We start from the raw sequence: 55,617 nt of genomic DNA on the forward strand, positions 1-55,617 counted from the left end.
CCCCCCCCCCCCCCCCCCCCCCCCCCCCCCCCCCCCCCCCCCCCCCCCCCCCCCCCCCACGGGGGCGTACGCGCGGGGGCGTGCGGCTCAGCGGGGGAGGCCGCAGAACCGGGCCCGCGCCTTCCCTCACGAAGGCGCGGGCCCGGCGCTTCGGGTGTCAGCCGGCGCGGAAGGCGGCGTCCACCGCCTGCACCCAGCGGCCGCACCGCAGGACGCTGTCGCGCGGCGGCAGCGCGGAGTGGTCGACCTCCACCACCAGCCAGCAGTCGTCCGTCGGACCCAGCGCGGCGACGAGCGCGGCCGGTTCCAGGTCGCCGTCGCCCGGTTCGCGCCACAGCCCGGCGGCGACCGTGCCGCGGTAGTCCAGACCCGCCGCGCGCGCCTCGTCGGCGACCGCCCGCGACATGTCCTTCAGGTGCAGCCCGGCCACCCGCGGTCGGTAGCGGCCGACCAGCCCGGGCACGTCGGCCCCCGCCCACGCCAGGTGCCCGACGTCCGGTCCGAAGCCGAGGGCCGGGCCCGCCAGGTCCAGCACCCGCGCGCACTCCTGCCCGGTCTCGATCCAGGTGCCGACGTGCGGGTGCAGCGCCGCGGTGACGCCTTCCGCGGCCAGGATCTCCGCGGCCGCGCCGACATGCGCGGCGATCCGGTCGAGCCGCCGGTCGCAGGCGTCCAGGCCGACGGCGGGCCGTGCCATCCGGGCGCCGTCCGGGGCGGCGTCGAGCCCGACGAACGCCAGGTCCGCGCCGCACGCGGCCAGCGCGGCAGCCTGCGTGCGGGCCTGCTCCAGGTGCCCGCGGCGCGCCGCGGCGTCCTCGCTCCAGCCCAGCGCCACATAGCCGGGCCCGACCGCCAGGCCCCAGCGGGCCAGTTCGTCGGCGTAGGCGCGCGGCGCGGTCCCGGCGGGCACCGCCGCCTGCACGGCGCCGAACCCGGCCTCGGCCACGGCGGCGAGGATCTCGGCAGCCGGCGGCGGAGCGCCGAAGTCGAACCAGCCGTCGGGCGTCGCCATGAACTGCAGCGGGTTGATCGCCACCGGGTGGCGGCCGATACGTGACATGCGCGGGTCCTTCCGGTCGCGTCAGGAGCCGGCGACGGCACGCGCGGTGCGCAGCGCCAGCGCGACGACGTTGAGGGTCGGGTTGCTGGTGGTCGCGGTACTGACCACGCCGTTGCCCGCCACATAGAGATTGTCGGTGCCCCACACTTTGCCGTACGCGTCGGCGACCCCGGTCTCCTCGGTGCCCAGCCGGGTGGACCCCATCAGGTGCAGGCTGCCGCCGGGCGGCGCGATCGAGACGGACAGGCCGTAGGAGGTGTCGCGGACGGCGTCGGCGACCCGGACGTGGTCGGCGGCGGCGGCGCGGATCGCCTCCCGGTCGGCCTCGCTCAGCTCGAAGCGGGCGGTGGTGGCCGGCAGGCCCCAGGCGTCGCGGTGCTCGTCGTCGAAGAGCAGCCGGTTGTCGGGGTGCGGCGCGACCGCCACGAACTGGCCGATGTCGCTGGTCTCGCGCACCGGCACGCTCTCGTCGAAGCCCGGCACCCGGGTCCACCCGGGCACCAGCTGGGTGTGCAGCGGCCGGGCGCTGCTGGAGGGCACCCACACCCCGAACGACTCGTCCCGCGCGCCCATGCCCGCCAGCACCTCCGGGGACAGCCGGACCCGGGAGCTGACCATGGAGTGGTCGGTGAGGTAGCGGCCCAGGGCCGGCGGCCGCACCCCGGAGCTGTGCAGGATCATCGGCGAGCCGAGCGCGCCGGCGGCGGTGACCACGGTGCCGGCCTCGATCCGCAGGGTCCGCCGCCCGCCGCCTGCCACCGCGACGGCCAGGACGGCACGCGCCCTGGACCCGGCCATCTCCACGCGCGGCACCGCGTATCCGGGCACCAGCGTCACCCGGCCCGGGGCGGCGGCGTCGCCGCTGGTCAACAGGGCGTCGATGCCGGAGTACTCGGGCGAGCCGGCCGCCCCGATCCGCATGCCGACCGGCAGCGGCTGCACCTCGCGGCCGGGCGGCAGGCCGGGGAAGGCCGCAGCCAGCGCCTCGGTCAGGCGGCGCTGGCGCACCCCGTGCGCGCCGACCGAGGTGTTGGACCACAGCAGCGCCGCCGCCTGCCGCCACAGCGCCCGCATCTCGTCCTCGGGCACGCCCGGTTCGGCCTCGGTGGCGTGGTCGGGCACCGCGCAGACGTGGGACCAGAACGACATCATGCCGCCCACCGCGTGGGCGAAGCGCTGCCCGCGCAGGCCCGCCAGCGGCTGCTCGGCCCCCTCGTAGGGGGTCAGCCCGGCCAGCACGGCCGGGCCGAACTCGCTCTGCAACTGCTCCTCTTCGGGGTAGGCGTTGCGCACGTGGGTGCCCAGGCCGCCCGGGTGCGGGCGGCCGCCGGCCTCGACGACCACCGCGGTCAGACCGCGCCGGGCGACCTCGCCGGCCACGGTGGCGCCGCCGGCCCCGGAGCCGATGACCGCGACATCGGCCCGCAGCGTCGCGCCGTCCGCGAGGTCGCGCGCCACCTCGATGTGCTGGAGGGGCATTCCGTTCCTTCCTTCCGGTACGGCCGCGTCACCGCGACCCGGCGCCCGGAGAGCCGGATTCTGCTGTGTGCCGACTGCTTGCGTCACCCGGGGGCGCCTGATAAACATGTTTGCACCAACAACAAATTAAATCCAGATCACACGCCCGCTTCGGGGAGGACTCAGCGATGAAGGTGCAGTTCTGCGGAGAGGACCGGCCGGCCGCCCTGCGCGTCGGGCCCGGTGTCCTCGCCGCCGGCGAGGGGCGCGGCAGGTGACCGCCCCCACCGCGGTACCGGTGAGCGTGCCGCGGCGCAGGTCAGGGCGGTTCGGCCGGACGCCGCGGGCGAACGGGGCCCGGCGGGACTGGACCGGACTGTGGTTCGTGATGCCCTTCCTGCTGGTCTTCCTCTTCGTGTTGGTGGCGCCGGTCCTGTATGCGATCTACCTCAGCCTCTTCCAGGACCGGCTGATCGGCGGAACGACTTTTGTCGGACTCGACAACTACAAGACCGCGCTGTCGGACGGCCAGCTCTGGCACTCCCTGCTGCGGATCGTGGTCTACCTCGTCGTCCAGGTCCCGGTGATGCTCGCCCTGTCCACGATCGCGGCGCTCGCGATCGACAGCGCGCGGCTGTACCTGTCGTCGCTCTTCCGCATCACCCTGTTCCTGCCGTACGCCGTGCCCGCGGTGGTCGCCGCGCTCATGTGGGGCTTCATGTACGGCGCGCAGTCCGGGCTGGTCGGCAACCTCAACTCCGACCTGCACCTCGGCATCCCCGACCCGCTCTCCGGCGGGTACGTCCTGGCGGCCATCGGCAACATCGCCACCTGGGAGTTCGTCGGCTACAACATGCTGATCATGTACTCGGCGCTGCAACTGGTGCCCAAGGAGCGCTACGAGGCCGCCGAGATCGACGGCGCCGGCTGGGTGCGGGTGATCCGGCACATCAAGGTCCCGGCGATGAAGCAGTCCCTGATGCTGTCCGTGGTCTTCTCCGTCATCGGCAGCTTCCAGCTCTTCAACGAGCCGAGCGTGCTGAAGACACTGGCGCCGAACACCATCTCCTCCGGCTACACGCCGAACATGTACGCGTACAACCTGTCCTTCGCCGGGCAGCAGTTCAACTACGCCGCCGCGATCTCCATCGTCATCGGCGTGATCACGATGCTCGTCGCGTACCTGATCCAGCTCGGCGGCGCACGACGGGAGGGCACCCGATGAGCCGGACCGCGATCGCCCCGAGGCGCCGCAAGTCGATCGTCCTCACCCTGATGATGTGCCTGTTCCTGGTCTACACCCTGGTGCCGATCGTCTGGCTGTTCATCAACGCCACCAAGACCCAGGACGCCCGGCTGAACAGCTTCGGCCTGTGGTTCTCCGGGAAGTTCTCGCTCTGGCAGAACATCCACGACACGTTCGCCTACGCCGACGGCCAGTTCGGCCGGTGGCTGCTGAACACGCTGCTGTACGTGGTGATAGGCGCCGGCTGCGGGACGCTGCTGGCGACACTCGCCGGATACGGGCTGGCCCGGTTCGACTTCCCCGGCAAGCGCGTCTTCTTCCCGATGCTGCTGGGCGCCGTCGCGATCCCGGCCACGGCGCTGGCCGTCCCGACCTTCCTGATGTTCAGCAAGCTGGGCATGACCAACACGCCCTGGGCGGTGATCATCCCCTCGCTGATCAACCCCTTCGGCCTGTACCTGGTCTGGTACTTCGCCGACGACGCGCTGCCGGCCGAGGTGCTCGCCGCGGCCCGGATCGACGGGGCCGGCGAGTTCCGGATCTTCCGCTCGATCGCGCTGCGGCTGCTGATGCCCGGCCTGGTGCCGGTGCTGCTGTTCAGCTTCGTGACCGCCTGGAACAACTACTTCCTGCCGCTGATCATGCTCAGCGACACCAAGTGGTTCCCGATCACGGTGGGCCTGAACAACTGGAGCATGCAGAACCAGCAGGCGGTCACCGCCAGCGGCCACCCCATCGACAACATCATCCTCACCGGATCGCTGCTGTCGATCATCCCCACCATCGTGGTGTTCCTCGTCCTGCAGCGCTACTGGGAAGCCGGACTCGTCTCCGGCAGCGTCAAGGAATAGGCCCAGGGCGGCGACACACCCGGCCGCGGTGCCAGCGGCCTGGAATCCGGGTCCTCCGGTGAAAGTGAGAGAAAGTCATGGCGTTCAGAAGAACCGCACGTCGCCGGGTCCTGGCCGCGGCCTCCGTCGGACTGGCCATCGGCCTGACCCTGACCGGCTGCTCCTCGTCGAGCGGATCGGGCTCGGGCGGCGGCAGCGCCACCCAGGCCGACATCGACGCGGCCCTGCACAAGAAGACCACCATCTCCTTCTGGTCGTGGGCCCCGCAGGCCGGCGAACTGGCGAAGGCGTTCGAGAAGCAGTACCCCGACATCACCGTCAAGGTCAGCAACGTCGGCGGCAGCGACGTGGAGTACACCAAGCTGCAGAACGCGGTGAAGGCCGGCTCCGGCGTACCCGACGTGGCCTACATGGAATACCTGGCCATGCCGCAGTTCGCGCTCCAGAAGTCGCTCACCGACCTGTCGAAGTACGGCCAGTCCGGGCTCTCCTCGCAGTTCCCGGCCTCGACCTGGTCGCAGGTCGCCCTCGACGGCGGCGTGTACGGGGTGCCGATGGACTCCGGCCCGCTGGTGCTGTACTACCGCGCCGACGTCTTCAAGAAGTACGGCCTGAAGGTGCCGGCCACCTGGGCCGAGTACACCGCCGACGCGCAGAAGCTGCACCAGGCCGACGCCTCGAAGTACATCACCGCCGACGCCGGTGACGGCAACGGCACCGCCGCGATGATCTGGCAGGCCGGCGGCAAGCCCTTCTCCTCCGCCGGCTCCAAGCTCTCCGTCGACCTCGCCGACGCCGGCAGCACCGCCTACGCCGGCATGTGGGGCGGACTGCTCAGCAAGGGCCTGATCGACAGCAAGACCGCCCAGTGGTCCAACGAGTGGCTGACCGGCATGGCCGACGGCACCTACGCCACCTGGGTCGCCGGCGCCTGGGGCGGATCGGCCCTGGAGACCCACGTGCCCAAGGCGTCCGGTGACTGGCGCGTCGCGCCGATCCCGCAGTACACCGCGGGCAGGAGCGACAGCTCGCAGAGCGGCGGATCGGGTCTCGTGGTGCCCTCCGGCAGCAAGAACAAGCTCGCCGCCGCCGGGTTCGTCCGCTGGATGACCACCAGCGCGGCCGCCAACAAGATCTGGGTGCAGGCCGGCCAGGTCCCCGCGCTGAACAGCACCCTCACCTCGGCCGGCTGGCTCGGCGACAAGAGCACCTACTTCGGCGGCCAGCAGGTCAACCAGGTGTACGCGCAGGCGTCCGCCCACGCCCCGGCCGGCTGGCAGTACCTGCCCTTCGAGCCGTACGCCAACAGCGTCTACAGCGACACCGTCGGCCAGGCGTTCGCCGGCAGAACCTCGCTCAAGAACGGCCTGGCGGCCTGGCAGAAGAAGATCGTCAGCTACGCCAAGGCGCAGGGCTTCAGCGTCGACTAGTGCCGGACACCGCGCGGGCCCGTCCGGAACCGCTGTTCCGGCCGGGCCCGCGGCACGCCCGGTCCCACCATCTTTTCCACGAGGCAGGTTCGCATGAAGTTCACCGACGGGTTCTGGCTCCTGCGCGAGGGGGTCGCGGCCTCGTACGCGACCGGCGTCGAGGACGTCCGCGCGAAGGACGGCCGGATCACCCTGCACGCCGCGGTGCGCAAGGTGCGGACCCGCGGCGACACCCTCAACGCGCCCCTGATCCGGGTCGAGCTGTGGTCGCCGGCCGAGGGTGTCATCGGCGTGCGCAGCGTCCACCACGAGGGCGGCGTCCGCCGCGGCCCCCGCTTCGCGCTGCACACCGACCCCGACAGCGGAGCCCGCCCCGTACAGGACGGCTCCGTGGTGGAGCTGACCAGCGGCGAGCTCACCGCCCGGATCGACACCGCGGCGCCCTGGCGGATCGACTTCCGCGACGCCGACGGCCGCGTGCTGACCTCCTCCGGAGCCAGCGGCACCGCCTTCGCCACCACCGGCGACGGCGCCCACCACATGGTCGGCCGCCTCTCGCTGGGCATCGGCGAACAGGTCTACGGCCTCGGCGAGCGCTTCACCCCGTTCACCAAGAACGGCCAGAGCGTGGACATCTGGCAGGCCGACGGCGGCACCAGCAGCGAACAGGCCTACAAGAACGTCCCCTTCCACCTCACCAACCGCGGCTACGGCGTCTTCGTCAACCACCCCGGCAAGGTCTCCTACGAGATCGGCTCGGAGTCCGTCGGCGAGGTCCAGTTCAGCGTCGAGGACCACGCGCTGGAGTACTTCGTCATCCACGGCCCCACCCCCAAGGACGTGCTGCGCCGCTACACCGCGCTGACCGGCCGCCCGGCGCTGCCCCCGGCCTGGTCCTTCGGCCTGTGGCTGACCACCTCCTTCACCACCTCCTACGACGAGGAGACGGTCACCTCCTTCATCCAGGGCATGGCCGACCGCGACATCCCGCTGAGCGTCTTCCACTTCGACTGCTTCTGGATGCGCGAGTACCAGTGGTGCGACTTCACCTGGGACCCGCGGACCTTCCCCGACCCGGCCGCGATGCTGCGCCGGCTGAGGGACCGCGGACTGCATCTGTCGCTGTGGATCAACCCCTACATAGCCCAGAAGTCCCCGCTGTTCGCCGAGGCCGCGCAGGCCGGGCACCTGGTGCGCCGCGCCGACGGCAGCGTGTGGCAGTGGGACATGTGGCAGCCGGGCATGGCGCTGGTGGACTTCACCAGCCCGGCCGCCCGCGCCTGGTACGCCGACCAGCTGCGCCCGCTGCTGGCAGCAGGCGTCGACTGCTTCAAGACCGACTTCGGCGAGCGGGTGCCCACCGACGTGGTGTGGCACGACGGCTCCGACCAGGAGGCCATGCACAACTACTACGCCCAGCTGTACAACGAGACGGTCTTCGCGCTGCTGCGCGAGGTCCGCGGCGAGGGCGAGGCGGTGGTGTTCGCCCGGTCCGCGACCGCCGGCGGCCAGCAGTTCCCCGTGCACTGGGGCGGCGACTGCGACGCGACGTTCTCCTCGATGGCCGAGAGCCTGCGCGGCGGGCTGTCGCTGGGCGCCTGCGGCTTCGGGTTCTGGAGCCACGACATCGGCGGCTTCGAGGGCACCCCGTCGGACGCGCTGTTCAAGCGGTGGCTCGCGTTCGGGCTGCTGTCCTCCCACAGCCGGCTGCACGGCAGCAGCTCCTACCGGGTGCCGTGGCAGTTCGGCGAGGAGGCGGTGGCCGTGGCGCGGGACTTCGCGCGCCTGAAGAACCGGCTGATGCCCTACCTGTACGGCGCCGCCGTCGAGGCGTCGCGCACCGGCGTGCCGGTGATGCGCCCGATGGTGCTGGAGTTCCCCGACGACCCGTCCTGCGCCGGGCTCGACCGGCAGTACATGCTCGGCCCCGACCTGCTGGTGGCGCCGGTCCTCACCGAGGACGGCGAGGTGGAGTACTACGTCCCGGCCGGCCGGTGGACGCACCTGCTCAGCGGCGAGACCGTGCAGGGCCCGGGCTGGCGGCGCGAGCGGCACGGCTTCGACAGCCTCCCGCTGCTGGTCCGCCCCGGCGCGGTGCTGCCGCTCGGCGCGGCGGCCGACCGGCCCGACACCGCGTGGGCGGACGGCGTCACCCTGCGGGTGCACACCGGCGGCGGCGACGGCGAGCACACCGTCCGCGTGCCCGGCCTCGACGGCGAGGAGGCCGCCGCGTTCGTGGTACGCCGCGCGGGCGACCGGGTGCACATCACCGCGCGGGCCGCGGCCGGGCCGGTGGCGCCCTGGCAGGTGCTGCTGGCCGGCGAGTTCGCCGCGGTGCCGGCGGACCCGGCGGCGCGGTGGGAGCGGACGGGCGAGGGCACTTTGGTCAGCCTGCCCGGCGGCACCGGTGCGGTGGAGCTGGCCCCGGCGCGGTGAGGAGCCGCGGGCGCGGACCTACGGGGCGGCGGGTACGTCCGGTGGGCCCGCCGTGCCGGGTGCGTCCGGGGGGTCCGGCGCGTCCGCGAGGGTCGGGGCGGGGCTGAGGGCGGGCGCGTACAAGGCGGCGTCGAAGGCGGTCGCCGCGTCCGCCAGCGCGGGGGCGGCCGGGCCCCGGTGCGGCGTCCGGTACGGGCGCAGGTCGAGTGCCGCGGTGCCCGCGGGGCCGGGGAGCAGGCCGGGGGAGCGCTCCGCCGCGGCGCGCGCCAGGTGACGGCTCAACTCCCGGTAGCGGCCCAGCGGGTAGCGCACCGCCGGGTCGCCCTCGCGCCACACCGCGCCGACCGCGCGGAAGGGGCCGTACTCCTGCCGGGCGAGGTGCTCGCCGAGGGAGCCGGGGACGCGCCGGTCCAGGTGCTCGGTCTGCTCGAAGACCAGGATCGGCCCGTACGGGTGGCGGCGGGCCACCTCCTGGAAGGTCAGGTACTGCGCGGCGTCGCGCACCGCGAGGTCGCGGTGGTCGCCGCCCGCCGCGCGGTGGGCCGCCCGCCGCCGGTGCAGGAGCGCGGCGTGCCGCACGTCCGCCGGCTCCGCGTACGGCCCCGCGGCGGCGTCGTCGCCGGGGGCGGCGCCGTACATCTCGAGGCCGTAGAAGCGGACCTGGTCGGCCGGGGCGCGCCCGGTGTTGTGCCGGCGCAGCCAGGCGAGCAGGGCGAGGTTGTCGCGCAGTGCGGCACCGGTCCACCACGACCAGACGCCGCGCACCACGGCCGCGGCGGGCTCCGCCGGGCCCAGCCCGCGCACGTAGGCGTCCACCGGCCGGGACAGGGCGAAGTGCGTCTCCGCGGCGACGGCCCGCAGGCCGTGCCGTGCCACGAGGTGGCGGACGACGGCGTTGCGGGCCCGCAGGTACTGCGCGCGGACGTGGATGCCCTCGGCCCAGCCCAGGACCCGTACGCCGTCGGCCAGTTCGTCCAGCAGACCGGTGAACGGCCCGGTCAGGACGACGCCTTCCCGTTGGCGGCGGCGCTCAGCAGCGGCAGGTAGCGGTCCAGCATCCACGGCAGGCTCAGCACCGACACCGCGCTGGTGGCGTAGACCATCGCCGGGTCGGTGAGCGGGACGTACCCCTTGCGCTTGACCGCGGGCATCCGCTGGAACAGCGCGTTGGACTCCAACTGCTTCTGCACGGAGGAGCTGAGGTACCAGGAGACCAGGACGTCGGAGTCGATCGAGTCCAGCTTCTCCAGGCTGACCTGGGCGGAGAAGGACGCGGCCGTGGACGGCAGGCTCGGGGAGATGGTGAAGCCCAGCTCGTGCAGCAGCTCGACGCGGGAGTCCGTGGACAGGTAGAGGTTGTAGTTGTCGGCGGCGGTGCCCGAGCCGAACGCCACGGTCCTGCCCGCGAACTCCGGGTGGGCCGCCTTCGCGTCGCTGATCAGCTTGTCCGTCGACTTCTCCAGCGCGGCCGCCTTCGTGGACCTCCCCAGCGCCTTGCCGACCACTTCCAGCTGGTCCTGCCAGGACGTCAGCCACGGCTTGCCCGGGTAGCCGACGGTCGGCGCGAGGTGGCTGAGCTGCGCCTGCTGCTTCGCGGTGATCCCGGAGTCGACCGCGAGGATCAGGTCCGGGTGCAGCGCCGCGATCTGCTCGTAGGGCACCTCGTCGGAGACGTACTTCAGCAGGGTCGGCTTCGCGCCGCCGAGCTTGGCGGTGTCCCAGGGCAGGATGCCGGTGTTGTCGCCGGTGTCGCCGCTCATGTCCTGCATGCCGACCGGGACCACCCCGAGGGCCAGCGCCACGTCCTGGCTGCCCCAGCCGATGGTCACCACCCGCTTCGGCTGCGAGGGGATCGTCGCCTTCCCCACGGAGGAGTCGATCGTCACCGGGAACGCCGACGCGTCGGCGGACGACGTCCCGCCGGACGACGCCGCCGCGTCCGACGACGACCCCTTCGAGTCGCTGGAGCAGCCCGCCACGGCGAGCGACAACGCCACGGCAGCGGCGGGAAGAATGCGCAAGGCCCACTTTCTCATAAGGTAAACCTAACCTAAGCCTGGCTCCGGCCCGCCCCCAACCCCCCGACCACCGCGGCCTCATGCCCACCCCCCGCCGCACACCACCAGACGGCACCCCCCTCCTGCACCACCGGGTGCAGCCCGACCCCGTCGGCCGCACACACCGGCCACACCCGCCACGTCCGCTCCATCACGTCCTCCTGGAGCAGCGCGGCCACGGCCGCCACCGCCTGCGCGACGTCGTCCCCCGCTGACGGCGGGAGGCCGCCGTCGGCGGACAGCACCCGGCCGTCCGGCAGTTCGACGCCCGCCGAGGGAGGCGCCGGCCGGGTCGGTGTGCATGGACGCAGTGTGGCAGCGGGAGCGGTCGGTTCGAGGACGGTTGACATACGCCATGCGCATAGCAGGTATGGCGATCATGCATTGGACAGATGGTCGTGCCCGGCGGAGGGTGGGAACGTCAGTCCGCCGTCACGGAGGTCCGCTCATGAAAGCCGTCCGCTTCCACCGCTACGGGGACATCGACGTCCTCGGCGTCGAGGACGTCGCACCGCGCCCGCTCGGCCCCGAGGACGTGATGGTGCGGGTGCGCGCCGCCGGCATCAACCCGGGCGAGGCGAAGATCAGGACCGGCGCGCTGCACGAGGTCTTCCCCGCGACCTTCCCCTCCGGGCAGGGCAGCGACCTTGCCGGCACCGTCACCTCGATCGGCGCCGACGTCACCGGATGGGCGCCCGGCGACGAGGTGATCGGCTGGTCCTGGGAACGCTCCAGCCACGCCGAGTACGTCGTCGTGCCGGCCGGCCAGCTCGTCCGCAAGCCCGACCCGCTGCCCTGGGCGGCGGCCGGCGCGCTCTACGTCGCGGGCTGCACCGCGCACGCGGCGGTCGAAGCCGTCGACCCGCAGGCCGGCGAGAACGTCGTGGTCAGCGGCGCCACCGGCGGCGTCGGCAGCTTCGCCGTCCAGCTCCTGCGGCTGCGCCGGGCCCGCGTCTTCGCGATCGCCTCCTCGCGGCACCGGGACTGGCTGGCCTCCCAGGGCGCCACCCTCGTCGAGTACGGCGACGGCCTCGCCGAGCGCCTGCGCGGGGCCGTCGAGAGCGACGGGGCCGGCACCGTGGACGCCTTCCTGGACTTCCACGGCGGCGACGACCCGCGGACCGCGCTGGCCCTGGGGGTGCCGCCGCACCGGATCAACACCCTCGACTACGCCGCCGCCAAGGAACTCGGCACCCGCGCGCAGGGCAGCGTCCAAGGCACCAGCACCCAGGTGCTCGGCGCACTGGCCGAAGCCGCGGCGAGCGGCCGCATCGAGGTGCCGATCAGCCGCACCTTCCCGCTGGCCGAGGTCCGGGCGGCCTTCGCCCACCTCGAGCACGACCACCCGCTGGGCAAGGTCGTCCTGCTGCCCTGAGCAGCACCCTGGTCCTTGAGCGGCACGCCTGCCCTGACCGGCACACCGCCCCCGGGCGGCCCGCGGCTCAGGCCGCGCCGAGCTGGTGCAGCACCGTGCGGTTGAACGCGTCCAGGTCGTCCGGACGGCGGCTGGTGATCAGGACGTTGGGGCCGGCCGTGCACACCTTGACCCGTTCGTCCACCCAGGTCGCGCCCGCGTTGCGCAGGTCGGTGCGCAGGCTCGGCCACGAGGTGAGCGTGCGGCCGCGGACCGTGTCCGCCTCGATCAGGGTCCACGGCGCGTGGCAGATCGCCGCGACCGGCTTGCCCGCGGCGAAGAACCCGCGCACCAGGTCGAGCGCCTTCGCGTCCTGGCGCAGCGCGTCCGGGTTCGCCACCCCGCCGGGCAGCACCAGCACGTCGAAGTCGTCCACCGACGCCTCCTCCACGGTGAGGTCGGCCGGGAAGGTGTCGGCCTTGTCCAGGTGGTCGAACGCCTGCACCTCACCCGCCTCGGGCGCGATCAGCGACGGCGTCACCCCCTGCTCGGCCAGCGCCTGCCAGGGGGAGGTCAACTCCACCTGCTCGACACCTTCGGTAGCGGTCAGGAAAGCGGCACGCACGACATCACACCCTCTCGTCGCAATCGCCCGGTCCGGCGCGGTCACCCCTGCGGCTACCCACCCCGGCCGGGCGAAAACGAGCCCCGGCGGTCATCGCCCCTGCTCGGGCTGGCAGTGCGGGCAGTCGACCGTCGTACGGCCCGTGATCCGCCGCCTGCGCAGGCCGGTGCCGCAGCGCGGGCAGCGCGGGTCGGCGTCGTCCCGGCGGCCGGTCAGCCAGGAGCGGCGGCCGGGCACCCGCCCGGTGGGCACTGCCAGGCGCAGCGTGCGGCGCATCGCCGCGTACAGGGCGCGGGCCTGCTCGTCGGTGAGGGTGTTGGCGGGGCGGGCCGGGGACAGGCGGGCCCGCCAGAGGATCTCGTCGACCAGCAGGTTGCCGAGCCCGGCGAGGGCGGACTGGTCCATCAGCACCGCCTTGAGGGTCGCCCGGCGCCGGCGCAGCAGGCCGCCGAACTCCTCCCGGCCGACGGACAGCGCGTCGGGGCCCTGCCCGCGCAGCGCCCGCTCGACCTCCGCCTCGTCCGCGGCCAGCCGCAGCCCCTGGAGCTTGCGCTGGTCCTGGTAGCGCAGCCCGCGCCCGCCGCCGAGATCGAGCCGCACCCGGTCGTACCGCTGCGGCGGGTCCCGCGGCGGGCAGCACAGCAGCCGGCCGGTCATGCCGAAGTGCAGCAGCAGCGCCGGACCGCCGTCGGTGCGGGCGATCAGCCACTTGCCGTGCCGCTGCGGCGCGCGCAGCGTGCGGCCCTCCAGGGCGCCGCGCAGCCCCCGCTCGCTCACCCCGCGCAGCACCCCGCGATCGGTGACGTGCACCTTCTCGATGCGCCGGCCCCGCCCGCACGCGTCCAGCGTCCGGCGGAACCCCTCGACGTCCGGCAGTTCGGGCATGCCCGGCTCTCCCTCCCGCCCGCGGGTGGACGTGCCGCCCTCCGGGTTGCCCGCCCGCACCGTCCGAAACGCCCGCACCTTCCGGAGCGGCCCGCACACCCGCCGAAACGGCCCGTACGTGTCGGACGCGCCGCACCGGGTACCCGCAGGCCGTCGGCGCTCGTGCTGCGGCAGGCTCCGTACGGCGGCGCCGCGAGGCTGCACACCGAGCGGAAGGACGATGCGGCATGGTGCGGTTCGGATACACGATGATGACCGAGCAGGCGGGGCCGCGGGACCTCGTCGAGCACGTGGTGGGCGCGGAACGCGCGGGCTTCGACTTCTCCGTCACCTCCGACCACTACTTCCCGTGGCTGGACACGCAAGGCCACGCGCCGTACGCCTGGAGCGTGCTCGGCGCGGCCGCGCAGGCCACCGAGCGCATCCCGCTGATGACGTACGTGACGTGCCCGACCACCCGCTACCATCCGGCCGTGGTCGCCCAGAAGGCCGCCACGGTCCAACTGCTGTCGCAGGGCCGCTTCCGGCTCGGCCTCGGCTCCGGGGAGAACCTCAACGAGCACGTGGTGGGCGGAGGCTGGCCGCCGGTCGCGACCCGGCTGGAGAAGTTCGAGGAAGCCGTGGGGATCATCCGGGCCCTGCTGGACGGGGCCGAACTCGACCACCGCGGGCGGTACTTCGACGTACGCGGCGCCCGGCTGTGGGACCGGCCGGACACCCCGCCGCCGATCGGGATGGCCGTCTCCGGCCCGCGGTCGTGCGCGCTGGCCGGGCAGCTCGCCGACCTGGCCATCGCCACCGAACCCGACCGCGGCCTGCTGGAGGCGTTCGACCGCGGCGGCGGCGCGGGCAAGCCGCGCGTCGGCCAGCTCCCGGTCTGCTACGACCCCGACCGCGACAAGGCGGTCGCCCGGGCCCACGACCAGTTCCGGTGGTTCGGCAACGGGTGGAAGGTCAACGCGGAGCTGCCCGGCACCGCGGGGTTCGCCGGCGCCACCCAGTTCGTCCGGCCCGAGGACGTGGCCGCGTCCATCCCGTGCGGCGACGACGTCGGAGCGTTCGTGGACGCGGTGCGCCCGTACGCCAAGGCGGGCTTCGACGAGATCGCCCTCATCCAGATCGGCGGCGACCACCAACGGCCCTTCCTGGACTGGGCCGAGCAGACCCTGCTGCCCGCCCTGCGCACCGCCCTGTGAGGCCCGCGCCCGCCCGGCGGGCCGCGAGCACGGGGGCATGGAGGGTGACCGGCTCCAAACCTTCCGCGTGCCCGTGCCCGACGAGGTGCCGCGGGACCCGCGCGCCCTGCTGCGCGCGACCCGCCGACCGGCGCCGGCACCCGGGCGCCCCTGCGAGCAGGGCACCGACCTGGACCACCTGCGGGCACTGACCGGTCACTGGGCGGACAGGTTCGCGTGCCTCCCCGAGGGCGAACTCCAGCGCGAACGGCTGAACGGCTCCACGCGTTTCGCCCAGTGGCGCGTGGCCCCTCGCAGCGGCCGCTTCGCCGCCCTGGAGCACCCCTGCACGCCGACCGCCGGCATCCGCGACCACTTCACCGGACGGGACCGGGCCCAAGGCCCGCCGGGCGTTCGGCCGCGGCCCCCCGCGACCGCGCGGACGGCACGCCGGTCGCCACCGTCGCCAGCGCCGTGACGGCGCTCCCCGACGCCCGCGCCGAGGCCGCTGACCGCGACGCCGACCGCGAAGCGCTGACCGCGACGCCGACCGTGAGCCGCAGGTCCCGCCGGTCGGCAGCCCGTCGGCCGCCGTATCCGCGCCCCCGCGGCGCGGCCCGCGTGACCTGGGAGCGGGCAAGTGCTCTTTCCCGCACGTGCATTGACGCCCCATCCGGCCCAGTTGTACCGTCGCCGCAATTGCAACGATGCAAAGAGTCCGGACCACGGACGCGAGAGGACTCCCCATGGAATGGCGACGGTGGCACCGGACGGGACCGCCCCGACTGATCATGCTCCTGACCGCGGTGATCCTGGCGGCGACCGCCGCCGTGGCCACCGCGCCGAGCGCCTCGGCCAACGCGGCGGGCGGAAGTATGTACACCCGCGCCTCGACGAACGAGTTCCTGGCCTACTCGCGGGTCATCCGGCTCGCGCACAGCGGCAGCGCGGACGGCACGCTCATCGGCTCCTTCGAGCACGCGAACCTGGACGGCAGCGCGTCCGGCTTCGTGATCCGCAGCTCCGCCGACGACGGCGCCGACTGGCAGACGCTCAGCACCGTCAGCGACCCGCTGACCGGCGCGGGCCACCCCTCGGACCAGTTCTGGCAGCCGTTCCTGTACGAACTGCCGCAGCAGATGGGCGCCTACCCGGCCGGCACCCTGCTGCTGGTCGGCAACATCGCGCCCAGCAGCCAGGCCGAGACCGACTTCGTGCTGTGGCGCAGCACCGACCACGGCGCCAGCTGGACGTACCAGGACATCGTGCAGAAAGGCGGCGGCGGCTCCGGCGCGCCCCACGGCGGCTCCGGCATCTGGGAGCCGTTCCTGACCACCGACGGCGCCGGCCGGCTGGCGATGTACTTCTCCGACGAGCGCCCGGAGCCGGCGCACGCGCAGATCATCGCGCACATGGTCTCCGACGACGGCGGCGTGACCTGGAGCGCCAACCCGGACGGGTCGACGAACTTCGCGCCGGGCCTGGTCGCCGACGTCGAGAGCACCTCCGACACCGACCGGCCCGGGATGCCGACCGTCGCCACCCTCCCGGACGGCCGCATGGTGATGGCGTACGAGATCTGCGGCGACGGGCGCAACTGCGAGGCGCACACCAAGACGTCCACCGACGGCGGCACCACGTGGGGGAGCGGGCCCTCCGACCTGGGGACGGAGGCCGTCACCTCCGACGGCCGCTACCTCGGCAGCAGCCCCTACATCGTCTGGAGCCCGCAGGGCGGACCCGACGGGCAGCTGATGCTGGCCGGCATGCGCACCCGCTTCACCGGATCGAACGACTTCACGCCGGAGGACCGGCAGGCGGTGTTCGTCAAGGACCCCGACTCCACCGGCTCCTGGTCCTGGACCCCGGCCCCGTTCGAGCCCGCCGCCACCGACGACTCCAGCTGCAAGACCAACTACAGCCCTGACCTGCTGCTCGGCACCACCGGAGCCACCGTCCGCCTGACCACGCCCACCGTCGGCGGCGCGACGGGCTGCGAGGAGGGCACGGCCGAGGGCAACTCCGGAGTGCTGCCCTACACCGGCGACTTCGCCAACGGCACGTCGGGCTGGATCGACTACGGGGGCTGCTGGACCACCTCCGGCGGCGTGCTGTCGGAGACCTGCGGCGGCGACGGCGGCGACAAGTCCATCGCGGGCTCCACCGGCTGGACCGACTACCGCCTGGCGGGCGACGTGCGGATCGACAGCGGGACGCAGGCGGGCTTCCTCGTCCGCGCCTCGAACCCGGCCACGGGCACCGACGCGCTGAACGGCTACTACGTGGGCGTCTCCGCGTCGAGCCTCTTCCTCGGCCGGCAGAACGGCGGGTGGACCGCACTGGCCGACACCCCGATCTCCGGCGGCCTTGCCAACGGCACCTGGTACCACGTCGAGGTGCAGGTGAGCGGCTGCACGCTGGAGGTGACCGGCACACCCGCCGACGGCGGGCCGACCGCGAGCTTCAGCTACCAGGACACCGGCTGCGCCTTCACGCAGGGCGCGATCGGCGTGCGCGACCAGTCCAGCACGGCGAGCTGGCGGAACATCACCGTCAGCAGCGCGAGCTGACCGCCTCCCGCCCCGGGCCGCCGCGCCCGGGGCGGGCACCAGTCGGCGCCGGTCAGCTCGGCGGCAGGTCCGCGGCGGTCAGGGCCGCGTCGACGCGGGCGCGGATCTCGGCGCCGGTCACCGGACAGCTCAGCGGGTGGTCCGACGGGCAGTCCATCATGTGCCGCAGCAGGGCGGCGGCCCGGGTGAGCCGTTCGATCCGCTCCTGCATCGCGCCGTACTCGGCGGCGATGAGCGCGTGCCGCTCGGGCGCGTGCGCGCTGGACATCACGGCCGCGGTGTCGGCCAGCGACATCATGCCGTCGTCGTGCCACTGCTGCGCGTACGCCAGGCGCTCCAGGGCCGCCCGGTCGTAGTGGCGCACCCGGCCGCGCCGGGCCGCGGGACGGATCAGTCCGCGCTCCTCGTAGTAGCGCAGTGTCGGCACCGAGACCCCGAAGGCGCGGGCGACCTCGCTGATCGAGTACAGCTGGCGCGGCATGCGCACCTCCCGGGACGACGGCCTTGCGCTCAAGTCCGCTTGAGCGCGCAGGGTGGTCACCAGCGTAACCGAACCACCCGAGCGCCTGGAGGCTCCTGCCGTGTCCGCGTCCCCGCCGCCCGCCGCGACCACCAGCTCCGCCGCGGCCGCCGGTGCCGCCGCCGAAGACGCCACCGCCGCCGCGCCGCGCGGGCGCACCGCGCCGCCGTCCGCCAAGGGCGCCGGCGCGCTGCTCGTCGTCGGCTTCGTGCTGATGAGCCTGAACACCCGTGTCGCGTTCGGGCAGGTCGGGCCGCTCGCCCCGGTCGCGGGCTTCAGCCAGGCCACGGTCTCCCTGCTGGGACTGCTGCCGCCGCTGTGCATGGGCGCGTTCGCGCCGCTCGCGGGCGCGGTGCGGCGGCGGCTCGGCGAGGAGCGCGGCCTGTGGTGGGCTGCGCTGGTGGTGGTGGCCGGCGCGGTGCTGCGGATGTGCGGCATGGGCGGGCTGTTCGCCGGCACCGTCGTGGTCAGCGCGGCCACCGCCGTCGTCAATGTGCTCATCCCGGTCCTGGTGCGCACCCGCTTCCCGCGGGAGCGCGTCGGCACGATGATGGGCGTCTACGCCCTGGCGATGGGCACCGGTTCGGCGCTGGTCGCGGCCCTGGTGGTGCCCGTCGCCCGCGCGACCGGCAGTTGGCAGCCCGCGATCGGCCTGGCGGTGGTGCCCGCGGTGCTGGCCGCCGCCGGGATGACCGCGCCGGCGCGCGACCGCCCCCGCCCGGCACAGCCCCCCACCCCCGCCGTCACCGGCACCCGGCACAGCGAACGGCCGCACGTGGCGCGCACCGCGGTCGCCTGGAGCCTGACCGCCTTCTTCGGTGTCCAGACCCTCGCCTTCTACACCACGCTCGCCTGGCTGCCCTCGATCCTGGTGCGGTCCGGCGTCGCCAGCGGCGCCGCGGGCTCCGGCCAAGCGCTGCTGATCTGCGGTGTCGCCGTCGGCGGGTTCGTCGCGCCGGTGCTCGCGGCCAAACGCGCCGACCAGCGCCCGCACATCCTCGGCACCGCCCTGGCCTGCGCCGCCGGCTTCACCGGGCTGCTGCTCGCCCCCGCCGGCAGCTGGACGGTGTGGGTGGCGGTCCTCGGGATGGGGCTCGGCGCCGGGCAGGCGCTGCCCGGCGTGCTCTACTCCCACCGCGGGACGGACCGCGACCACGTCACGGCCCTGTCCACCATGGCCCAGACCTGCGGCTTCCTGCTCGCCGCCACCGGCCCGGTGCTCGCGGCCGCCCTGCACGGCGCCACCGGCGGCTGGACCGCGCCGCTGACCGCGCTCGTCGTCCTGCTGTGCGGGTGCGCGGTGGCCGGGATGCGCGCGGGCCACGACCCGGTACGGCCCGGCCTCGTACGGCGCTGAACGGACGCCCGGCCCGGGTCAGGTCTGCTGCATCGGTTCGTACGCCTCCGCGGCCACCCCGAAGGTCCAGGCGACGCCCTCCCGGGCGGTGCGGGTCGAGGGCGGCACCCGCAGCCAGTACGTGCGGTGGGTGCCGTCCGGCTCCGGGGTGGAGTTGACCACCTCCACCATCACCACCGGCTCGTCGCCGGTGAGGTCGATCCGCCACAGCACGCCCGTCTCGTCGCGGTGCACCGGGCGGGCGCCGGACTCGGCGAGGTACCGGTCGTAGCCGTAGTACTCCAGCATCACCCGCCGCAGTTCGGCGTTCTCCTCCGCGCGGATGCGGTCCGGCGTGAGGGCGCCCAACTCCGCCAGGAACGACGCGGGCACCGGCATGCCGCGCCACGCGTGGAGGGCGAACCCGTCGGGGTAGGCGAGCGCGGGGCCCGCGCCGTGGTCCAGGCGCCCGGCCTCGTCGCGGTGCAGGGCGACCGGGCGCTCGCTCACCACCGCGACCCGCGCGAACGGCCACCACCAGCCGGCGTGGCGGCACACCTGGGCGAGCCCGTCCAGCGGGGGCAGGTCCGCCGGGAAGGCCGCCAGCCACGGGGCGTCGTGCTGGCCGAGCACCGCGTCGAGCATCAGCAGCCGGACCTCGGTCGCCACCCGTTCGTACGCCGCCCGCTCCTCCCGCGGAAGCCCCGCGGCGCCCCCGGTCGCCCCGCCGGGCGCGGTCGGGGCGACCCCGGTGACGTCCTCGACGACGCCTTCCCGGACGCGGTCGACCAGCGCCTGCGTCGCCGCCCACAGCCGCCCGCCGCTCGCACCCCAGTGCGCCGACCAGCCCGCCGCGCCCAACTCGGTGTGCAGCCGGGCGCGTTCGGCCGCCCACGGGGCCGTACGGATCTGCTCGCGCAGGCTGGGACCGGCGTCCGGCAGGGCGCGCAGCACATCGACGGCCTCGCGCGGCGAGCCGACCCAGCGGATCTCCCGCGGCTGCGGCAGCCCGGCCCGCGTGTAGGCGAGCCGTATCCCGCGCTCGGCGGCCGCCCGGTCGGCCGGGCCGGTCGCCGAGGCGTACTCCCGCCAGACCCGCACCGGGTCGCCCGGCGCGCCCTCGCCCGCCGCGCTACCCACCGGGGCCACTTGCCCCACCACGCCCGCCGGGTCCGTCGCCGTCCCCACCGCGTCCACCATGCTCATCGCGTTCCCGTCCATCCCCTGCTCTGCCCCGATCCCGATGCCTGCTGCCTGATGCCGATACCTGATCCGACGCCAGATCCGATGCCTGACGGCGTGCGACGCGCGTGCCCGCGCCCCGCTCAGTCCGCGACGATCCGCACCGACCCCGGTACGTACTCCCGCTGACGGATCACCCGGAACCAGCCGCGCGGCAGCGTGATCGTCGCGTGCTCCTCGTGCACCACCCGGCCGCCCTGCGGCAGATGGAGCAGGAACGGCCCGAACGGACCCGGCTCCCGGACCAGTTCGCCCGGCCCGACCACCGCGTGGGCGTGACCGGTGACCTCGCCCAGCGCCAGCACCAGCCGGCCGCGCGCGTCCCGCGGCTCCCGGTCGGCCGCGCCAACGTGGGCGGGCAGCGCCTCCGCCGCCACGGGCACCATCAGCACGTCTCCCTGCCGGTACACGGCACACCTCCTCCCCAAGGCGGCGCACCGCGCGCCGGCCATCTGTCTTCGACCCTAGGGCCGGGCACTGACAACGGCCGGCGGCAACGGCCGGCGGCAGCGGCCGGCGGCGGTTGACGGCAAGACAGCCGCCAACCGCCCGCGGCGCCGCGCCCGTTCGCCCGCCCGGCACCCGCCGGACCACCCCTGCACGGCTGTTGTCAGACCCGGTTGGTACAACTGCGGGCACCAGGCACCACCCGGATCTTCCGCACAGGAGCAGGCGCATGACCATCGGCGACCACCTCGACGAGCTGCACGGGCTGCCCGCCTTCGACTTCCCGGGCCCCGACGCGCCCGTGGCCGGCCTCCCGGGCCCCGACACGGTCGCCTGGCGCGTCCGCGGCGAGGTGTACGACTCCGACGAGGACTGGCACGGCGCCTTCGCCCGCTTCTGCGGCGCCGTCGACACCACCCGGGTCAAGGCGCTGATCGTGGGCGCCTGGGAGGAGGCGTACGACAGCTCGTCCGACCCCGTCGTGGAGGCGCTGGCCGGCGCCCGCGACCGCTTCCCCGCCCTGCGCGCGGTGTTCATCGGCGACATGGTGATGGAGGAGTGCGAGATCTCCTGGATACACCAGGGCGACGTCACCCCGGTGCTGGCCGCCTACCCCGAGCTGCTGGAGCTGGGCGTGCGCGGCGGCACGGAACTGGAGTTCCCCGCCGTCGAGCACGCCGCCCTGCGCCGGCTGGTGATGGAGACCGGCGGGCTGCCCGCCCAGGTGGTGCGCGGCGTCGGCGCCAGCGACCTGCCGGCGCTGGAGCACCTGGACCTGTGGCTCGGCACCCCCGACTACGGCGGCGACAGCGAGGTGTCCGACCTGGAGGGCATCCTGTCCGGCGTCCGCTTCCCGAAGCTGCGCCACCTCGCCCTGCGCAACAGCGAGATGCAGGACGCGGTCGCGGCGGCGGTCGCCGCGGCGCCGGTCGTGGCCCGACTGGAGGTGCTGGACCTGTCCATGGGCGTCCTGACCGACGAGGGCGCCGGCGCGCTGCTGGCCGGCCAGCCGCTGACCCACCTCACCACGCTCGACCTGCACCACAACTACCTGAGCGACCCGATGCGGGAGCGGCTGACCGACACCCTGCGCCCGTCCGGCGTCGAGGTGGACGTCGACGCCGACGACGCCGACGAGGACCGCGAGAGCGACGGCACCGTCTGGCGCTACGTCTCCGTGGGCGAGTGATGGCCTCCCCGGCGAGCAGGGCCGCACCGCGCCTCGCGGTCGTCGGCAACCCGGAGAACCGGCGCGTCACGCTCTTCGCGGACGCCGTCCGGGCCGCCGGGCTGCCCGCCCCGCGCGTCGTCGCCTGGCGCGACGTCCTGCGCGACGGCGGCGCCGACTTCGACCCGCGCGAGGTCGTACGGCTCGACTCGCCGGGGGAGGACGCCGAGGTCGACCGGCGGCTGCGCGGCGCGGGCCACGCCGCCACGCGGGTGGACGGCTCCGCCCGCTGGTACACCGGGTTCCTGGCCGCCGTCGCCGGGCTGCGCGGCGGACGGCGGCTGGACGACCCGGCCGACCTCGCCGTGCTGTTCGACAAGCGGCGCTGCCACGCGGTACTGCGCGCCGCCGGGATACCGGTCCCGGACTCGCCGACCTCCGGGCCCGGCGCGGCCCCGGTCCGCGGCTGGGACGACGTGCGCACGGCCGTCCGCGAGCACCGCATGCCGCGGCTGTTCGTCAAACCCGCACACGGCTCCTCCGCGTCCGGGGTGCTGGCCGTGGAAACCGCGGGCGGCGGGCGGATACGGGCCACCACCTCCGTGGAGCGCGGCGCCGACGGCCATCTGCACAACTCCCTGAAGGTGCGCCGGTACGAGGACGAGGCCGACATCGCCGCGATCGTCGACGCGCTCGCCCCCGACGGCCTGCACCTGGAGCGCTGGCTGCCCAAGGCGTCCCAGTCCGGGCGCGCCGCGGACCTGCGCGTCGTCGTGGTCGGCGGCCGCGCCACCCACGCGGTGGTGCGCACCAGCCGGTCCCCGCTGACCAACCTCCACCTCGGCGGGCGGCGCGGCGACCTCGCCGCCGCCCGCGCCGCGGTGGAGGCGTCCGGCGCGAGCTGGGGCGACTTCCTCGACGTGTGCGAGCGCGCCGCCGCCTGCTTCCCGCGCACCCTGTGCGTCGGCGTCGACCTGCTCCCCGCGGTCGGCTGGCGCCGCTCCTTCGTCGGCGAGGTGAACGCCTTCGGCGACCTCCTCCCGGGCCTGCCGGGCCTGTCCGGCGGTCCCGCCGAGGGCCTGACCACCTACGCCGCCCAGGTCAGGGCGCTGCTGGAGGAGCCGCCCGGCCCACCGACCGCACCCGACCCCGACGACCCGGCCGCGCCGAGCACTCGGCACCTCCTGCCCACGCGGCCCACCCCACCCATCCTGCCCGCCCCGCCCGCCCCGCACGACGAAGGACGCCTGGATGCCCGCCGCCCCGCCGGCCGCTGAGCCGGACATGACCGAGGTCGTCGGCAGCCACGACCTCCTGCTGGTCACCCTGGACACCCTGCGCCACGACGTCGCCGCCGAGCTGGCCGCGCGCGGCCGCATCCCGCACCTGGCCCGGCACCTCCCCGGCGGGCGGTGGGAGGAGCGGCACGCGCCCGGGAGCTTCACCTACGCCTCGCACCAGGCGATCTTCGCCGGCTTCCTGCCCACCCCGGCCGCCCCGGGCCCGCACGCCCGGCTGTTCGCCGCGCGCTTCGCCGGGAGCGAGACCACCGCGCCCGGCACCTTCGTCTACGACACGCCGGACCTCGTCTCCGGGCTGGCCGCCGCCGGCTACCACACCGCCTGCGTGGGCGGGGTCGGCTTCTTCAACCGGCGCGGCCCGCTCGGCTCGGTGCTGCCCGGGCTCTTCCACGAGGCCCACTGGACCGAGGAGTTCGGCGTCACCTCGCCCACCTCGTTCGAGCACCAGGTCGCCTGCGCCGAGGACATCGTGCGCGCCCTGCCGCCCGAGCGCAGGCTGTTCCTCTTCGTCAACGTCTCCGCGCTGCACCAGCCGAACTGGTTCCACCTGCCCGGCGCCGGGCGCGACGCCGGGGACAGCCGCGCCACCCACGCCGCCGCGCTGGAGTACGTCGACCGGCACATCGGGCGGCTCTTCGCCGCCGCGAGCAGCCGGCGCCGCTGCTTCGCGATCGTCTGCTCCGACCACGGCACCGCCTACGGCGACGACGGCTACACCGGCCACCGTCTGGGCCACCCCTCGGTGTGGACCGTGCCGTACGCCCACTTCTTCCTCGACCCCCAGCACCCGTGAGTTGAAAGGTAGGGCCGCCCGATGACCGTCGCCCCACCCCCCGCCGCCGTCACCCCCGACGCTCTCGACGCCCTCGACGGCGGGCCCTACCAGAGCTACGTCTACGCCTATCCGCACAAGACCGCCTACCGGCCGCTGCCCGACCGGCCCGCGCTGCGCGACCTGTGGACGGGCGAACCGCAGCACAGCCTCTCGCTCTACCTGCACATCCCCTTCTGCGAGGTCCGCTGCGGCTTCTGCAACCTCTTCACCCGGGTCGGCGCCCCCGACGGCCTGACCGGCGCCTACCTCGACGCCCTGGAGCGGCAGGCGGGCGCGGTGCGCGCCGCCCTGGAGGACGGGGCCCGCTTCGCCACCGCCGCGTTCGGCGGCGGCACCCCCACCTTCCTGACCGCCGCCGAGCTGACCCGGCTGTGCGACATCGCCGAGCAGCACATGGGCGCCGACCTGCGGGCCGTACCGCTGTCCGTCGAGGCGTCCCCGGCCACCGCCACCGCCGACCGGCTGCGGGTGCTCGCCGAGCGCGGCACCACCCGGCTCAGCCTCGGCGTGCAGAGCTTCGTCGGCACCGAGGCGCGCGCCGCCGTCCGCCCCCAGCGCCGCGCCGACGTCGAGGCCGCCCTCGGCCGGGTCCGGGACGCGGCCATCCCCGTGCTGAACATCGACCTCATCTACGGCATCGACGGCCAGACCGACCGCAGTTGGCGCGAATCCCTGGACGCGGCCCTGGCCTGGCGCCCCGAGGAGCTCTACCTCTACCCGCTCTACGTCCGCCCGCTGACGGGCCTGCACCGCCGCGGCACGCAGGACGCGCAGGACCCCGATCCGGCCTGGGACGAGCAGCGGCTGCGCCTGTACCGCGCCGGCCGCGACCACCTGCTCGCCCACGGCTACACGCAGCAGTCCATGCGGATGTTCCGCCGCGCCGACGCCCCGCCCCAGGGCGCCGACGACTACGCCTGCCAGACCGACGGCATGATCGGCCTGGGCTGCGGCGCCCGCTCCTACACCTCCGGCCTGCACTACTCCTTCGACTACGCGGTGGGCATGCACCAGATCCGCGGCATCATCGACGACTTCGCGGCCCGCCCTGCGGCCGACTTCGCCCGCGCCGAGACCGGCCGCCGGATCGACACCGGCGAGGCCCGCCGACGCCACCTGCTCCAGTCGCTGCTCCAGGCCGCCGGGCTCGAACACGCCGGCTACCGGGCCCGGTTCGGCGCCGCGCCCGCCGACCACTTCGGCGCCGTGCTCGACCGCCTCGCCGACCGCGGCTGGCTCACCGACGACGGCACCACCCTGCGGCTGACCCCCGAGGGCCTGGCCCACTCCGACGCGATCGGCCCGGCCCTGTTCTCCCCGGCGGTGCGCGCCGCGATGGCCGCCTACGAGCGGAAGTGAGCACCCGGTGGACCTGACCCTGCTCTACCGCGGACCGCTCGCCTCCTGCGACTACGACTGCCCGTACTGCCCGTTCGCCAAGCGCCGCGACACCGGGGAGCAACTGCGCGCCGACCGGGCCGCGCTCGAGCGCTTCACCGACTGGGCGCGGCAGCAGGGCAGCGAAGACTGGCTGTCGATCCTCTTCACCCCCTGGGGCGAGGGCCTGGTCCGCTCCTGGTACCGGCGCGCCCTGACCGAACTGTCCCGGCTGCCGCACGTCCGGCGCGTCGCGATCCAGACCAACCTGAGCTGCCGCACCGACTGGCTGGAGGCGGCGGACCTGGACACGGTCGCCCTGTGGTGCACCTACCACCCCGGGCAGACGCCCTACGACCGCTTCCTGGGCAAGTGCCGCGACCTGGCCGGGCGCGGTGTGCGCTTCAGCGTCGGCGTGGTCGGGCAGCCCGAACACCTCGACGCGGCCCGGCGGTTGCGCGCCGACCTGCCCGGCCACGTCTACCTGTGGGTCAATGCCGCCGAGGGCCGCGCGTACACCGACGAGGAGGCCGGCATCTGGACCGGCATCGACCCCCTCTTCCCGTACAGCAGGCACCCGCACGCCAGCGCCGGACTGCCCTGCCGCACGGGTGAGTCGGTGGTCTCCGTCGACGGCGCGGGCACCGTACGCCGCTGCCACTTCGTGCCCGCACCGCTCGGCAACCTCTACGACGGCAGCTTCCGGGCCGCCCTGCGCCCGCGCCCCTGTCCGCTGACCGCGTGCGACTGCCACATCGGCTACGTCCACCTCAACACCCTCCCGCTGTACGACGTGTTCGCGGGCGGTGTCCTGGAACGCATCCCGGCCGCCGTCCCGGCAACGGCGCCAGGGGCGGGGCCGCGGCTCAGCCTGGAGTGATGATCAGCTTGCCGCGTGCGCCCGCGCCGCCCTGCTCCAGTTCGGTGAGCGCCGGGACCGCCTGGGACAGCGGGACGGTCCGGGCGATCGGCTGCCGCAGGGTGCCCTCGCCGGCCGCCCGGGCGACCGTTTCGATGTCCTCGGTGACCGGCCGGGCGATCACGACGTTGAACGGACCGGGCAGGACGCTCCGGGCGAGGTTCGCCGGGGTGGGCAGCACACTGACGATCCGGCCGCCGGGCTTGAGCAGCGCCCGGGCGGACTTCAGCGGCAAGGGGCCGGCGGCGACGAGCACGATGTCGAACCGCCGCGCGAGCGGGGCCGGGTCGAAGTCGAAGCCGACGACGGGCTCAACGCCGAGGGCGCGGGCCTCGTCGGCGGCGCTGTCGCGGCAGCTGCCCGCGACCGTGGCCTGGCGGGCGAGGGCGATCTGCACCGCGGAGCGGCCGACGCCGCCGAGGCAGCTGTGCACGAACACGGCGTGGCCCGCCCGCAGCCTGCCCTTGGAGATCAGGGCCTGAAGGGCGGTGATGCCGACGGTCGGGACCGCGGCGGCGTCCTCGAACGACAGCGCCGCGGGCTTGTGCACGACGTCCCTCTCCCGCGCCACGACCACGTCGGCGAACGCGCCCGCGGCCTTGATGGGCGTCCCGCCGAGCACCTCGTCGCCCACCCGCAGCCGGGTGACGCCGTCGCCGACCGCCTCCACGACGCCCGCGAAGTCGTAGCCCATGGCGCGGGGGAAGCGCCGGCCGGTCACCTGCTTCATCCGGCCCTCGCGGATGCCGAAGTCCATCGGGTTGGCCGCGGCGGCGCGGACGCGGACGAGGATCTCGCCGGTGCCGGGCCGCGCGGGCTCGAAGTCCTCCAGCCGCATGACCTCGGGCCCGCCGTACTGGTGGTACTGGATGCGTTTCATGGTTCGCCGTTCCTCCGCCGGTGCTGCACCGAGAGTGATGGGACTTGGTTCCATCACCTACGGTACACGAGTGACGGGACCGAGTCCCGTAGACTGGGCCCATGGCCCGCTGGGAACCGAATGCCGCCGAACGGCTCGCGCACGCCGCACTGGAGCTGTTCGACGAGCGGGGATACGACAACACCACCGTGATCGACATCGCGCAGCGCGCGGGGCTGGGGAAGAGCACCTTCTTCCGGCACTTCCAGGACAAGCGGGAAGTGCTCTTCGGCGGCGGCTCGATCGATGTGCTGCTGGTGGCGGCGATCGCCGCGGCGCCGGAGAGCGCGGCGCCGCTGGACGCGGTCGGCCGCGCGCTGGACGCGGTCGGCCGGGAGGTCTTCACCCCCGAGCGCCGGGCGTTCGTCGCCCGCCGGCAGGCGGTGATCGACGCCCACCCCGAACTGCGGGAGCGCGAGGCGCTGAAGAACCTCGCCCTCGTGGCGTCGGTGGCCGACGCGCTCAGGCGGCGCGGGGTGCCCGACACGACCGCGCGGGTGGCCGCGGAACTCGGCGCGCTCGCCTCCGCGATGGCCTTCGACCGCTGGAGCCGCACGTCGGACGGCGACGACTTCGACACGCTCGCCCGGCAGGCGTTCGAGGAGGTGCGGGCGGCCGCGTCCGGCTGCTGAAAGGGTTGGCCGGGCGGTAGCCGCGGCGGTTCCGGCGGGGGTCGGTCGGGCGGCGCGCGCGGGCGGGTGGCCGGGCGGCGCGCGCCCGGCGGGTCACCAGGCGGGCAGGCTCGCAGAGTTGGCGGCGGGCTCGGCGCCCGCCTCGGTGAAGGCGTGCAGCGCCCCCAGCAGTTCGCGGCGCCGCACGGCGGGCATCGCGTCCACGATCCGGGCGATCTCCTTGCGGCGGCGCTCGGTCGCCTCCGTGACGGTGCGGCGCCCGGTGGCGGTCAGGGAGATCAGCGTGGTGCGGCGGTCGGTGGGCACCGTGCCCCGTTCGACCATGTCCACGGCGACCAGCCGGTCGATCATCCGCATCGCGGTGGACGGCTGGACGTCCAACTCCGCGGCCAGCGCGGACAGGCTGAGCGGTCCGCGGCTGTGCAGGGCCACGAGCATCCGGAACTGCGGCAGCGTCAAGGACTCCTCGACCGACGCGAGCGAGCGGGCGGAAACGGCGACCAGGAGCCGCGAGGCGGTCAGCAGCGCGCTGACCATGGCCTCGGCGTCGTTGTCCGGCACGGACGGGGAAGCGACCATGGACACCTTTCTACATCCCCGGCCGTGTCCCCGGCAGGCACCGGCCCCCTCGGCCGGCGGAGAAGACGGGGCACGGGCCGTGGGCGCCTGCCGCGGGCGGGCCGGCGGTGGAAGACTCGGCCCATGCACCCTGCGGCCCGGCTCCTCGCGATCACCCTCGACTGCCCCGATCCGATCCGGCTGGCCCGGTTCTACCAGGGTTTTCTCGGCGGGCAGGTGGCGGCGACCGAGGCGCACGACTTCGCCGCGCTCACCGGCACCGGCGGCGCCCGGCTCGACTTCCAGCGGACCGCGAACCCGGCCGCGCCCGCCTGGCCGGACCCCGCCGCCGCACGCCGCCAGCATCTCGACTTCGCGGTGGCCGACATGGCGGCCGCGGAACAGCGCCTTCGGGAGTTGGGCGCGGAGGTGTCCGAGCACCAGCCGGGCGGCGACCGGTTCAAGGTCTTCGTGGACCCGGCCGGGCACCTGCTCTGCATCGTTCCGCGCGACGCCGCGGACCTGCCGGCGGAACTGCTCGCCCCGGTGGCCGGTTGACCGTCGACGGCCGCGCTCCGGAGCCGGCGCGCGGCTTGCGCGGCGGGTCCTGGACGCCGTACGGGGCGTCCCGTCTCAGCCGGCGGCCGCGGCGGCGCTCCGCGACGGTCCGCGCAGCGCGTGCAGGACGGCCTGGTGGGTGATCCAGCCGGTCAGGTGCGCCCGGTCGTCGTCGAGCACCGGCAGCCCGGCGCCTTCGGAGCCGACCAGGGCGTCCAGGGCGGTGGACAGGTCGGTGGCGGCGGTGACGGGCGCCGGCAGGTGGGTGATGGACCGCACGGTCGCGTCCGCGTGGGCGCCGTCGGCAAGGGTCTCGGCGGCGGTACGGGCGGTGGCGGTGCCGAGGTAGGCGCCGTCGGCGGTCACCGGCAGGACGCCGTGCGGGGAGCGGGCCAGCGCCTCGGCGGCGCCGGCGAGCGGGGTGGCGCCGTCCAGGGGCGGGGGGACCGCTTCCATCACGGCGCCCACGGTGATCCCGGCCAGCACGGTGTCGCCCGGGGCCTGGTCGAGGTCGATGCCACGGCGGCGCAGCTTGAGGGTGTAGATGGTGTCGGCGGACAGGGCGCGGCTGGTCAGGGTGGCGAGCACGATCGCGGTCATGAGCGGCAGGATGATCGTGTACTCGCCGGTGAGTTCGAACATGATGACCACCGCGGTGATCGGGGCGCGGGCCGCGCCGGCGAAGGCGGCGCCCATGCCGATCAGGCCGTAGGCGCCGACCGGTCCGGCGCCGCCGGGCAGCAGGTGGTGGGCGGCGGCACCGTAGGCGGCGCCGAGCATGGCGCCCATGAACAGCGAGGGCGCGAAGACCCCGCCGCTGCCGCCGATGCCGATGGTCAGGCTGGTGGCGAGCATCTTGCCCAGCAGCAGGACGACCAGGAACCCGATCGCGTACTTCCCGCCGACGGCCCGCTCCAGGACGGGGTAGCCGACGCCGTACATCTCGGGCAGGAGCAGCAGGAGGCCGCCGAGCAGGAGGCCGCCGACCGCGGGGCGGGCCCACTCCGGGCCGCGCCAGGCCCAGTCGCAGGCGTCCTCCACCCGGTACAGGACCCGGGTGAAGGCGACGCCGACGGCGCCGGCCAGTACGCCGAGCAGGGCGAAGAGCAGGTACTGCGAGAGGTGGGTCACGGTGAAGGCGGGCAGGTGCAGGAACGGCTCGTCGCCGAACGCGGCGCGGCCGATGACGCTCGCGGTGACCGAGGCCAGGACGACCATGCCGAACGACTCGGCGGTGAAGTCCCGCAGGATCAGCTCCATCGCGAAGAACACCCCGGCCAGCGGTGCGTTGAAGGTGGCCGCGATGCCGCCGGCCGCGCCGCAGGCGACCAGCACCCGCATCCGGTCCTCGGCGACCCGCACCGCGCGGCCGAGCGTGGAGCCCAGCGCGGAGCCGATCTGCACGATCGGGCCCTCGCGGCCGACCGATCCGCCGCCGCCCATGCACAGCGCGGACGCCAGCGACTTCACCACGGCGACCTGCGGCGCGATCCGCCCGCCGCGGCGCGCGACGGCGTACATCACCTCGGGGACGCCGTGGCCGCGGGCCTCGCCGGCGAAGCGCTGCACCAGCGGGCCGTAGACCAGGCCGGCCAGCACCGGGGCGAGCAGCACGAACCAGTGCCCGAGCCAGGGCACGTGCGGATTGGCGGCGCGGCCGGCGGCGGAGTAGTCGGTGTGGCCGGACAGCGCGCGGGTGAAGGTCCCGATCAGCCAGCGGAACGCGATCGCGCCCGCGCCCGCCCCGCACCCGACCGCCAGGGCCAGCACCAGCAGCCCGCCCTTCGCCTCCCGCAGCGCCGTCAGCAGGGCGGCCGGACCGCGTCCGACGCGGACAGCGCCCGCGGTGGCGGCCAGAGCGGCGTCCGGAGCGGCGTCCGCGGTGGCGGGGGAGGTGGGGGAGGCGGGGCGCTCGGGCGGGAGGTCGGCAGGCGTCAGCACGTTTGCATGATGCAACAAAAACCTTGCGCTGTGCAAACTTAGCACCCGGCAAAGTCCGGTGGGTGGGACGGCGGCCCGGCGCGGTGCCGGGGCAGGCGGTGCTCCGCCTCGGGGCGGCCGCCGGCGAGGTGGGCGGCCACGATCGCCGCGGCCGCCGCCGGGTCCACCCGGCCGTACCAGACGTCGTCGGGCTGCACGCTGACCACCGGTGCCTGGTTGCAGGGGAACTGGCAGCCGGTCTGCGTCACCAGCACGTCGTCGTCGCCGAGCCCGTGCGCGCCGAGCCCCCCGACCAGGGCGCGCAGGGTCGCGTCCGCGCCCTTCGCGGTGCAGCGCGGGCCGCGGCACACCAGGACCTGGTGGCGGTGGCCGGGCACCTCCGCCCAGGCGGCCGAGGTCAGGCCGGGCTCCGCGCCGGTGACCGGCCGCGCGGTGGCCGCGGCCGCGGCGACCTCCGCCAGGTCCCCGGCGAGCTTCGCGCCCACCCGCACCTCCGGGCGCGGGCCGCCGTGCTCCCGCCACCAGTACGCGGCGACCCGGCGCAGCCAGGACGGCCCCGGCCCGCCGCCGCCCAGCCGGACCCCGACGAGGACGACGGGGGCGCCGCCGGTGCCGGTGCCCTCTTCCGTGGTCCGCGCGTCCGCCAGCCGGGCCAACTCGGCCGTGAGCGACGGCTCGCCCTGCTGGAGGAAGGCGATCGTGGCGCCGGAGCGCCGGGCCAGGGCCAGCAGTTCGGCCCGGCGGCCCGCCTCCACCGCCGACATGCCGACCAGCACCAGGCTCATGACGCGTCCGCCCCGCGCAGTACGCCGTTCCACCGCACATGCGGGCGGTCGTGCACCGGATGGCGCGCCACGGTCACGTCCACCCCGTACACGCGCCCGACCAGTTCCGCGGTGAGCACCTGCTCCACCGGGCCGTGCGCGACCAGCCGGCCGCCGTGCAGGACGGCGATGTCCGCGCAGTAGGCGGCCGCGAGTTCGAGGTCGTGCAGCGCGGCCACCGCGGTGACGCCCAGAGCGCGGACCGTCTCCATGAACGCCAACTGGTGCCGCAGGTCCAGGTGGTTGGCCGGCTCGTCCAGCAGGAGCACATCGGGCTCCTGCGCCAGCGCCCGGGCGAGCTGGACCCGCTGGCGCTCGCCCCCGGACAGCGACGACCAGCTCCGGTCGAGCAGGGCGCCGACATCGGCGGCGGCCACCGCCCCGGCCAGTACGGCCTGCTCCCGCGCCGCCGCGGCCGAGCCCGGCGGCACCGGCCACCGGCCGCGGTGCGGGGTCCGGCCCAGCTCGATCACCTGTTGGGCCGTCAGGGGCAGGCCGGTGTCCGCCTGCTGCTCCATGAACGCCACCCGCCGCGCCCTGCGCCGGGCCGGCAGCGCGTACAGGTCCTGCCCGTCCAGCTCGACCCGCCCCCGGCCGGGCCGCCCCAGCCCGGCCAGGACCCGCAGCAGCGTGGTCTTCCCGGCGCCGTTCGGCCCGAGCAGGCCGGTCAGCCGGCCGGGGGCGAAGTCGAGCGCGACGTCCTCCAGCAGCACGGCGTCCCCGACCCGCACCCCGACCCCGGCGCACCCCAGCACCACCGGCTCCCGGGCGCTCACGCCCGGCCCCGCGGGTGGGGTTCGGCGGGGTGGTGGCGCGGGGTGCTCGGCGGCCGCCCTCCGCCCGTGGCGGATACCTGCCCGGGGTGGGGCTGCTGCCTGGCGGTCATGTGCGGCCTCGCGTGGTGGTTTCGGTGCGGTGGCGGCGGTCGGTGAGGGTGCGGTGTCGGGCGGTGGTTCGGCTGCTTGGCTGCGTTTGTGGGTGGCGGCTGTTCGGGGCGGTGTGTCGGTGCGGGGGCGGTGTGGGGCCCGCTGTCCGGGGGGCGGGGCTGTTGCGTGGGGGTCATGTGCGGCCTCGCGTGGTGACTCGGGTGGGGGAGGGGCGCCGGGCCGCGGTCATGGGCGGGCTCCCGCGGGGGCCGCGGTGCGGGTGCGGCGGCGGAGGAGGGCGGCGAAGAAGGGGGCGCCCAGCCCCGCGGTGATCACGCCGACCGGGATCTCCTGGTCGGGCAGGACGGACCGAGCGAGCAGGTCGCTGCCGACCAGGAGGGCCGCGCCGAGCAGCGCGGAGGCCGGCAGCAGGACCGCGTGCCCCGGGCCGCACAGCAGGCGGACGACGTGCGGGACCACGAGGCCGACGAAGCCGATGACGCCGGTCTCGGCCACCAGGCAGGCCGTCACCAGGGCGCAGGTGCCGACCAGGAGCCACCGCAGCCGTTCCACCGGAACGCCGAAGGAGCGTGCCGCGGTCTCGCCGAAGGCGAAGGCGTCCAGGTCCCGGGCCGCGGCGAGCGCCACCGCCGTTCCGGCGACGGCGACCGCCGCGAGGAACAGCGCCGTGTGCCACCGCACCCCGGCCACCGAGCCGAGCGTCCACTCCATGACACCGCGGGCGGCGTCCCGGTCGCCCAGGACGAGCACCACGAACGAGGTGAACGCTGCGCACATCTGCCCCACCGCGACCCCGGCGAGGACCGTGCGGGTCCCGGACAGCGACCAGGACCCCGCACCGGCCAGCGCCATGACGAGCGCCGCCGCGAGCAGCGCCCCCGCGAACGCGGCCACCGGCAGCGCACCGGCGGCCGCCGCGCCGGACGCGCCGACGCCGAGCACCAGTACGGTGACCGCGCCGACGGCGGCACCGTCGGAGATGCCCAGCAGGTAGGGGTCGGCGAGGTCGTTGCCGGTGAGCGTCTGGAGCACCGCGCCGCACACCGCGAGCCCGGCGCCGGTGGCCGCCGCACCCACCACCCGCGGCAGCCGCAGCTGCCAGACGATCTGGTCGTCCAGCAGCGTCACATGGTGGTCGCCCAGGCCCAGCCGCCGCAGCAGGACGTCGGCCACCACTCGCGGCGGCTCGTGCACCGACCCGATCGCGAGGCCGAGCAGGCACACCGCCAGCAGCGCCACCGCGGCCGCGGCCAGCACCGCAGCCGAGCGGGCCGCCGTACGGTCGCGGGCGCGGTCGGGCGTACGCGTACGCGTACGGTCCGCGGCCGTCACGACGCGGCGGGCAGCGCGGCCAGACCGGCCGCGACCCGGGCCGCGCCGTCCGCCAGGAGCACGCCGGGCGTCGACTCCGAGAACGGCACGACGACGAACGCGCGCCGGCGCACCGCGGCGAGCCGGCTCAGCACGGGGTCGTGCTCCAGATAGGAGATCTTGGCCGCGGCGCTGTCCCAGCTCGCGTCCGCGAGCACGATGGCGTCCGGGTCGGCGGCGGCCACCTGCTCCCAGCTCACGTTCTGCCAGCCGCCTTTCAGGGTGCCGAACACGTTGTGCGCGCCGACCGCGTCCAGGACGGTCTGCGGTCCGCCGTGGCCGGCCCCGACGTAGGGGGACTTGGTGCCGGAGTCGTACCAGAGCACGTCCAGGCCCTTGCCCGCGCCCTGGGCGGCCAGTGCGGCCAGCGCCGTCTTCTGCTGCCGCTCGATCGCGGCCGCCCGCTGCGGCACCCCGAAGACCGCGGCGATGTCGGCGAGTTCGCCCCACACCGCCTCGAACGACGCGGTGGGCACCTGCTTCGCGTCCGCGCAGCCGAAGGGCGACAGGTAGGAGCCGATGTGCTCGGCGGCCAGCTCGGCGCGGGTGCCGGCGACCTTGCCGGTGAAGGCGCTGGTGTAGGAGGCGTAGAGGAAGTCGGGGCGCGCGGCGAGGAGCTTCTCCTTGGACGGGTACTCCTTGCTGAGCACCGGCACGGAGTCGTAGGCGGCCTTCCACTTCGCCGGGATCGTGTCGTCGAGGTAGGCGGTGCCGGCCATCCGCGACTGGAGGCCCAGCGCGAGGGCGACCTCGGTGGCGCCCTCGTTGAGGGTGACCAGCCGCTTCGGGGGCGCGGCGACGGTGGTGGCCACGCCGCAACTGCGCACGCTGACCGGGGCGATGCTGCTGCGCGCGGTGGCGGAGGACGCCGGGCCGCTCGCGGCGGGCGCCCCCGTGCAGGCGGCCAGGCACCCGGTGGCCAGCAGGGCCGCGGCGGCGGCCGGCAGCCGTAGCGGGCGGGTGCGGGCCCGGGCGCCCGGGCGTATGAGACGGCTGATATGGCGGAACGGGCGCAGGGCGCTGCTCGGCACGTGTACTCCAAACCCTCGTGGAAGATGTCGCGCCGTGGCCGGTCTCCTGGCTTTCGCGTCGACGCTCCACGGCCGGCCTTCCCAGGCGTCCGTTGCCGGTCCGCCCAGTGGCCCCGACCGTCGTGGGGACGGTCGGCGCAGGGCCGCGGAACTCCGCGACTACAGTGGCGAGGGCCGCACCGGCTTCCGACCGGTTTCCCGTGCACCACGGCACGCGCACGCTACCAAACGCGCCGCCCCGCCCGGCCGGCCGGATCACGGGGCGCGGAGGGCCCGCACCGGCGCGGGGGCAGGGCCCGGTGCCAACGGCCGCGGCCCCGCCCGGAGTTGACGGGAAGGGCCGCGCGAGGGGAGTGCGGAGCGGAGGTCAGGACGGGCGGTCGGTGCCGTAGCCGTGCAGGAAGGCGTCGACGGCGCGGGTGACGCAGTCGCGGATCTCGGCCGCGCCCAGCGGCGGGCTGCCGTGGGGGCGGATGGTGATCTCCGAGGTCACCAGGGCGATGAAGTGCACGGTGGCGCGGGCGGGTTCGGGGATGCGCAGCAGCCCGGCGCCGGCGAGCTGCTCCAGCCGCCGGGCGACCTCCCGCTGGACGCGCTGCGGCCCGGCCTGCTGCCAGGCGTCGATCACGGCGGCGGGGAAGTGCTGCACCTCGGCCTTGATCTGCCGGATCATCGCGAAGTGCTCGGGGAACTGGGTGCGCTGGCCGACGAAGGCGCGGCCGAGCGCGAGCAGGTCGGCGCGCGGGTCGGTGCCGGTCACCTGCTTCTCGACGGTCGCTACGAACGCGTCCGCGACCTGCCCGGCGCTGTCGTGGACCACGTCGGAGAAGAGCTGGTCCTTGCCCTCGAAGTGGTTGTAGATGGTGCGCGTGGACACGCCGGCCTCGGCGGCGATCGCCTCGATGCTGGTGCGGCTGTAGCCCTCGCGGCCGAAGACGGTCCGGGCGCCCTGGGTGATGGCGTCGCGCTTGCCGGCCCGCCCGCCGGTTCGGGCGGGGCCGGGGCGCTCCGGTGCCGCCTTGCGGGCGGGGGCCGTCGGTGGGGTACTCAGGGGAAGCCTCCGATACGGGTCGTCGTCCGTTGCCCAATTTACCATGCACGTTGTACTTTACTTTGAGGGCTTTCCGTCAACCCGCCAGAGGACCGTGCACATGGATATCGGGACCATCACTTTCGGCACCCTACTCAGCGACCCCTTCACCGGGCACCGCGTCTCCCAGGCCGAGCGCCTCGACGAGGTGGTCCGCAGCGCGGTGCTCGCCGAGCGGCTCGGCTTCTCCTGGTTCACCGTGGGGGAGCACCACTTCGGGGAGCGCGACGTCATATCGGCGCCCCCGGTGGTGCTCGCGGCGATAGCCGCCCGCACCTCCACCATCACCCTGGCCACCGGCACCACGCTGGTCGCCAACCGCGACCCGGTGCTGGTCGCCGAGGACTACGCGACGCTCGACCAGCTCTCCGGCGGGCGGCTCCAGCTCATCGCGGGCGCGTCCTTCTTCCCCGACCCCTACACCGTCTTCGCCCAGCCGCCGGAGAGCAAGGCCGACCGCAAGCGGGAGAACCTCGAACTCCTGCTGCGCCTGTGGTCCGAGGACGAGCCCGAGGTGACCTGGCAGGGCGCCTTCCGCCCGCCGCTGGACGCGGTGCGGGTGCAGCCGCGGCTGCACCAGGCGCGGCCGCCGGTGTGGGTCAGCGGCGGCTCCAAGCCGGACTCGGTGCACCTGGCGGTCGAGACCGGGCTGCCGATGGTCTTCGGCACCACCGCCCGCCCGCCGCAGACCCACGCCCCGATGTTCGCGCTCTACCGCGAGCTGTGGGCCAAGGCCGGCCGCCCGGCCGAGCAGGCGCGCACCGGCGCCGCCAGCCACGTCTTCGTCGCCGACACCACCGCGCAGGCCCGCGAGCAGTGGCGGGAGTACTACGCCAACTACTTCCGCGGCGCGAAGCTGCCGGTCGGCGCCCGACCGCTCGCCTTCGACTTCGACGACCTGGTGGGCCCCGGCTCGGCGATCTGCGGCAGCCCCGCCGAGGTGGTCGACAAGCTCGGCCGGCTCCACGACCTGTGGGGCCACGACCTGCACCTGCTGTCCGTCGACATCGGCGGCATCCCGCACGCCAAGGTCGCCCGCGCCATGGAGCTGGTGGCCTCCGACGTGATCCCGCAGGTCGCGGGGCTCGGCGCGGACCGCCCCACCGGCGGTACCGTCGCCGCACCCCCGGCCGCCCAGGCCCCCTCGGTCGCCCAGGTCGGGGGCGCCGTATGAGCACCCCGGACGGCATACCCGCGCACATACCCGCGCCCACAGCCCCGCAGATACCGCCGGTCGTCCCGGCCGCCTGGGTACGGGAGCGTACAGCGGCCACCCCGGACACCGCCTCGGACGGCACCCTCGTACTCGCCGACGTCCGCTGGTACCTCGACGGCCGCTCCGGCCGCGACGCCTACCTCGCCGGGCACCTCCCCGGCGCCGTATGGGTGGACGTCGACACCGATCTGGCCGCGCCCGGCACCGCGGCCGGCGGCCGCCACCCGCTGCCCGCGGCCGAGGAGTTCGCCGCGCGGCTCGGCCGGCTCGGCATCGCCGACGACAGCGTGGTGGTCGCCTACGACGACCAGGGCGGTGGGTTCGCCGCGCGCCTGGTGTGGCTGCTGCGGCGCACCGGCCGCCGGGCCGCCCTGCTCGACGGCGGCCTGGCCGCGTGGGACGGCACCCTGGAGACCGGACCGGTGACCCGGGCGCCGGTGACCCGCGAGGTGACTCCGTGGCCGGCCCACCTGCTGCGCGACGCCGACGAGGCGGCCGCGGCCGGCCGCACGCCGACCGCCCTGCTCCTGGACTCCCGCGCCGCCGCCCGCTACTCGGGCGCCGACGCCCACGCCGGGGAGACCCGCACCGGGCACCTGCCCGGCGCGCTCAGCGCCCCCTGGCAGGACAACCTCACCGCCGGCGGCCTCTTCCGCCCGCCCGCCGAACTGCGCGCCCGGTTCGCCGCACTCGGCCTGACCGCGGCCGAGGAGGTGGTGTTCCACTGCGGCTCGGGCGTCACCGCCTGCCACAACCTGCTCGCCGTGGAACTGGCCGGGCTGCCGGACGCCGCGCTCTTCGTCGGCTCCTGGTCGGCGTGGTCGGCCGACCCGGACCGCCCGGTGGTGCAAGGCACCCGGCCGTTCGCGGCCGACGGAACCGGAGCGCCCGCGACCGGGGAGGCCGCGCGATGAGCCCCGTCGAAGGAACGCAGCTCGGCTTCGGCCTCGTCTCCCACTACCGCGGCCCCGACCCCGACCTGCTGGTGGCCGAGGCACGCCACGCCGAACAGCTCGGCTACGACCTGTTCGCGCTCAGCGACCACCTGCACAGCGACCGCGCCACCTGGGAGCCGTGGACCGCGCTGAGCTTCCTGGCCGCCGCGACCGACCGGATCACCCTGGCCACCGACGTACTCGGACTGCCCTACCGCGCCCCCGCGGTCCTGGCGAAGATGGCCGAGTCCCTCGACCGGCTCTCCGGCGGGCGGCTGGTGCTGGGCCTGGGCAACGGCGGCTACGAGGCCGAGTTCGCCGCCTTCGGGCTGAGCACCCGCACACCGGGCGAGAAGGTCGCGGCCCTCGACGAGGCCGTGCAGATCATCCGCGCCCTGTGGCGGCAGCCCCGGACGACGTTCCGCGGCCGGCACTTCTCCGTCCAGGACGCCCGCATCGAGCCGCGCCCCGCGCACCCCGTCCCGGTGTGGCTGGGCACCTACGGACCGCGGGCGCTGGCCGTCACCGGGCGCCTCGCGGACGGCTGGCTGCCGTCGCTGCAACGCCTCAGCCTGACCGAGGCGGTGGCGCTGCGGGACCGGGTGCGGGCCGCCGCCCGCGCGGCCGGACGCGACCCGGACAGCCTCACCTGCGCCTGCAACGTGCAGATCCGCCTGGGCGGGCCCGCCGCCGGCGGGCGCGTCGTCGCCGGGTCGTCGCAGCAGGTGGCCGAGCAGCTCGCGGCCGTGGTGCGCGCCGGGTTCACCTTCCCGCTGCTGTTCGGCCTGGACCACGCGGAGGACCGCGAGCGCTTCGCCGCCGAGGTGGCCCCGCTGGTGCGCGCCGAGTTCGCCCGGGCCTGACCCGGCCCCGCGGGCCCGCCGAGCCGCGAAGCCGCGGCCCGGCGGGCCCCACCTGACCTGATCCGAGAGGAAGAGATCCCGCATGGCACGCAAATGGTGGACGCTCGTGGCCGTGGTGGCCGGAGTGTTCATGCTCGTCCTGGACATCACCATCGTGAACGTGGCCCTGCCCGACATCAGTGACGACTTCCACTCGTCGCTGTCCGACCTGCAATGGGTCATCGACGCCTACGCGCTGGCCCTGGCGGCCGGGCTGCTGACCGGCGGCTCGCTCGCCGACTTATGGGGCAGGCGGCGGCTGTACGCGGCGGGCACCGCGGTCTTCACGATCGGCTCGCTGCTGTGCGGCCTGGCCACCGGCCCGCTCTTCCTGGCGCTGGCCCGGGCCGGCCAGGGCATCGGCGGCGCCGTGGTGTGGGCGACCTCGCTGGCGCTGCTCAGCCAGGCGTTCCAGGGCCGTGAACGGGGCCTGGCCTTCGGCATCTACGGCGGCATCCTCGGCATCGCGGTCGCCGTCGGCCCGGTGCTGGGCGGCGCGCTCACCAGCGGCCTGAGCTGGCACTGGATCTTCTGGGTCAACGTGCCGATCGGCGTCGCCGTGGTGGCGATCACCCTGCTGAAGCTGGAGGAGTCCCGCAACCCGTCGGCCGCCCGGCCGGACTGGGCCGGGTTCGTGGCCTTCAGCGGCGGCCTGTCACTGCTGCTGTACGGGCTGATCAACGCCTCCGACGGCTGGTCGCAGGCGAAGGTGTGGGGCACGCTGGCGGGCGCGGCGGTGCTGCTGGCCGCGTTCGGCGTCCAGGAGCGGCGCACCGCGCACCCCATGCTGGACCTGACACTGTTCCGCAAACCCACCTTCAACGGCGGGCTGGTGGCCGCGTTCGGCCTCAACGCCTCGATCTACGCGCTCATCACCTACCTCGTGCTCTACCTCCAGCAGGACCTGCACTACACGCCCGCGCAGGCCGGGCTGCGGCTGCTGGCGCTGACCGGCGCGATGTTCGTGGCGTCCACCACCGCCGGGCGGCTGAGTTCCGCGGTGCCGGTGCGGCTGATGATCAGCGCCGGGTTCGTCCTCATAGCCGTCGGCATCGCGCTGATGACCGGGGTGACGGAGTCCTCGACGTGGACGCACCTGCTCGCCGGGATGATCGTCTCCGGGCTGGGCGCGGGCATGGTCACGGTGCCGCTGGCCTCCACCGCGGTCGGCGTGGTCGCCCCGGCCCAGGCCGGGGTCGCCTCCGGGGTGAACGCCACCGCCCGGCAGGTCGGCCTGGCCACCGCGATCGCGGTGCTCGGCACCGTGTTCACCACCCGCAGCGAGCACCACGGCTTCACCGGCGGGCTCAACCTGATCCTGTGGATCGGCGCGGTCGTGGCGATCGTCTCGGCGGTGCTCAGCGCGCTGCTGATCCGGCAGAAGGACTTCGTGCCGCCGCCGGCGCGCCCGGCCCCGGCCGACACCCCGGCGCAGCCGGAGGCCGCGGGCGCCTGACCGCCCCCGGACCGCGGGCACGCAGAAAAGGGCCCTGGGCCGCGGAACATCCTGTGGCCCGGGGCCCTTTCAGCTGCGGCGCCGCGGCGCCGCGGCGCGGCGGTCAGGCGGAACCGGAGCCGTGCAGCGGGGACACCGGCGCCCCGGCTGAGGCGTCCTCGGCCGCCGCTTCCCCGGCCGCCGCGCCCCCCGGTGCCGCCGCCGACAGCAGCGCCCGCGTGTACGGGTGCGACGGCGCCGCGAACACCTCCTCCACCGGCCCGGTCTCCACCACCCGCCCGTCCTTCATGACCGCCACCCGGTCGCTGACGTGCCGCACCACTGCGAGGTCGTGCGAGATGAACAGCAGCGCCACGCCCGTCTCGTCCCGGATGTCGGCGAGCAGGTCCAGAATCTGCGCCTGCACGGAGACGTCCAGCGCCGAGACCGGCTCGTCGCAGACCACGACGTCCGGCGCGGTGGCCAGCGCCCGGGCGATCGCCACCCGCTGCCGCTGCCCGCCGGACAGTTCGGACGGCCGGCGCCGCAGCACGGCCGCCGGCAGCCCCACCAGGTCCAGCAACTCCGCGGCCCGGGACCGGCGTTCGGCCCGGCCGCGCACCCCGGCCCGGGCCACCGCCTCACCCACCACCCGCTCCACGCCGTAGCGCGGGTCGAAGGAGCCGAGCGGGTCCTGCTGCACCGTCTGGATACGGGGCCGCGCCGCACGCCGCTCCCGCTCGGGCACCCCGCTCCACGGGCGGCCCCCGAACCGCACCTGCCCGGCGTCGGGCGCCAGCAGGCCCAGCGCGATCCGCGCCACCGTGGTCTTCCCGGACCCGGACTCGCCGACCACGCCGACCGCCTCACCCGCGTCCAGCCGCAGCGACACCTCCCGCACCACCTGGTGGGCCGCCCCGTCCGGGCCGCGGAAGCTCTTGGAGACCGCGTCGACCTCCAGCAGCGGCGCGGCGCCCGGCGCGGCGGCGGGCGGCTCTCGGCGGCGTACGGTCAGCGGCGGCTTCGCCCGCGAGGTCACCGAGGTCGCCGAGGCGGCGCCGTCCAGCGGGTGGTGGCACAGCGCGGTGTCCGGTTCGGCGGCCGGCGGCAGCGCCGTACGGCAGGTGTCGTCGGCGGCCGCGCACCGGTGGGCGTACGGGCAGCCGTCCGGACCGGCCGGCGGGCGGGGCACCGGCGGCGCCGACAGCCGGGCGCCCTTGGGGTGCAGCGCCGGCACCGCGTCCAGCAGCGCCCGCGTGTAGGGGTGCCGGGGGCGCTCCAGCACCCGCCGGCCGCTGCCGGTCTCCACCACCCGCCCGCCGTACATCACCGCGACCCGGTCGGCCAGCCGCGCCACCACCGACAGGTCGTGGCTGATCAGCAGCAGCGCGGTGCCCGCGCGCCGCAACCGGTCGAGCAGGTCCAGGATCTGCGCCTGCACCGACACGTCCAGCGCGGTGGTCGGCTCGTCGGCGACGAGCAGGTCGGGGCCCGCGGCCAGGGCGGACGCGATCAGGGCGCGCTGCCGCAGCCCGCCCGACAACTGGTGCGGGTACTGCGCGGCGCGGCGCTCCGGCTCGGGCACGCCCACGTCGGCGAGGAGTTCCCGGACCCGGTCGGCGTGCCGGGCGCGGGGCAGCACCCCGTGCACGCGCAGCGGTTCGGCGATCTCCGCGCCCACGGTGCGCAGCGGGTCCAGCGAGGACAGCGCGTCCTGGAGGACCAGGCCGACCCGCCGCCCGCGCAGCGCGCGCCACTGCGGCTCGCGCAGGGACGTCAGGTCCTGGCCGTCGAACGACAGCGTGCCGGCCCGCACCCGCGCGCCGGCGCCGGCCAGGCCCACCAGCGCGCGGGCGGTGACGCTCTTGCCGGAGCCGGACTCGCCCACCACGGCCAGGCACTCCCCGGCGTCCAGGGTGAAGGAGACGTCGCGTACGGCGCGCAGCGCGCCGAAGGACACGTCCAGGCCGTCGACGGTCAGCAGCGGGCTCATCGGCCGGTCCTCCGGGTGAAGCGGGCCTGGGCCTGGCGGCCCACGACGTTGACCACCAGCGCGGTCAGGGTGATGGCCGCGCCCGGGAAGACGCCCAGCCACCAGGCGGTCTGAAGGAAGTCGCGGCCCTGGTCGAGCATCGCGCCCCACTCCGCGGTGGGCGGCTGCGGCCCCAGGCCCAGGAAGCTCAGCCCGGACGCGGCGATCAGCGAGGAGCCGAAGCCGACCGTGGCCAGCACCAGCAGCGGCCCGAGCGCGTTGGGCACGACATGCCGCAGCACCAGCGCGGGCCGGGACAGGCCCAGCGTGGTCGCGGCCTCGACGTAGCCGGAGCGGCGTACGACGAGCGTCTCGGCGCGCACGATCCGCGCGTAACCGGGTGCGAACGCGGCCGCGATGGCGAGCGCCACGTTCACGGTGCCGCTGCCGAGGACGGCGACCGCCAGCAGCGCCAGCAGGATCGGCGGCAGCGCCAGCAGCACGTCGGCCAGGCGCATCAGCACCTGGTCGGCCACCCGCCCGCCGAGCCCGGCGGCCAGGCCGAGGACGGCGCCGGCCAGCACCGACAGCGCGGTGGCGCCGGCCCCGAGCAGCAGGGACAGCCGGGTGCCGTACACCACCCGGGTGTACAGGTCCCGGCCGAGCTGGTCGGTGCCGAACCAGTGGCCGGACCCGGGCGGGCGCAGCGCCTGGAGCGGATCGGTGGTGTTGGGCGCCGCCGAGGCGAACACGCCCGGCGCTGCGGCGGCCAGCACGAGCAGGGCGAGGAAGGCCAGCGCGGGCAGGAGCAGCAGCACGCGGCCGGAGATCCGGCGCCGTACGGGCGCGGCGGCCGCCGGCGGCGCGGCGGCGTCGAGGGTCAGCGGTGCGGTCATGGTGTCACCTGGTCCGTCCTGAGGCGGGGGTCGATGACCAGGTAGAGCAGGTCCACCAGGGTCGAGAGCACGACGAACACCGCCGCCGACAGCAGCACCAGGCCGATGACCAGGGGCATGTCCTTGTTGGTGGTCGCCTGGAGGATGAGCGCGCCGATGCCCGGCCGCCCGAAGACGGTCTCCACCAGCACCGCGCCGCCCAGCAGCGACCCGGCCAGCCAGCCGGTGAGCGTGACCAGCGGCAGCGCGGCGTGCCGCAGCGCGTGCCGCAGCCGCACCGCGGTGCCGCTCAGGCCGCGCGAGCGGGCGGTGACGGCGAACGGCTGGTGCAGCGCGGTCTCCAGCCCCTCCCGCAGCACCTGCGCCAGCACCCCGGTCATCGGCAGCGCGAGGGTCAGCGCGGGCAGCACCAGCGCGGTGCCGTTCTGCGCCCCGGCGACCGGGAAGAGCTGCCAGTGGAAGGAGAACAGCGTCAGCAGCAGGATGCCGGTCCAGTACGAGGGGCTGGAGACGGTGAGCAGTTCCAGCAGCGAGGCGGCGCCGCGCAGCGCCGGGCGCCGCCCGGCGGTCGCGACCGCGCTCAGCAGCGCCAGCAGCAGCGCCAGCGCCAGTGCGGACAGGGCGAGTTGGACGGTGGGGCCGAGCTGGCCGGTGATCAGCGAGCCGACCGGGCGCTGCACCTGGTAGGACTCCCCGAGGTCGCCGCGCAGCAGGTGGCCGAGGTAGCGCAGGTACTGCTGCCAGACCGGGTCGCCCAGCCCGTACTGGGCGCGGATGCGCGCGCGGACCTCGGGCGTGGCGGAGCTGAAGGGCCCGAGCATGGTGGTCACCGGGTCGCCCGGGATCAGCCGCAGGGCCGCGAACGCGACCGTGGCGGCGCCCAGCAGCACCGCCACGGCCGCCGCCACCCGTCGGGCCACCGCCCGCAGCAGGTGTGTCGGCGTCACGTCACTTCCCGAGCCAGGCGTCGTGGAACTCCAGCCAGGTGTTGGCGTCGGCGGTGATGCCGTGCACCTTGGTGGAGGCGCCGTACACCGAGGAGACGACGTACATCGGCACCACCAGCGCGAGGTCGACCGCGCGCTGCTGGACCTTGGTGTAGTACGCGGCGCGGCCGGCCGGGTCGAGGGTGGTCTGCCCCTGCTCGGTCCACGTGTCGAGGTCGGTGTCCTTGATGAAGGTGCCGTTGGCGCCGCCCTTGGCGGGGGTCTCGGCGCTGTTGAAGTACAGCCGCAGCACGTCCGGGTCGGCCCGCGACCAGCTGTAGTCGGAGATGTCGTCCTTGCCGCCGAAGAGCTGCTTGACGAAGGTGCCGACGTCCTGCCGGGGCCGTTTCACCTCGATGCCGAGCTTCTTCAGGTCCGCCTGCACCGCCTGGCCGAGGATGTCGTGCTGCTGGCTGACGAGGTTCTGCGGCATCAGCGGCCACTCGAGGGACAGCCGCTTGCCGTCCTTGGTGCGGTAGCCGGCGGAGTCCCGCGCGGTCCAGCCGGCCTGGTCCAGCAGCTTCGCCGCGAGCTTCGGGTCGTACGGCCAGGTCCCGGTCAGGGAGGAGTCGTAGCCGACGGTGGCGGGCGACAGCGGGCTCCAGGCGCGCTGGTAGGCGCCGAAGTAGACGCTCTTGACGTCGGCGTCCACATTGATGCCGCGCTGCACCGCCTCGCGGACCCGCTTGTCGGTGAACGGCCCGCGGGAGGCGTTGAGCACCAGGTTGTACACGCCGCCGGGGGCCTGCTTGGAGATCACCGTGAGGCCGCCGCTCGGCTTGAGGGTCTTCACGTCCGTCGGGGGCACGGACTTGGCGACCTGGACCTGTCCGCTGCGCAGCGCGCCGACCCGGACCGAGTCCTGGCTCAGGAAGCGGTAGGTGAGCTTGTCCAGGTAGGCCGGGCCCTGGTGGGCGTCGGTGGACGGGGCCCAGTCGTACTTCGGGTTGCGGGTCAGGACGGCGCTCTGCCCCTTGGTGTAGGAGGAGAAGACGAACGGGCCGGTGCCGACGTCGGCGGGGCCGCCCGCGCCGAGCTTGGAGCCGTACTTCTTGATCGCGGCGGGGGAGTAGAAGCCGAGGTAGGGGGTGCTGGCGGCCTGGAGGAAGGGCGCGAACGCCTTGGTGAAGGAGACCCGCACGGTGTACGGGTCGACGACCTTCGTGCCCGCGTACGGGCCGAGCAGCCCCGCGGCGTACTGGGACTTGGTGGCCGGGTCCACGATGCGGTCGAAGTTGGTCTTCACCGCCTGCGCGTTGAAGGGCGTGCCGTCGGTGAAGGTGACGTCCTTGCGCAGGTGGAAGGTGTAGGTGCGCAGGTCCTTCGACACGCTCCAGGACGAGGCGAGCCAGGCGTGGAACTGCCCCTTGTCGTCCTGGTAGACGAGTGAGTCGAAGACGTTGCGCTGGATGGAGCCGGTGATGTCCTGCTGGCTGACGTCGATGTCCCAGGAGACCGGTTCGGTGTCGACCGCGTAGGTGAGGGACCCGCCGGAGACGGGCTTGCCGGTGGAGGTGGTGCTGCCGCCCGACCCCGATCCGCCGCCGCAGGCCGCGGCGAGGAGTACGGCCGCGGTGGCGGCGGCGAGCGGGACGGGTCTGCGGCTGAGGCGGGACATGCGGGTCTCCCGTAGGTACCTGGTGGGTGCGAGGGCGACGGCCGGGCCGCTGGGGTGCGGCCCGGCCGTCAGGGTGGTGCGGGGTGGTGCGGGGGGTGCTGTGCGGGGGGAGGGGATCGGTCCTGTGGCGGGTGGTCAGGCCTTGGCGAGGTTCTCCCGGACGGCGGGCACGACCTCCTCCGCCCACCGCCCGAGCGCGACGTCGAGCGGGCCGCCGTCGGTGGCGAAGTGGATGAACCCGGCGGCGCCGTGCTCCAGTACGGCGCCGGTCAGCTCCTCGACCCACTGCCGTACCGAGCCGCCGATCCAGCGGCCGTCGGCGTCCCGGGTGCGGTCCAGCGCGGCGCTCGTGATCCGGCCCGGCAGGTTGAAGACGGTGGCGACCTCCGACGGGTCGCGCCCGGCCTCGGCCGCGGCCCGGTCGACCAGCGGACGCGAGTCGAGGTAGCGCCGGCTCACCCAGTCCGAGGCGTGGCCGGGTATCCAGCCGTCGGCCAGCCGCCCGGTGACCGCCAGGGAGCGTTCGCCGAGCGACCCGGTCCAGATCTGCGGGGTGGGCACGTCGGCCGGCTCGATCTCGCGGATGGTGCTGAACTCGCCCTGGAACGTGACCGGTTCACCCCCGCCGGACAGCGCGCGGACCAGGGTGATCGCCTCCTGGAGCGCCCGGACCGCCTGGCCGGGGCCGAGCCGGGGCCGGCCGAACCGCTCGATCTCGTCCCAGAAGCCGCCCGCGCCGATGCCGAGCACGATCCGCCCGCCCGACAGCGCCGACAGCGAGGTGACCGCCCGGGCGAGCACCGGCGCGGGCCGGCTCGGCAGGTTGGTGACGTTCGCCAGCCCGGCGATGCCGGAGGTGGCCCCGAGCACGAAGCCCAGCGTGGAGTAGGCGTCCAGCCGCTGCCCGTAGTACGGATGGTCCGAGGTGGAGAACAGGTCGAGGCCGGAGCGGTCGGCCTGGACCCCGAGCCGGACGATCTCGGCGGCGCGGGCGGTCTCGGTCCCGGGGGCGAATCCGAACAACGTGGTGCGCTGCGTCATCGACGCGCACTCCTTTCGTGAAGGGGGCGGTGGGTCGGGCGATCAGATCGGTGGAGCCGGTCCGGCGGGTCCGGCCGGGCGGTGCGCCGTCAGCCGGCCGCGGACCGGCTGTGCACGACGGTGTAGGTGTTCGCGTCCCGCCCGGTCACCAGCGAACGGGCGTGCTCCCGGCCGCGCCGCACACTCGCCGGGCGCTCCTCCTCCGGCAGCAGGTGGAAGGCGTCGTACGCCTCCTTGCTGTCCCACTGGGCGTAGTTGACGACGGTCTTGCCGTCCAGGCCGCGCAGGATCGTGTGCGAGCGGTGCCCGGGGTAGGTGCGGACCCACTCCTCGGGTTCGGCGAGCGTGTCGACCAGGTCCTTCTGGTGCTCCGGGTCGACGTCGAAGACGACGATCACCGTGTAGTCGTCGCGCTCGGCGGAGAACTCCGCCTTCGCCAGGCCCGGGTGGAGCTGTGTGGCCACCACCTCGGTCTGGAGCAGGCGGATGGACGTGGCGAGTTCGTTGAACAGCGGCACCGTGTGGTGCTTGAAGCCCTCGCCGGCGTACCGGGCCTGGAGGTCCTCGAGGCTGCGCCACTGGATGTAGTTGGCGGTGCCGCGCGCGTCCTGGCCGCTGTGCAGCGTGGAGGAGATCCAGCCGGGGTAGTCGGCGTGGTCGATGATGTCCCGCATCGCGTCCAGCAGGCGGTCCTGGCCCTGCTGGGTCTCGGTGCGGAAGAGGTTGAGCACGGTCAGGTAGCCGTCGTCGGGCGAGAGGAAAGGCATGGCGGTCTCCGGTCGGAAGGCAGCGGCGGACACGGCGGAGGAGCCCGGAAGGGGCTGCGAACTCCACTGTGTGAAGCGGAAGGTGACGAATGGTCAGTTGATGTCCGGGTCAGGCCGCGACGGCCTCGACGACGCTGCAGTGGCCGCCCGGTACGATCCGGGTCAGCCGCAGCCCGGCGCCGGCGAGCAGCGCGGCGAACTCCGCCTCGGTGCGCTGCCGGCCGCCGCACAGCACGAGCATGTCCAGGTCCATCAGCTTGACGTTCAGCGCGGGCCGGTCGGTCGGCAGCACCGCCTCCACCAGCAGCACCCGCCCGTCCGCGGGCAGCACCGCCCGCACCTTGGACAGAATCCGGACCGACGGCTCGTCGTCCCAGTCGTGGATGATGTTCGACAGCAGGTAGGCGTCGCCGCCCGGCGGCACCGCGTCGAAGAAGCTGCCGCCCTGCGCGGTGGCGCGCTCGGCGACGCCCGCCTCCTTGAACACCGGACCGGACTCGGCGACGACCTCCGGCTGGTCGTAGAGCACCCCGCGCAGGCCCGGGTTGGCTGCCAGGACCGCCGACAGCAGCGCGCCGCGCCCGCCGCCGACGTCGACGAGCGTGCGCAGGCCGCCGAAGTCGTAGGCGGCGACGATCGAGCCGATGATCTGGCGGGACGTCTGCGTCATCGCCCGGTCGAAGACGCCCAGCACGTCGGGGCGGTCGCGGATGTGGTCCCACACGGACGTGCCGTGCACGCGCTCGAAGACCGGGGCGCCGGTGCGGACGCTGTCGGCCAGCCGGGTCCAGGTGTCGCGCTCGGCGGGCAGGCCGGTCCAGACGGCGAAGTCCCGCAGCGAGACGGGCGAGTCGGTGCGCAGCGCGTCGCCGAGCTCGGTGAGCGCGAAGACGCGGTCCGGGCGCTCCTCGAACAGCTCGATGTCGGCGCAGGCGCGCAGCAGCCGGTAGAGGGTCGGCGCGTGGGCGCCGACCTCCTCGGCGACCTCCTCGACGGTCCGGGGACCGGCGGCGAGGGCGTCGGCGACGCCCAGTTCGGCGGCGGCGCTGACGGCCTGCGCCATCCAGCCGGCGGTGGCCAGCTGGAGGATGCGTACGGGGGGTGGAAGCGAAGCGGGCATGGCGGAACAGCCTCCATGAAAGGGGGTTGCCCGTGTCCGCCGCACGGCCCGGCCCGCGGCAACGGTCTCGCGCGGACGCGAGGACACGGTGGCGCGACGGGGCGGGGTACGGGGTGCGGAAGCGGGCTGCGGCTGGCGGAGCCGGGAGAGAAGGCTCCTGAAAGGCGCTGCACGGAAGGAGGTTGACGAACCGTCTGTTTCCGGGCAGGGCGAAGCCGCCCGGAAAGCGTGACACATGCCTGAGCAGGGCGTCAACTGACGACCGGACGGTCCGGGGCGGCGGGGCGGTCGGCGCGCGGGGCGTGGCGAGCACGGTGGTGCGCGGGGCCGCCGGAGTGGTGGGTGTGTCGGGGTGGTGGGTGCGTGTGGGGTGATGTCCGGCGCTTTGATGTCGGGGGGTTTCTACGGACGGCCGGGGCGGGGCGGCAGGTCGCCGCGGCTCCAGACCAGGTGGATGGCGAGGGCGCTCAGCCGCCATCCGTCCGGGGTGCGCACCGCCCGGGCCGCGACCCGGCTGCCGGTGCGCAGGTCCGCCCGGGCGGACTCGGGCGGGTGGACGTGGGTCACCAGCAGCTTGGCGGTCAACTCGGCCGCGTCCCCGGCCAGTTCGACCACATGGTTGGTGCTGGCGTGGTGGGTGCGCGCCCAGTTCGCCTTCGCCGCGCGCTGGAACTGCGCGAGCCCGGCGAGCCCGTGGTGCCCGCCCACCGGGAACACCAGCTCCAGGTCCGGCGTGAAGAGCGTGCCGTACCAGGTGTCGTCGCGCGCCACCGTGCCCAGGTCGTCGAAGTCGAGCAGATAGCGGTCGAGCAGGCCGCTGATCTCGGCCCGGTCGAGCAGTTCGGCGACGGCGGTGGCACCGTGGGCGCGCGGCAGGCCGGGCGCGCTCATCGCGGGCCGCGGGGCGGCGGGCCGAACCAGCGGCGCAGCGCCCTGCGGGTCGCGGCCAGGCTGCGGGCGGGGGTGGGGTCGGGGCCCGCGGCCCAGGCCACATGGCCGTCGGGGCGGAACAGTGCGGCGCCGACCCCGGCGAGCCGCTGCGCGTCCGGCCCGGTGGGGCGCGCCCGGACGTGGTGCACGCGGTCGGCCCAGGGCGCGAGGGCGCGGGCGAGCCGTTCGCCGTGGGCGGCGTCGCCGGTGAGGTCGAGCAGCACACCGCGGCCGTCGCGCAGCAGCGCGGCGGTGGTGGTGGCGGACGGCGCCGACAGGGGGACGTGGGGGAGCAGGCCGCCGGTCAGGGCGTGGCCGCCGCCCAGGTCGTAGCGGGTGTCGAGGCCGCTGACCTCGCCGGCGAGGTGCCGCCGCGCCGGGGGCAGGGCGATCAGCTCCTCGAACACCGCCCGCACCGGGTCGACTTCGGGCCCGCCGAGCAGCAGCAGGGCCTGGGCCCGGACCGAGGTGAGGACCTGGTGCCCGGCCGGGTGCCGCTCCGCGTGGTAGCTGTCCAGCAGGGCGTCGGCGAACGCGGGTGAGCCCGCGTCCTGCGCCCGCAGCGCCGCGGCGAGCTTCCACCCGAGGTTGAAGGCGTCCTGGAGGCCCAGGTTGAGGGCCTGCCCGCCGACGGGCAGGTGCCGGTGGGCCGCGTCCCCGGCGAAGAGCACCCGGCCCTCGCGGTAGCGGGCGAGCTGGCGGGCCGCGTCGTCGAAGGCGCCGGCCCACAGCGCGGTACCGTGTCCGATCTCCTCGCCGGTGACGCGTTTCCAGGCGTCCGCGACGGTCGCGAACCCGACCGCGCCGTCGGGGGAGCCGGCGGCCGACGGCGGGGAGCCGAAGACATGGACCATCACCCGGGTCACCCCGTCCGCCCGCCGGGCGGCGATCGCGAGGCCGCGGTCCAGCCGTTCGAAGCGGCGGTCGGGGATGTCGATGCCCGCCACGTCCGCCCGCAGCAGCTCCCGTTCGGCGCCCTGCCCGGGGAAGTCCGCCCCCAGCAGCTCGCGCACGGTGCTGTCCTGCCCGTCGGCCGCGACGGCGTAGCGGGCCCGTATCCGGGTGGTGGCGCCGTCGGGGGTGCGGGCGAGCAGGTCGACGTGGCCGGGGCCCTGCGTGACGCCGTACACGTCATGGCCGCGCAGCACGCGCACGCCCGAGTCGGCCGCCCGGGCGGCGAGACGGGCTTCGGTGGTGGTCTGCGGCACCTTCCACTGCCCGGCGTACGGGCCGGGGCCCGCCAGGTCCAGCGGGATGCCGCCGAAGTGGCCGCGCGGCTCGTGCGGGAGGGTGCCGAAGGCGGTCAACAGGTCGCGGCTGTCGAGGAGTTCGAGGGTGCGTGTGTTGAGGGTGGAGGCGCGCGACTCGGTGGTGGGCTCCACCAGCCGCTCCAGCACCAGTACGTCGGCGCCGCCCAGCCGCAGTTCCGCGGCGAGCAGCAGGCCGACCGGTCCCGCGCCCACCACGACGGCGTCGGCGTGCAGGTCGGGCTCCTCCGGCGCGGACGCGGCGTGCGCGGCGGGGCGTTGGGTGGGGGCCATGGTCACCGCCCGCCTTCCGCGTAGGCCCGGGCGAGCTCCAGCGTGGCCCGACTGTTGGCGCTCAGCGCCCCGCGGACGTAGTCGCGTGCCGCGGCCACGTCCGCGTCCGGGCCGAGCACGCCGGCGATCGCGTCGGGCCTGAGGACGACGGTGTGCCGGGAGGCCGCCGCGACGCCGTTCCCGTCGTCGGTGAAGGTCCACAGCCCGGTGTGCAGCGCCAGCAGCGCCGGGAGCGTGACCTGCTTGTAGGCGATCCGGTGCGGCGCCAGGCACACCCGGTGCGACTTGGTGGTGTGGGTGCTGCCGTCCTTCGCCCGGGTGTCCATCTCCAGCGTCTGGAGGCCCGGGGTGTCCTCGGTGAGCCGGACCCGGGCGACGTGCGGCAGCCGGCTCTCCCACTGGCCGGCGTCGTTGACGAAGTCGTAGACGTCCTTCGCCGTGCCGTCGACGTGCACCACGTCCTCGAAGGAGAACGTCAACTCCGCCTCGTGGTGGGCGCGTTCGACGTTCGCCCGCAGGCCCTCCAGTTCGGTGCGGGAGTTGCGGTCCACCGCCTGGTCGATCCACGCCAGGCCCTCGGGGCTGTCGTCCACCGCGCTGTAGTCGTGCAGCAGCCGCACCCGCGCGGCGTCCGCGCCCTGCGGCTCCACGATCCAGGTGCCGCCCATCCGGGCCACCGGCGGGGTCGAGACCTCCTGCCGGAAGTCGATCCGCAGCGCGCCGGGGTCCAGGGTGCGGCGCGAGGTCCAGCTCTTCGGCTCGCCGTTCGCGGTGGCCCAGATCCGGATGCGCTCCTGGCCGCCGGAGCGCTCCAGGTGGTCGACGTGGATGGTCGGCGCGAAGATCACCGGCCAGCGCTCGACGTCGGCGAGCAGGTCGTAGACGGTCGCGGCCGGGGCCGCGACGGTGATGGTGTGTTCGGTCTCGTGCGTGCCGCGCTGCGGCATGGGACCTCCGTAGGTGGTGAGGCGGCCCGGGAGGGCCGGACGGGGTGAGGGGTGGTGCGGCGGCAGGTGCCGGGCGGTCGTCAGAAGTTGCCCAGGCCGCCGCAGACGTTCAGCGCCTGGGAGGTGACCGAGCCGGCCGCGTCCGTCACCAGGTAGCCGACCAGGCCCGCCACCTCCTGCGGCGTCGAGTAGCGGCCGAGCGGGATCTTCGCCTGGAAGCGGGTGAGCACATCGCCCTCGCTGACGTCCCACGCCTGGGCGTATCCCTGCCGGACCCGCTGCGCCATCGGCGTCTCCACGTATCCCGGGCAGACCGCGTTGACGGTGATGCCGGTGGGCGCCAGCTCGTTGCCCAGTGCCTTGGTGAAGCCGACGACGCCGTGCTTGGACGCGGAGTACGGCGCCCCGAGCACGACGCCCTGCTTGCCCGCGGTGGACGCGATGTTGACGATGCGTCCCCAGGGCCGGTTGCGCAGCCCGCCGGTGGTCAGCACCTCCCGGGTGACCAGGAAGACGCTGTTGAGGTTGGTGTTGATCACGTCGTACCAGAGGTCGTCGGCGAGGTCGGCGGTGACACCGCCGCCGGAGCGCCCGGCGTTGTTGACGAGGATGTCCACGCCCCCGTACGCGGCCACCGCCTGCGCGACGAACGGCCGGACCGACTCCGGGTCGCGCACGTCGACCTCGGCGCCGTCCACCGCGAGCCCCTCGGCCCGCAGTTCCTTGACGGTCGCGGCGACCGACTCGGCGGTGCGCGCGCCGAGGAAGACCCGGTGGCCCTGTTCGGCCAGCAGCCGGACGACGGCCAGCCCGATGCCGCTGGTGCCGCCGGTCACGACCGCGACCCGGCCGAAGTCCCCCGCGGCCGGGTCTGGTTGCTCCTCCTCGGCGGCCGGCTGCGGCGCCGCGGCGGCCAGTTCGCCGTTGACCGCGGCCAGCAGCGCCCGGGGGGTGGTGTCGGGGGCCAGCGCGTCGTCGCCGAGCGCGATGCCGTACTCGCGCTCGATCCGGCTGCCGGTCTCCAGCAGGGCCAGCGACTCGTAGCCGAGCGCGCCGAAGTCGGTGTCGAGGATCTCGCCCTCGAGGTCGACGGTCTCGTCGGCGCCCGCGCCCTCGCGCAGAATCCTGCGCAGGTCGTCGAGGCGGAACGGGGTGTGCGCCATGGGGTCCTCCCAGCGGGAACGGGTGGGTACGTGCGGCGGCCCGCGCGGCAGCGGACCGGTGGGGCGGTGGGGGTGCGGTCGGGTTACCGTCCGGGGCGCACGCGGCGCCGGGCCGGATCGAACTGACGTGGCGTCAGATAGGGTCGGCGGCGCGAACGACGACCGCGGAGTTGAAGCCGCCGTAGCCGCGGGCGACGACCAGCGCGGTGCGCAGCGCCGCCTCGCGGGCGGCCCCGGTGACCAGGTCGATCCGGTAGCCCGGGTCGGGGGTGACATGGACGGTCGGCGGGATGACGCCGTGCCGCAGCGCCAGCAGCGCCCCGGCCAGGTCGAGCGGCGCGGCGCCCGACCCGAGCCGGCCCGTGGCGGTCTTCGGCGCGGTGACCGGCACGGCCGACGGCCCGAACACCGCCGCCAGCGCGTCGGCCTCGATCCGGTCGAGCGCGGGCAGCCCGGCGGCGTCGGCGAAGACCACGTCGACCTCGTCCGGCGCCACCCGCGCGTCGGCCAGCGCGGTCACGATCGCGTGCCGCAGCCCCGGCTCCCGGCCGGAGCCCGGCCGCGGGTCGAAGGAGGCGCCGTAGCCGGCGACGACGCCGTAGCCCGCCACCCCCCGCGCCCGCGCGGTGGCCGCGTCCTCGACCAGCAGGATCGCACCGCCCTCGCCGGGGACATGGCCGGAGGCCGCCGCGTCGAAGGGCAGATAGGCGCCGTCCGGGTCGTCGCTGGTGGTGAGCCGGGCACTGGCCAGCTGCGCCACCCAGCCCCACGGGCACAGTGCGGCGTCCACACCGCCGGAGACGATCAGCGGGGTGCCCTTGCGGATGAGCCGGCGGGTGTGGGCGAGCGCGTCGAGCCCGCCGGCCTGGTCGCTGACGATGACGCCGGAGGGCCCCTTCATGCCGTTGCGGATGGAGATCTGGCCGCTGTTGACGGCGTAGAACCAGGCGAAGGACTGGTAGGCGCTCACATACTGGCCGCCCTGGCTCCACAACTTGCGCAGTTCGTTCTGCCCGAACTCGAAGCCGCCGGAGGTGCTGGCGGTGACCACGCCCATGTCGAACGCGGCGTGGTCGGTGGCCGGGTCGATGCCCGCGTCGTCCAGCGCCCAGTCGGCGGCGACCAGCGCGAGGCGCGTCATACGGTCGGTCTGCGGGATCAGCCGCCCCGGCAGGTGCTCCTCGGCGGTGAAGCCGGTGACCTCCCCGGCCAGCCGGGCGGGGTAGCCCGTCGCGTCGAAACGGGTGATCGGGCCGATGCCGCTGCGGCCCTCGACGGTCGCCGACCAGAACTCCTTGGTGCCCAGGCCGGTCGGCGCGACCACGCCGAGCCCGGTGACCAGCGCCTCGCTCATGCCGCCCTCCGCTCCGGCGCGGCCAGCACCATCGCCGACTGGAAGCCGCCGAAGCCGCTGCCGACGGTCAGCACGGTGTCGGTGCGGTGCTCGCGGGCGGTGAGCGGCACGTAGTCGAGGTCGCACTCCGGGTCGCGGGTGTGGAGGTTCGCGGTCGGCGGCACCACGTCGTTGCGGATCGCCAGCGCCGACGCGGCGATCTCGATCGAGCCGATCGCGCCGAGCGAGTGCCCGACCATCGACTTGATGGAGCTGACCGGCACCTCGTAGGCGTGCGCGCCCAGGCTCCGCTTGAACGCGGCGGTCTCGTGCCGGTCGTTCTGCTTGGTGCCCGAGCCGTGGGCGTTGACGTAGTCCACGGCGCTCGGGTCGAGCCGCGCCTCGTCCAGGGCGACCCGGATCGCCTCGGCCAGCTCCACGCCGTCCGGGCGCAGGCCGGTCATGTGGAAGGCGTTGCAGCGGGAGGCGTAGCCGGCGATCTCCGCGTAGATCCGCGCGCCGCGGCGCCGCGCGGCGCCCAGCTCCTCCAGGACGAAGACGGCCGCGCCCTCGCCGAGCACGAAGCCGTTGCGGGTGCCGTCGAAGGGGCGCGAGGCGTGCTCGGGGTCGTCGTTGCGGGGTGTGGTGGCCTTGATGGCGTCGAAGCAGGCCACGGTGATGGGGGAGATGGGGGCGTCGGAGGACCCGGCGA

General features: G+C 75.0%; 51 protein-coding genes, 1 pseudogene and 1 riboswitch (1 of these 53 only partly in view). Of the genes and pseudogenes, 20 read left to right on the forward strand and 32 right to left on the reverse strand.

The window, feature by feature from the left end:
• Positions 1–157 precede the first annotated feature (157 nt).
• Positions 158–1,060 (reverse strand): sugar phosphate isomerase/epimerase family protein, encoded by a 903-nt coding sequence (locus tag AC3EVP_RS05730; protein ID WP_435126811.1) that lies wholly within the window; start codon positions 1,058–1,060, stop codon positions 158–160.
• 21 nt (positions 1,061–1,081) lie between these two features.
• A complete protein-coding gene (locus tag AC3EVP_RS05735; protein WP_435126813.1) occupies positions 1,082–2,539 on the reverse strand; it encodes a GMC oxidoreductase in 1,458 nt (485 codons plus the stop codon).
• 283 nt (positions 2,540–2,822) lie between these two features.
• Between AC3EVP_RS05735 and AC3EVP_RS05740 the strand changes: the two genes are divergently transcribed.
• The 4 genes from AC3EVP_RS05740 to yicI all read left to right on the forward strand — a co-directional run bounded on the left by AC3EVP_RS05740 (position 2,823) and on the right by yicI (position 8,481).
• Entirely contained in the window at positions 2,823–3,743 is a 921-nt protein-coding gene (locus tag AC3EVP_RS05740; RefSeq protein WP_435127367.1) for a carbohydrate ABC transporter permease, read from the forward strand.
• On the forward strand, positions 3,740–4,615 hold the full coding sequence (locus tag AC3EVP_RS05745) for a carbohydrate ABC transporter permease (protein WP_335972651.1): 876 nt from the start codon (positions 3,740–3,742) through the stop codon (positions 4,613–4,615). Before AC3EVP_RS05740 ends, AC3EVP_RS05745 begins: the two co-directional genes overlap by 4 nt.
• Positions 4,616–4,692: 77 nt before the next feature.
• Positions 4,693–6,045, forward strand: coding sequence for an ABC transporter substrate-binding protein (locus AC3EVP_RS05750; RefSeq protein ID WP_435126816.1), 1,353 nt, complete (start codon positions 4,693–4,695; stop codon positions 6,043–6,045).
• A gap of 93 nt (positions 6,046–6,138) precedes the next feature.
• Positions 6,139–8,481 (forward strand): alpha-xylosidase, encoded by a 2,343-nt coding sequence (gene yicI, locus AC3EVP_RS05755; protein WP_435126818.1) that lies wholly within the window; start codon positions 6,139–6,141, stop codon positions 8,479–8,481.
• Positions 8,482–8,499: 18 nt separating this feature from the next.
• Here the strand turns inward: yicI and AC3EVP_RS05760 are convergent, their stop codons facing one another.
• From AC3EVP_RS05760 to AC3EVP_RS05770, 3 genes are read right to left on the reverse strand one after another with little or no spacing between them, the layout of a single operon-like run.
• Complete coding sequence (locus AC3EVP_RS05760) at positions 8,500–9,543, reverse strand: erythromycin esterase family protein (RefSeq protein ID WP_435126820.1); 1,044 nt, start codon at positions 9,541–9,543, stop codon at positions 8,500–8,502.
• On the reverse strand, positions 9,480–10,502 hold the full coding sequence (locus AC3EVP_RS05765; protein ID WP_335972635.1) for an iron-siderophore ABC transporter substrate-binding protein: 1,023 nt from the start codon (positions 10,500–10,502) through the stop codon (positions 9,480–9,482). The genes AC3EVP_RS05760 and AC3EVP_RS05765 overlap by 64 nt, the downstream gene beginning before the upstream one ends.
• A 29-nt stretch (positions 10,503–10,531) precedes the next feature.
• Positions 10,532–10,888, reverse strand: a complete 357-nt coding sequence (locus tag AC3EVP_RS05770) for a hypothetical protein (protein ID WP_435126823.1) — start codon at positions 10,886–10,888, stop codon at positions 10,532–10,534.
• A gap of 98 nt (positions 10,889–10,986) precedes the next feature.
• Between AC3EVP_RS05770 and AC3EVP_RS05775 the strand changes: the two genes are divergently transcribed.
• Entirely contained in the window at positions 10,987–11,913 is a 927-nt protein-coding gene (locus AC3EVP_RS05775; protein WP_435126825.1) for an NADP-dependent oxidoreductase, read from the forward strand.
• Between the two features lie 67 nt (positions 11,914–11,980).
• Here AC3EVP_RS05775 and AC3EVP_RS05780 read toward each other — a convergent pair whose 3' ends face one another.
• On the reverse strand, positions 11,981–12,517 hold the full coding sequence (locus AC3EVP_RS05780) for a type 1 glutamine amidotransferase domain-containing protein (RefSeq protein WP_335972626.1): 537 nt from the start codon (positions 12,515–12,517) through the stop codon (positions 11,981–11,983).
• A gap of 90 nt (positions 12,518–12,607) precedes the next feature.
• Positions 12,608–13,402, reverse strand: a complete 795-nt coding sequence (locus AC3EVP_RS05785) for an Fpg/Nei family DNA glycosylase (RefSeq protein ID WP_435126827.1) — start codon at positions 13,400–13,402, stop codon at positions 12,608–12,610.
• A gap of 227 nt (positions 13,403–13,629) precedes the next feature.
• Between AC3EVP_RS05785 and AC3EVP_RS05790 the strand changes: the two genes are divergently transcribed.
• The 3 genes from AC3EVP_RS05790 (at position 13,630) to AC3EVP_RS05800 (ending at position 17,147) form a co-directional block, all read left to right on the forward strand.
• Complete coding sequence (locus AC3EVP_RS05790; protein WP_435126829.1) at positions 13,630–14,598, forward strand: LLM class F420-dependent oxidoreductase; 969 nt, start codon at positions 13,630–13,632, stop codon at positions 14,596–14,598.
• 67 nt (positions 14,599–14,665) lie between these two features.
• Positions 14,666–15,055: a hypothetical protein gene (locus tag AC3EVP_RS05795; protein WP_435126831.1), complete on the forward strand. Its 390-nt coding sequence runs from the start codon at positions 14,666–14,668 to the stop codon at positions 15,053–15,055.
• A gap of 268 nt (positions 15,056–15,323) precedes the next feature.
• Complete coding sequence (locus AC3EVP_RS05800) at positions 15,324–17,147, forward strand: 3-keto-alpha-glucoside-1,2-lyase-like domain-containing protein (RefSeq protein ID WP_435126833.1); 1,824 nt, start codon at positions 15,324–15,326, stop codon at positions 17,145–17,147.
• Between the two features lie 52 nt (positions 17,148–17,199).
• On the opposite strand, the gene AC3EVP_RS05805 is transcribed toward AC3EVP_RS05800, so the two are convergent.
• Positions 17,200–17,628 carry a MerR family transcriptional regulator gene (locus tag AC3EVP_RS05805; RefSeq protein WP_435126835.1) on the reverse strand — a complete coding sequence of 143 codons (429 nt, stop codon included), beginning with the start codon at positions 17,626–17,628 and terminating at the stop codon, positions 17,200–17,202.
• 100 nt (positions 17,629–17,728) lie between these two features.
• Between AC3EVP_RS05805 and AC3EVP_RS05810 the strand changes: the two genes are divergently transcribed.
• Complete coding sequence (locus tag AC3EVP_RS05810; protein WP_435126837.1) at positions 17,729–19,024, forward strand: MFS transporter; 1,296 nt, start codon at positions 17,729–17,731, stop codon at positions 19,022–19,024.
• An 18-nt stretch (positions 19,025–19,042) separates the two neighbouring features.
• Here AC3EVP_RS05810 and AC3EVP_RS05815 read toward each other — a convergent pair whose 3' ends face one another.
• Both AC3EVP_RS05815 and AC3EVP_RS05820 read right to left on the reverse strand, forming a co-directional pair.
• On the reverse strand, positions 19,043–20,224 hold the full coding sequence (locus tag AC3EVP_RS05815; protein WP_435126839.1) for a DUF6745 domain-containing protein: 1,182 nt from the start codon (positions 20,222–20,224) through the stop codon (positions 19,043–19,045).
• A gap of 104 nt (positions 20,225–20,328) precedes the next feature.
• Positions 20,329–20,655, reverse strand: a complete 327-nt coding sequence (locus AC3EVP_RS05820; RefSeq protein ID WP_435126841.1) for a hypothetical protein — start codon at positions 20,653–20,655, stop codon at positions 20,329–20,331.
• 266 nt (positions 20,656–20,921) lie between these two features.
• Here AC3EVP_RS05820 and AC3EVP_RS05825 point away from each other — a divergent pair, with 266 nt between their 5' ends.
• From AC3EVP_RS05825 to AC3EVP_RS05845, 5 genes are read left to right on the forward strand one after another with little or no spacing between them, the layout of a single operon-like run.
• On the forward strand, positions 20,922–21,881 hold the full coding sequence (locus AC3EVP_RS05825; protein WP_335972597.1) for an STM4015 family protein: 960 nt from the start codon (positions 20,922–20,924) through the stop codon (positions 21,879–21,881).
• A complete protein-coding gene (locus tag AC3EVP_RS05830) occupies positions 21,881–23,137 on the forward strand; it encodes an STM4014 family protein (protein WP_435126844.1) in 1,257 nt (418 codons plus the stop codon). Before AC3EVP_RS05825 ends, AC3EVP_RS05830 begins: the two co-directional genes overlap by 1 nt.
• A gap of 7 nt (positions 23,138–23,144) precedes the next feature.
• Positions 23,145–23,954: an STM4013/SEN3800 family hydrolase gene (locus AC3EVP_RS05835; protein ID WP_435127369.1), complete on the forward strand. Its 810-nt coding sequence runs from the start codon at positions 23,145–23,147 to the stop codon at positions 23,952–23,954.
• Between the two features lie 21 nt (positions 23,955–23,975).
• On the forward strand, positions 23,976–25,355 hold the full coding sequence (locus AC3EVP_RS05840) for an STM4012 family radical SAM protein (protein ID WP_435126846.1): 1,380 nt from the start codon (positions 23,976–23,978) through the stop codon (positions 25,353–25,355).
• 7 nt (positions 25,356–25,362) lie between these two features.
• Positions 25,363–26,253 carry an STM4011 family radical SAM protein gene (locus AC3EVP_RS05845; RefSeq protein ID WP_435126848.1) on the forward strand — a complete coding sequence of 297 codons (891 nt, stop codon included), beginning with the start codon at positions 25,363–25,365 and terminating at the stop codon, positions 26,251–26,253.
• Here AC3EVP_RS05845 and AC3EVP_RS05850 read toward each other — a convergent pair.
• On the reverse strand, positions 26,240–27,172 hold the full coding sequence (locus AC3EVP_RS05850) for an NADP-dependent oxidoreductase (RefSeq protein WP_435126850.1): 933 nt from the start codon (positions 27,170–27,172) through the stop codon (positions 26,240–26,242). The two genes, AC3EVP_RS05845 and AC3EVP_RS05850, sit on opposite strands and share 14 nt — an antisense overlap.
• A 101-nt stretch (positions 27,173–27,273) precedes the next feature.
• On the opposite strand from AC3EVP_RS05850, the gene AC3EVP_RS05855 reads away from it, so the two are divergent.
• Positions 27,274–27,843: a TetR/AcrR family transcriptional regulator gene (locus AC3EVP_RS05855; RefSeq protein ID WP_435126852.1), complete on the forward strand. Its 570-nt coding sequence runs from the start codon at positions 27,274–27,276 to the stop codon at positions 27,841–27,843.
• Between the two features lie 93 nt (positions 27,844–27,936).
• Here AC3EVP_RS05855 and AC3EVP_RS05860 read toward each other — a convergent pair whose 3' ends face one another.
• Positions 27,937–28,422, reverse strand: a complete 486-nt coding sequence (locus tag AC3EVP_RS05860; RefSeq protein ID WP_435126854.1) for a MarR family winged helix-turn-helix transcriptional regulator — start codon at positions 28,420–28,422, stop codon at positions 27,937–27,939.
• 123 nt (positions 28,423–28,545) lie between these two features.
• Here AC3EVP_RS05860 and AC3EVP_RS05865 point away from each other — a divergent pair, with 123 nt between their 5' ends.
• A complete protein-coding gene (locus tag AC3EVP_RS05865; protein WP_435126856.1) occupies positions 28,546–28,959 on the forward strand; it encodes a VOC family protein in 414 nt (137 codons plus the stop codon).
• A 75-nt stretch (positions 28,960–29,034) separates the two neighbouring features.
• Here AC3EVP_RS05865 and AC3EVP_RS05870 read toward each other — a convergent pair whose 3' ends face one another.
• From AC3EVP_RS05870 to AC3EVP_RS05895, 6 genes are all read right to left on the reverse strand, one after another.
• On the reverse strand, positions 29,035–30,732 hold the full coding sequence (locus tag AC3EVP_RS05870) for a chloride channel protein (RefSeq protein ID WP_435127371.1): 1,698 nt from the start codon (positions 30,730–30,732) through the stop codon (positions 29,035–29,037).
• A gap of 206 nt (positions 30,733–30,938) precedes the next feature.
• Positions 30,939–31,685 carry a (2Fe-2S) ferredoxin domain-containing protein gene (locus AC3EVP_RS05875; RefSeq protein ID WP_435126858.1) on the reverse strand — a complete coding sequence of 249 codons (747 nt, stop codon included), beginning with the start codon at positions 31,683–31,685 and terminating at the stop codon, positions 30,939–30,941.
• On the reverse strand, positions 31,682–32,500 hold the full coding sequence (locus AC3EVP_RS05880) for an ABC transporter ATP-binding protein (protein ID WP_435126860.1): 819 nt from the start codon (positions 32,498–32,500) through the stop codon (positions 31,682–31,684). Before AC3EVP_RS05880 ends, AC3EVP_RS05875 begins: the two co-directional genes overlap by 4 nt.
• 336 nt (positions 32,501–32,836) lie before the next feature.
• Positions 32,837–33,943, reverse strand: a complete 1,107-nt coding sequence (locus AC3EVP_RS05885; protein ID WP_435126862.1) for a FecCD family ABC transporter permease — start codon at positions 33,941–33,943, stop codon at positions 32,837–32,839.
• Entirely contained in the window at positions 33,940–35,013 is a 1,074-nt protein-coding gene (locus tag AC3EVP_RS05890; RefSeq protein ID WP_435126864.1) for an ABC transporter substrate-binding protein, read from the reverse strand. The genes AC3EVP_RS05885 and AC3EVP_RS05890 overlap by 4 nt, the downstream gene beginning before the upstream one ends.
• A 19-nt stretch (positions 35,014–35,032) precedes the next feature.
• A riboswitch (cobalamin riboswitch) is annotated at positions 35,033–35,238 on the reverse strand.
• A 142-nt stretch (positions 35,239–35,380) separates the two neighbouring features.
• Positions 35,381–36,109, reverse strand: coding sequence for a TetR/AcrR family transcriptional regulator (locus AC3EVP_RS05895; protein ID WP_335972563.1), 729 nt, complete (start codon positions 36,107–36,109; stop codon positions 35,381–35,383).
• Between the two features lie 55 nt (positions 36,110–36,164).
• Between AC3EVP_RS05895 and AC3EVP_RS05900 the strand changes: the two genes are divergently transcribed.
• From AC3EVP_RS05900 to AC3EVP_RS05915, 4 genes are all read left to right on the forward strand, one after another.
• Entirely contained in the window at positions 36,165–37,277 is a 1,113-nt protein-coding gene (locus AC3EVP_RS05900) for an LLM class flavin-dependent oxidoreductase (RefSeq protein ID WP_435126867.1), read from the forward strand.
• Complete coding sequence (locus AC3EVP_RS05905; protein WP_435126869.1) at positions 37,274–38,233, forward strand: sulfurtransferase; 960 nt, start codon at positions 37,274–37,276, stop codon at positions 38,231–38,233. Before AC3EVP_RS05900 ends, AC3EVP_RS05905 begins: the two co-directional genes overlap by 4 nt.
• Entirely contained in the window at positions 38,230–39,117 is an 888-nt protein-coding gene (locus AC3EVP_RS05910; protein ID WP_335972557.1) for an LLM class flavin-dependent oxidoreductase, read from the forward strand. Before AC3EVP_RS05905 ends, AC3EVP_RS05910 begins: the two co-directional genes overlap by 4 nt.
• Before the next feature lie 82 nt (positions 39,118–39,199).
• Positions 39,200–40,612: an MFS transporter gene (locus tag AC3EVP_RS05915; RefSeq protein ID WP_435126872.1), complete on the forward strand. Its 1,413-nt coding sequence runs from the start codon at positions 39,200–39,202 to the stop codon at positions 40,610–40,612.
• A 103-nt stretch (positions 40,613–40,715) separates the two neighbouring features.
• Here the strand turns inward: AC3EVP_RS05915 and AC3EVP_RS05920 are convergent, their stop codons facing one another.
• The 14 genes and pseudogenes from AC3EVP_RS05920 to AC3EVP_RS05985 all read right to left on the reverse strand — a co-directional run.
• The gene (locus AC3EVP_RS05920) at positions 40,716–42,584 is read right to left on the reverse strand and encodes a dipeptide ABC transporter ATP-binding protein (RefSeq protein ID WP_435126874.1); all 1,869 of its coding nucleotides are present in this window, start codon (positions 42,582–42,584) and stop codon (positions 40,716–40,718) included.
• Positions 42,581–43,459: an ABC transporter permease gene (locus tag AC3EVP_RS05925; RefSeq protein ID WP_335972543.1), complete on the reverse strand. Its 879-nt coding sequence runs from the start codon at positions 43,457–43,459 to the stop codon at positions 42,581–42,583. The genes AC3EVP_RS05920 and AC3EVP_RS05925 overlap by 4 nt, the downstream gene beginning before the upstream one ends.
• Positions 43,456–44,406 carry an ABC transporter permease gene (locus AC3EVP_RS05930; RefSeq protein ID WP_335972537.1) on the reverse strand — a complete coding sequence of 317 codons (951 nt, stop codon included), beginning with the start codon at positions 44,404–44,406 and terminating at the stop codon, positions 43,456–43,458. The genes AC3EVP_RS05925 and AC3EVP_RS05930 overlap by 4 nt, the downstream gene beginning before the upstream one ends.
• 1 nt (position 44,407) lies before the next feature.
• The gene (locus tag AC3EVP_RS05935; RefSeq protein ID WP_435126877.1) at positions 44,408–46,063 is read right to left on the reverse strand and encodes an ABC transporter substrate-binding protein; all 1,656 of its coding nucleotides are present in this window, start codon (positions 46,061–46,063) and stop codon (positions 44,408–44,410) included.
• 135 nt (positions 46,064–46,198) lie between these two features.
• Positions 46,199–47,104 (reverse strand): LLM class flavin-dependent oxidoreductase, encoded by a 906-nt coding sequence (locus AC3EVP_RS05940; RefSeq protein WP_435126879.1) that lies wholly within the window; start codon positions 47,102–47,104, stop codon positions 46,199–46,201.
• Between the two features lie 89 nt (positions 47,105–47,193).
• The gene (locus AC3EVP_RS05945; protein WP_335972529.1) at positions 47,194–47,871 is read right to left on the reverse strand and encodes an antibiotic biosynthesis monooxygenase family protein; all 678 of its coding nucleotides are present in this window, start codon (positions 47,869–47,871) and stop codon (positions 47,194–47,196) included.
• Between the two features lie 109 nt (positions 47,872–47,980).
• Positions 47,981–48,991, reverse strand: coding sequence for a methyltransferase (locus AC3EVP_RS05950; protein WP_435126882.1), 1,011 nt, complete (start codon positions 48,989–48,991; stop codon positions 47,981–47,983).
• A gap of 402 nt (positions 48,992–49,393) precedes the next feature.
• Positions 49,394–49,882, reverse strand: coding sequence for a nuclear transport factor 2 family protein (locus tag AC3EVP_RS05955; protein ID WP_435126884.1), 489 nt, complete (start codon positions 49,880–49,882; stop codon positions 49,394–49,396).
• Entirely contained in the window at positions 49,879–51,462 is a 1,584-nt protein-coding gene (locus AC3EVP_RS05960; protein WP_435126886.1) for an FAD-dependent monooxygenase, read from the reverse strand. Before AC3EVP_RS05960 ends, AC3EVP_RS05955 begins: the two co-directional genes overlap by 4 nt.
• Positions 51,463–51,464: 2 nt before the next feature.
• Positions 51,465–52,409, reverse strand: a complete 945-nt coding sequence (locus tag AC3EVP_RS05965; protein WP_435126888.1) for an aromatase/cyclase — start codon at positions 52,407–52,409, stop codon at positions 51,465–51,467.
• A gap of 80 nt (positions 52,410–52,489) precedes the next feature.
• Positions 52,490–53,245, reverse strand: a complete 756-nt coding sequence (locus tag AC3EVP_RS05970; protein ID WP_435127373.1) for an SDR family NAD(P)-dependent oxidoreductase — start codon at positions 53,243–53,245, stop codon at positions 52,490–52,492.
• A 102-nt stretch (positions 53,246–53,347) separates the two neighbouring features.
• A pseudogene (locus AC3EVP_RS05975) lies at positions 53,348–53,572 on the reverse strand (acyl carrier protein); the annotation flags it as partial.
• 133 nt (positions 53,573–53,705) lie between these two features.
• Complete coding sequence (locus AC3EVP_RS05980; protein WP_435126890.1) at positions 53,706–54,926, reverse strand: ketosynthase chain-length factor; 1,221 nt, start codon at positions 54,924–54,926, stop codon at positions 53,706–53,708.
• A protein-coding gene (locus AC3EVP_RS05985; RefSeq protein WP_435126892.1) for a beta-ketoacyl-[acyl-carrier-protein] synthase family protein crosses the window boundary here: on the reverse strand, positions 54,923–55,617 show its 3' portion. 577 nt of this gene lie beyond the right edge of the window; only the last 695 of its 1,272 coding nucleotides appear in the window; its start codon lies off the right edge, out of view; its stop codon occupies positions 54,923–54,925. Before AC3EVP_RS05985 ends, AC3EVP_RS05980 begins: the two co-directional genes overlap by 4 nt.

The organism is Actinacidiphila sp. bgisy144, from assembly GCF_057708105.1.

What these genes read in the sequence shown, in the direction of transcription:
- AC3EVP_RS05730 (WP_435126811.1), bottom strand. Translation starts at nt 1,060, where the DNA reads ATGTCACGTATCGGCCGCCACCCGGTGGCGATCAACCCGCTGCAGTTC.
- AC3EVP_RS05735 (WP_435126813.1), bottom strand. Translation starts at nt 2,539, where the DNA reads ATGCCCCTCCAGCACATCGAGGTGGCGCGCGACCTCGCGGACGGCGCG.
- AC3EVP_RS05745 (WP_335972651.1), top strand. Translation starts at nt 3,740, where the DNA reads ATGAGCCGGACCGCGATCGCCCCGAGGCGCCGCAAGTCGATCGTCCTC.
- AC3EVP_RS05750 (WP_435126816.1), top strand. Translation starts at nt 4,693, where the DNA reads ATGGCGTTCAGAAGAACCGCACGTCGCCGGGTCCTGGCCGCGGCCTCC.
- yicI (WP_435126818.1), top strand. Translation starts at nt 6,139, where the DNA reads ATGAAGTTCACCGACGGGTTCTGGCTCCTGCGCGAGGGGGTCGCGGCC.
- AC3EVP_RS05770 (WP_435126823.1), bottom strand. Translation starts at nt 10,888, where the DNA reads ATGTCAACCGTCCTCGAACCGACCGCTCCCGCTGCCACACTGCGTCCA.
- AC3EVP_RS05775 (WP_435126825.1), top strand. Translation starts at nt 10,987, where the DNA reads ATGAAAGCCGTCCGCTTCCACCGCTACGGGGACATCGACGTCCTCGGC.
- AC3EVP_RS05785 (WP_435126827.1), bottom strand. Translation starts at nt 13,402, where the DNA reads ATGCCCGAACTGCCGGACGTCGAGGGGTTCCGCCGGACGCTGGACGCG.
- AC3EVP_RS05790 (WP_435126829.1), top strand. Translation starts at nt 13,630, where the DNA reads ATGGTGCGGTTCGGATACACGATGATGACCGAGCAGGCGGGGCCGCGG.
- AC3EVP_RS05800 (WP_435126833.1), top strand. Translation starts at nt 15,324, where the DNA reads ATGGAATGGCGACGGTGGCACCGGACGGGACCGCCCCGACTGATCATG.
- AC3EVP_RS05805 (WP_435126835.1), bottom strand. Translation starts at nt 17,628, where the DNA reads ATGCCGCGCCAGCTGTACTCGATCAGCGAGGTCGCCCGCGCCTTCGGG.
- AC3EVP_RS05815 (WP_435126839.1), bottom strand. Translation starts at nt 20,224, where the DNA reads ATGGACGGGAACGCGATGAGCATGGTGGACGCGGTGGGGACGGCGACG.
- AC3EVP_RS05825 (WP_335972597.1), top strand. Translation starts at nt 20,922, where the DNA reads ATGACCATCGGCGACCACCTCGACGAGCTGCACGGGCTGCCCGCCTTC.
- AC3EVP_RS05830 (WP_435126844.1), top strand. Translation starts at nt 21,881, where the DNA reads ATGGCCTCCCCGGCGAGCAGGGCCGCACCGCGCCTCGCGGTCGTCGGC.
- AC3EVP_RS05835 (WP_435127369.1), top strand. Translation starts at nt 23,145, where the DNA reads ATGACCGAGGTCGTCGGCAGCCACGACCTCCTGCTGGTCACCCTGGAC.
- AC3EVP_RS05840 (WP_435126846.1), top strand. Translation starts at nt 23,976, where the DNA reads ATGACCGTCGCCCCACCCCCCGCCGCCGTCACCCCCGACGCTCTCGAC.
- AC3EVP_RS05850 (WP_435126850.1), bottom strand. Translation starts at nt 27,172, where the DNA reads ATGAAACGCATCCAGTACCACCAGTACGGCGGGCCCGAGGTCATGCGG.
- AC3EVP_RS05855 (WP_435126852.1), top strand. Translation starts at nt 27,274, where the DNA reads ATGGCCCGCTGGGAACCGAATGCCGCCGAACGGCTCGCGCACGCCGCA.
- AC3EVP_RS05860 (WP_435126854.1), bottom strand. Translation starts at nt 28,422, where the DNA reads ATGGTCGCTTCCCCGTCCGTGCCGGACAACGACGCCGAGGCCATGGTC.
- AC3EVP_RS05865 (WP_435126856.1), top strand. Translation starts at nt 28,546, where the DNA reads ATGCACCCTGCGGCCCGGCTCCTCGCGATCACCCTCGACTGCCCCGAT.
- AC3EVP_RS05875 (WP_435126858.1), bottom strand. Translation starts at nt 31,685, where the DNA reads ATGAGCCTGGTGCTGGTCGGCATGTCGGCGGTGGAGGCGGGCCGCCGG.
- AC3EVP_RS05895 (WP_335972563.1), bottom strand. Translation starts at nt 36,109, where the DNA reads ATGGTAAATTGGGCAACGGACGACGACCCGTATCGGAGGCTTCCCCTG.
- AC3EVP_RS05900 (WP_435126867.1), top strand. Translation starts at nt 36,165, where the DNA reads ATGGATATCGGGACCATCACTTTCGGCACCCTACTCAGCGACCCCTTC.
- AC3EVP_RS05905 (WP_435126869.1), top strand. Translation starts at nt 37,274, where the DNA reads ATGAGCACCCCGGACGGCATACCCGCGCACATACCCGCGCCCACAGCC.
- AC3EVP_RS05910 (WP_335972557.1), top strand. Translation starts at nt 38,230, where the DNA reads ATGAGCCCCGTCGAAGGAACGCAGCTCGGCTTCGGCCTCGTCTCCCAC.
- AC3EVP_RS05915 (WP_435126872.1), top strand. Translation starts at nt 39,200, where the DNA reads ATGGCACGCAAATGGTGGACGCTCGTGGCCGTGGTGGCCGGAGTGTTC.
- AC3EVP_RS05920 (WP_435126874.1), bottom strand. Translation starts at nt 42,584, where the DNA reads ATGAGCCCGCTGCTGACCGTCGACGGCCTGGACGTGTCCTTCGGCGCG.
- AC3EVP_RS05925 (WP_335972543.1), bottom strand. Translation starts at nt 43,459, where the DNA reads ATGACCGCACCGCTGACCCTCGACGCCGCCGCGCCGCCGGCGGCCGCC.
- AC3EVP_RS05935 (WP_435126877.1), bottom strand. Translation starts at nt 46,063, where the DNA reads ATGTCCCGCCTCAGCCGCAGACCCGTCCCGCTCGCCGCCGCCACCGCG.
- AC3EVP_RS05940 (WP_435126879.1), bottom strand. Translation starts at nt 47,104, where the DNA reads ATGACGCAGCGCACCACGTTGTTCGGATTCGCCCCCGGGACCGAGACC.
- AC3EVP_RS05945 (WP_335972529.1), bottom strand. Translation starts at nt 47,871, where the DNA reads ATGCCTTTCCTCTCGCCCGACGACGGCTACCTGACCGTGCTCAACCTC.
- AC3EVP_RS05950 (WP_435126882.1), bottom strand. Translation starts at nt 48,991, where the DNA reads ATGCCCGCTTCGCTTCCACCCCCCGTACGCATCCTCCAGCTGGCCACC.
- AC3EVP_RS05955 (WP_435126884.1), bottom strand. Translation starts at nt 49,882, where the DNA reads ATGAGCGCGCCCGGCCTGCCGCGCGCCCACGGTGCCACCGCCGTCGCC.
- AC3EVP_RS05960 (WP_435126886.1), bottom strand. Translation starts at nt 51,462, where the DNA reads ATGGCCCCCACCCAACGCCCCGCCGCGCACGCCGCGTCCGCGCCGGAG.
- AC3EVP_RS05965 (WP_435126888.1), bottom strand. Translation starts at nt 52,409, where the DNA reads ATGCCGCAGCGCGGCACGCACGAGACCGAACACACCATCACCGTCGCG.
- AC3EVP_RS05980 (WP_435126890.1), bottom strand. Translation starts at nt 54,926, where the DNA reads ATGAGCGAGGCGCTGGTCACCGGGCTCGGCGTGGTCGCGCCGACCGGC.